Genomic DNA, 57,065 nt, shown 5'->3' with positions numbered 1-57,065 from the left:
ATCAGTTCGAGGCCGAACGCGTCCTTGCTGTCGAAGTAGTGATAGAAGGAGCCCTTCGGCACGCCGGCGCGCCCGAGGATCTCGTCGAGCCCGGTGGCGGAAAAGCCCTTTTCGGTGAGGATCTCGAGCCCGGTGCGCAACAGCATGTCACGCGTGGCGACGAGGTCGTCGTGCTGCTTGGGTGGCCTGCCGCGGCGGCGAGGCGGATCGATTCGAGCGTCCATGGCGGAATAATAGACCGTTCGTCTCGAAAATCAATGGGTCGTGTGCGGAGCCGGTCGGACGGGCCGTCGCGTCGGCGCTGCGCTGCGGGTGTCACGCCCCGGCCCGCGCGTGGCGTCGTGCGAACGTGTCCGCGGTCAGGCGACGAACGGTGCGTCGACCTGGATCCTGCCTGTGTCAAGGCGGCGATCAGCTGCCGTACATGTGCTCGCAGAGCGCGACACTCGCGCCCAGCTTCCGCGACAGATCGGCGGCCGCATCCAGCTGCGGTCGATCCAGCTCGCCCGACTCGTGCGCGACACTGAGGCGGGATGCCGGACCGGAAAGCGTCAGCGCCGCCATGAACTTGTCGCCGGCGCCGAAGACCGGCACCGCGAACGCTGCCGTGTGCACATCGCGCGCACCCGCGGTGAAGAGGGGGAGTGCCGGCGGTTTGTCATAGATCGGTTCGCCGAGCCCCCAGAAACGGATCACCTGGCTGATGGCCGTGTCGTCGAGCGGCAGCATCGTCCCCGCGAGCCGCGTTTCACGCAGGCCTTCGGACGGCTCGACCCGAAACAGGCAAAGCCGCTGCCCGTTGTCGTGCACGTAGTACGATGCGCTTTCTTTCGTGAGCGCGGCCAGCGCATGCAGCGCCGGTTCCACCACCGTGGATAGATGGAAAGACTGCTCGTACAGCTTGCCGAGGTACAGCACGCGGTGCCCCAGCGAATAGTTGCCGGACTGCGCGCGCACGACATAGCCCATTCGCTCAAGCGAGTTCATCAGCCGATAGACCGTCGTCTTGTGCATGCCGGATGCCTGCGACAGCGTCGCGAGCGATTGCGATTCGGCGCCGGGCTTGAAGCAGTCCAGCAGCGCAAGCGCCTTTTCCACGGCAACGACCCCGTCGTTTCCCATTTCTTCTCTCCCGTCGACATTCACTCGGAATTGTACAGAGTAAAACGCTGGTTTACCACGTAAAAGGGTAAACGCCAGTGCCCTGACGCATGCCCTCTGGTTATAGTGATTTCACCATGTACACCAGTGTTGTACAGAGTACAACGCACAACCCGAGGTCGAATCATGAGCAACCCATCCGCCAGCACTTCTCCGATCACTCGCGACATCGAACGCGTCTCGCCGGAACTCGTTCAGGCGGCCGCGCGCTACCAGGCCGCGATCCTGGCCGACGTCGCGGGCCGTCGCGGCACGGTGCATGGCCGTGTGCGGCCGTTGTCGCCGAAGATGAAGGTCGCCGGCCCCGCGGTCACGGTCGAAGTCCGCGCGGGCGACAACCTGGCGATCCATGCGGCGCTCGCCGTCGCGAAGCCGGGCGACGTCGTCGTGGTCGACGGCAAGGGCGACATCTCGTGCGCGCTGCTCGGCGAAATCATGGCGGCGCAGGCGAAGGCGAGCGGCATCGCCGGCATCGTCATCGACGGCGCGGTGCGCGACGCGCACGAACTGGCCAACGGCGACTATCCGATCTTCTCGGCCGGCCTCAATCCGTGCGGCCCGACCAAAAGCATCGCGGGGCGCGTGAATGCGCCGATCTCGCTGGGCGGCACGGCGGTGAATCCGGGCGACCTGGTGGTCGGCGACGCCGACGGCGTCGTCGTCATTGCGCGCGCCGACGTCGCGCGTATCGTCGATCTGGCGCAGAAGAAGCTCGACGTCGAAACCGCGCGCATCGCAGCGATCCACAAGGGCGACCTTCGTCCGGGCTGGGTCGAGAAGGAGTTGCGCGCAGCCGGCATGCTGGCCGAAGGCGAGGCACTGTGATGCAGGCCGCTTCGCACAAGCCCGTGGTCCTGGTGACCGCCGCCGACCTCGCGCCGCAAGCGCTCGAGATGCTTGCGCAGTTCGACGTCGTGTTCGCCGGCAAGCAACCGACCGAGGACGACATCGTGGCGCTCTGCGCCCAGCACAAGCCGGTCGCGATCGTCGTCCGGTACGGCAAGATCAACGCCCGCATCATGGACGCCGCCGAAAACCTGCGGGTGATTTCGAAGCACGGCAGCGGCATCGACGTGATCGATCAGGACGCCGCTGCCGTGCGCGGCATCGCGGTGCGCGCCGCGGTCGGCGCGAATGCGGCCGCCGTCGCCGAGCACGCCTGGGCGCTGCTGCTCGCGTGTGCGAAGTCGGTTCCGCAGCTCGATATCCGCATGCGCGAAGGCCATTGGGACAAGTCGACGCACAAGTCCGTCGAGCTCGACGGGCGCACGCTCGGCCTCGTCGGGCTCGGTGCGATCGGCCGGCGCGTGGCCGCGATCGGCGCGGCGTTCGGCATGAAGGTGCTCGCATTCGATCCGTTCGCGAAGGAAGCGCCCGCCGGCGTGAAGCTCGTGCCGCTCGACACGCTGTACGCGGACTCGGACGTCGTGTCGCTGCATTGTCCGTTGACGGCCGACAACCGCCGGATGCTCGACCGCGACACGCTCGCGCGTTTCAAGCGCGGGGCGATTCTCGTCAATACCGCGCGCGGCGGCCTGATCGACGAAGCCGCGCTTGCCGACGCGCTGGCGAGCGGCCACGTGCGTGCGGCCGGGCTCGACAGCTTCGACGTCGAGCCGATGACGGTGCCGCACCCGTTCCAGCAGATCCCCAACGTGATCCTGTCTCCGCACATCGGCGGCGTGAGCGATGCCGCGTACGTGAACATGGGCAAGGGCGCGGCCGCCAACATCCTCGCGGTGCTCGACGAACGCGCGCACAGCGCGGCTTGAACCCAGGACATCGAGGTACGCATGTTTTATCTGACGAACCCCGACGTGCGCGAAGCCGACGTGTTCACGCGCATGCCGGAAAAGTTTCGCAAGCCGGACGTCCGCACGGAATGGGCGCGCGCGAATCGCGGCGGCATGGTCACGGATTCCTTTCTCGAAGGGCCGGTCTGGGATCCGGACGGCTATCTGTTCGTGACCGACATTCCGCACGGGCGCATCTTCCGCATTTCGCCGTCGGGCGACTGGGAGCTCGTCGTCGAATACGACGGCGAGCCCAACGGGATGAAGCGCTTCGACGCAGCGCACCTGATCATCACCGACTACCGGAACGGCCTGATGCTGCTCGATATCGAGCGCGGTGAAATTCGCCCCTATCTCGAGCGCCGCAACACCGAGCGCTTCAAGGGCGTGAACGACCTGACGTTCGACTCGGCCGGCAACCTTTATTTCACCGACCAGGGGCAGACCGGGCTGCACGATCCGACGGGCCGCGTGTATCGGCTCTCGCCCGACGGCAAGCTCGACATGCTGGTCGGTACCTGCCCGAGCCCGAACGGGCTCGTCCTGTCACGCGACGAGAAGGTGCTGTTCGTCGCGATGACGCGCGGCAATGCGGTGTGGCGCATGCCGCTGCAGGCCGACGGATCGGTCACCAAGGTCAGCCCGTTCTTCACGTCCCACGGGCCGAGCGGCCCCGACGGTCTCACCGTCGATCTCGAAGGCCGCCTGTTCGTCGCGAATCCGGGGCTCGGCCGCGTGTGGGTGCTCAACCACTGCGCGGAGCCCGTCGAGATCCTGACCGGGCCGAAAGGGGCATCGCTCACGAGCGTGTGCTTTGGCGGCGCCGACATGAAGACGCTCTTCATCACCGAATCGACGTCCGGTTCGGTCCTGAAAGCGGACATGCGCATTGCCGGCCCGTTGCCGAAACAGGCCGCGAACAAGGACTGAAACCCGCGAACCGGGAAGCCGCTCACCGGTTTCCCGCCCGTATGCCGAAAGATCGCGCCGCCAGTCGCGCGACGAAGGAGACAAGCATGACCATTTCGCACGCGCTGCGTGCCGGCGATGACGCACCGCGTGCCGACGCATCGTCCGTGGAGCGCCTGGGCGGCGATGATTACGCGGCCAGCGAGCGCACGCTCGCGAAGGCGTTCCGGCGCATTCTGCCGTTCATCTTCGTCTGCTACGTGATCAGCTATCTCGACAGGACCAACGTCGGTTTTGCCGCGCTCACGATGAACAAGGACCTCGGTCTGACGGCCGAGCAGTTCGGTGTCGGTGCCGGCCTGTTCTTCATCGGCTACTTCCTGTTCGAGATTCCGAGCAACCTGATCATGCAGAAGGTCGGGGCGCGCGTGTGGATCGCGAGAATCATGATCACGTGGGGCCTGTTCTCGATGGCGACGGCGTTCGTCACCGGACCGAAAAGCTTTGCGGCGGCGCGCTTTCTGCTCGGGCTCGCCGAGGCGGGGTTCACGCCCGGCATCTACCTGTATTTCACGCACTGGTTTCCCGGCAAGTGGCGCGCGAAGGTGACGGCCGCGTTCCTCGTCGGCATCCCCGTCGCGAACATGATCGGCTCGCCGATTTCCGGTGCGCTGCTCGAACTCGGCGGCCTGCACGGGCTGCGCAGCTGGCAGTGGCTGCTGCTGATCGAAGGCGTACCGGCCGTGATGCTCGGCATCGCGTGCCTGTTCGTGCTGGCCGACCGTCCCGAGAAAGCCGCGTGGCTCAGTGACGAAGAGAAGGCGTCGCTCGCGAAGCGCCTCGCGTTCGAGCAGCGCGACATCGGCGCGAAGCACGGCAGCAAACTGCGCGACGCGATGACGAACTGGCGCGTGTTCGTGCTCGCGTTCATCAACTTCTGCGGGATCGTCGGCTCGCTCGGCGTCGGCTTGTGGATGCCGCAGATCATCAAGCAGTTCGGCGTCGAACACGCGGTGGTCGGCTGGCTGACGGCCATTCCGTATGCGATCGGTGCCGGTGTGATGCTCTGGTGGGCGCGTCTTGCCAATCGCGCGGCCAACCACATTCCGTATGTCGCCGGTGCGCTGGCGGTTGCCGCCGTGGCGTTGTGCGCGAGCGCCTTCATTCATGCGCCGGTTTTCAAGCTGATCGCACTGTGCGTCACGGTGAGCGGGATCCTCGCGTTCCAGGCGACGTACTGGGCCATCCCGTCGGGATTCCTCACCGGCCGTGCCGCCGCGGGCGGACTCGCGCTGATCGTGTCGGTCGGCAATCTCGGCGGCTTCGTCGGGCCGTCGCTGATCGGCGCGCTCAAGCAATTCTCCGGCGGCTTCACCGCGCCGCTCATCGCCGTGTCGGGTGTGCTGCTGCTCGGCGCGTTGACCATCGCGTGGCTCGGCGATCCGGGCTCGGGCGCCGGCGAAGCGCCTGTCGCCCGCGAACCGTGAATTTTCCTTCGTCAGCCGCACCCATAAAAAACAGTTTGGAGACTCCATGTTGTCGAATCAGGCCAGCCGCAATACCCGCCCCACATCCCGCTTCATGCTCGGCGTCATCACGGTCGCGAGCGCGACTTCGTGGTGCGGCGGCGCCCATGCAGAAAGCAGCGTCACGCTGTACGGCATTGCCGACGTCGGCATCGAGCACATCAACAACACGAGCACCGGCGGCGCGCAGACGCGCGAAGCGTCGGGCAATCTGTCCGGTTCGCGCTGGGGACTGAAGGGCGTCGAGGATCTCGGCGGCGGCATGAAGGCCATTTTCCAGCTGGAAGACGGCTTCAACATCAATGACGGCACGACCGCGCAGTCGACGAAAGGCCTCGGTTCGAATGCCGCCACGACGTCGCGGATTTTCGGCCGGCAGGCGTGGGTCGGGCTGGCGTACCGGGGCCAGCAACTGACGTTCGGCCGCCAGAATGCGCTCTTCTACGAACAGGCCGTGGCCTTCGACCCGATGGGCGCGTCGTCGCGGTATTCGTTGCTGTCGCTCGACTACGCGGCGGCCGCGCGTATCGACAATTCAGCGAAGTACACCGGCGTGTTCGGTCCGCTGACGGCGCAGGCCATGTACAGCACCCGCTACGACACCGGGTACGGCGCCGAGGTGCCGGGCGCGCAACTCACCGGCCGCTTCTTCAGCGGGGCGCTGACCTTCGCGCAAGGGCCGCTCGCCGCGAGCGTGTCGTACGAGCAGCGCAACAGCAACACCGTCGCGACGAACACGGGCACCGAGCGTCGCGCGACGGCCGCCGCGTCGTATGCGATCGGGCCGGTGAAGGGATTCGCCGGCTATCGCTACCTCCATGCGTCGAACGCGTTCCTGCCGGCGAACCCGATCCGTGTCGCGAACGGTTCCGAAGCCAGTGCGGCGAACCTGTACTGGGCCGGCGCGCAATACGCGGTGTCGCCGGCGTTCGTGGTCACGGCAACCGCCTATTACCAGGACGTGCATTCGACCAGCGCCGACCCGTGGCTCGCCGTGCTGTGTGCCGACTATCTGCTGTCGAAGCGCACCGATATCTATGCGACGGCCGGTTTCGCGCGCAACAAGGGCGGTTCCGCGCTCGGCGTGAACGGCTACGGCACGGTCGCACCCGATCACAACCAGACGGGCGTGGTGATCGGCATGCGCCAGAAGTTCTAAGGCGAGCGCGATGCAGACCGTTCACGCGCCCCATCTTCCCGTCAGGCCCGAGTGGCTCGCCTTGCGCGACGAGCCGGTGCTCGAACCCGAGCTGGCCATCGTCGACGCCCATCATCACCTGTGGGATCGACAGACCGGTCGCTATCTCGCGGACGAGTTCGGTGCGGACGTGCGCAGCGGACATCGGATCGTGTCGACGGTCTACGTGCAGTGCCGCTCGATGTTGCGTGCGAGCGGGCCGGAAGCGTTCAAGCCGGTGGGCGAAGTGCAATTCGCGAGCGGCGTCGCCGCGATGTTCGACAGCGGCGCGTACGGCCCCACGCGATGCTGCGAGGCCATCGTCGGCGGCGCCGATCTGTCGCTCGGCGCGGAACTCGACGCGGTGCTCGACACGATGCTGCAGGTGTCCGGCGGGCGACTGCGCGGGATTCGCAATCCGCTCGCGTGGCATGCGAGCCCCGACGTGCGGTCGAGCCCGGTGACGCCGCCGCGCGACCGGATGTCGGATCCGGCTTTCCGGCGGGGCGTGGCGACGCTCGGTCGCTACGGGCTGTCGCTCGACACGTGGGTCTATCACACGCAGCTCGACGACCTGCACGAACTCGCGCGCGCATGCGAGCACGTCACCGTCGTCATCGACCATTTCGGCGGCCCGCTCGGCGTGGGTCCCCATGCCGGCCAGCGCGCGGAAGTCCATGCGCAATGGAAGCGGCAACTCGCGCGTCTCGCCGCGTTGCCGAACACGCGCATGAAGCTCGGCGGCGCGGGCATGACCGTGTTCGGCTTCGACTTCGCCGCGCGCGACCTGCCGCCATCGTCGCAGGAACTGGCGGCGGCGTGGCAGCCGTATTTCGACACGTGTGTCGAACACTTCGGCGTCGAACGCTGCATGTTCGAAAGCAACTTCCCCGTCGACAAGGGGATGTTCGGCTATCGCGTGCTGTGGAACGCCTTCAAACGACTCGCGTCCGCGATGTCGGCCGATGAAAAGGCTGCGCTGTTCAGCCGGACGGCCGCATCGACGTATCGCATCACGCTTCCCGGAGACAACCCATGAAGACGAGTGCAACCGTGGCGACGCAGGACATGACGTCCGCAGCCGCGGAAAAAGGGCTCACGCGCGTGACCGGTATCGAGTGGCGTTCGCTGTCGCTCGCGGGGCTCGGCTGGACGTTCGAGAGCTACGATTCGTTCCTGTTGTCGCTGCTGCTGCCGACGCTCGCGCTGCAGTTCGGGCTGAGCAAGGCGCAGCTCGGCATGTTCACGAGCGTCACGGCGGCCGGACAGATCGTCGGCGGCATCCTGTTCGGCTTCGTGTCGGACCGGATCGGGCGCGTGCGCACCGCGCTGCTCTGCGTCGGCATCTACTCGCTGTTTTCCGGCCTGATCGCATTCGCGCCCGACGCGCACGCGTTCGCCACGTTGCGCTTTTTCGGCGCGCTCGGCATGGGCGGAACCTGGACCGCCGGCGCGGCGCTCATCGCGGAGACCTGGCACCCGAGCCGGCGCGGCAAGGGCGGCGCGCTGATGCAGATGGGCTTGCCGATCGGCGCGATTCTCGCGATCGCGATCTCGGGCATCGTCGGCGCCGCGCATGGCGGACTGGCCGGCGACAGCTGGCGTCTGCTGTTCCTGATCGGCGCGTCGCCGTTCTTCATTCTGTTCTGGGTTGCGCGCAAGACGCCGGAATCGCCGATCTGGCTCGAACGCCGGCACGCGAAGTCGCCGGCCCGCAAGCGCGACACGGCAAGTCGCGAGAAGCTGAACGTGCGCGGCCTGCTCACCGCTTTCTGCTTCATCTTCTTTCTGCAGTACCTCTACTGGGGCGTATTCACGTGGACGCCGACGTTCCTCATCACGGTAAAGCACCTCGACTTCGTGCATAGCCTGAAGTTCGTGCTGGCGCTTCAGTTCGGTGCGATCGCCGGGTTCCTGCTGTTCTCGGCATGGGTCGACCGGCTCGGCCGGCGGCCGATGTTCCTGGCCTACCTGCTGGTCGGTGCGCTGGCCGTCGGCGTGTACATCGTGTCGGCGAATCCGTTGCTGCTGATGGCCGCGATCTTTCTGACCGGCTTCAGCGTGAACGGCATCTTCGCGGGTGCCGGCCCGTTCCTCGCGGAAATCATCGGCAACACGGCATCGCGCGGGTTCTTCATGGGCCTCGCGTACAACGGCGGCCGGCTCGGCGGTTTCATCGCGCCGTTGGTCATCGGTGCGCTGGCGTCGACGTCGGGCGGCTTCGTGCTTGGACTCGCGACGACGATCGTCGCGTTCATCGCCGCGGCGGCGGTCGTGCTGTTCGCGCCCGAAACGCGCGGAAAGGCGCTGTCATGAACGTGGCAACGCAGGCGGGGTGGGTGAACAGGCTGTTTCCTGCGCTGTCGGAGGCGTCGCTGCGGCGCTACCTGAGCGGGCAGGTCGCGTCGGTGCTCGGCAGCTGGACGCAGAACGTCACGCTGAATCTGCTGATCTATCACCTGTCCGGCTCGGCGGCGATCCTCGCGCTGCTCAACTTCCTGCTGTACGGGCCGCAGCTGATCGTCGCGCCGGTGGCGGGCTCCCGCATCGGCTCGGCCAACGCGCGCCGCGTGACGTTATGCGTGTTGACGACGTCGCTGCTGCTGACGGGCAGCCTCTTCACGTTGTCGCTGCTCGGCCTGCTCGGCGTGAAGCTGATCCTCGCGCATGCGCTGGCGATCGGCGTGTCGAGCGCGGTGGAAACGCCGGCGCGGCAGGTGCTGCTGCTGACGAGCCTGCAGGATGCGACCCATACCTCCAACGCGGTCGCGATGAACACGATGGTCTACAACGTCGGGCGCATGGTCGGCCCGACCATCGCCGGCGTCGTCTATCCGACGCTGGGCCCCAGGACGTCGTTCGCGATCTATGCGCTCGCGCTGTGCTTCATGGCGGCGTGCGTGCGGTCGATCCGGGCGGCGACGGCGGACCGCCCGTCGCGCGCGGAGAGCGGCCTGCGCGACGCGGTCGGCTACGTGCTGTCCGATGCGTTCTCGGCCCGCTATCTGCCGATTCTCGCGTGCATCGGCCTGTTCGCCGGCAGCTACCAGACGCTCGTGCCGCTGCTCGCGGACCAGGGCTTTCACGACGCGGCGCGCTTTACCGGCGTGTTCTTCGCGTGCGCCGGCGCCGGGTCGTTGAGCGCGGCGGTGCTGCTGTCGTCGGCGCTCGGGCCGCGTGCGTCGCACCGGTTCATCGCGTATGCGCCGTGGACGGCCGTCGGCGCGCTGGCCGTGCTGGCCGCGACCACCGATGCGGCGGGATCGATCCCCGCGTTCTATGCACTCGGCTTCAGCCTCACGTTCGCGGCCACGTCGACGAACGCGACCATTCAGCGCCAGTGTCCGGATCACGTGCGCGGGGGGCTCGTCGGGATGTACGGCATGGCCTACAACGGCACGATGCCGTTCGGTTATCTGCTCGTCGGCAGCGCATCCGAGGCGCTCGGTGTGCGACACACCTTCGCCGCCATGGCCGCCGTGCTCGCGTGCGGCGTCATCGCGGTCATCGCGTGGCAACGGTTCACAGAAACGCGCTCAGGCGCACAATAAACGGAGACAACATGCACACCGGTTTCATGGAAGCGTCCGCGATCGAGCGCCGGACCATACGCAAGGTCGTCTGGCGACTCATTCCCTTTTTGATGATCTGCTACCTGCTTGCCTTCATCGACCGGGGCAACGTCGGGATGGCGTCGCTGCAGATGAACCATGACCTCGGGATGTCGGCGCAGGTCTTCGGTTTCGGCAGCAGCCTGTTCTTCATTTCATACTTCTTTTGCGAAGTGCCGAGCAATCTCGCGCTGCAGAAATACGGCGCGCGGATCTGGATCGCGCGGATCATGATCACGTGGGGCATCGTGTCGGCGGCGACCGCGCTCGTGCACAACGCGACGACGTTCTACGTGCTGCGTTTCCTGCTGGGTGCGGCCGAGGCCGGCTTTTTCCCTGGCGTGCTGCTTTATCTGTCCTACTGGATTCCCGCGCAGTATCGTGCGCGGATCGTCGCGACGTTCATGGTCGCGATTCCGGCCGCGAGCTTCATCGGCTCGCCGATCTCCGCGCTGCTGTTGCAGATGGACGGCGTCTGGGGCCTGCGCGGATGGCACTGGCTGTTCATCCTCGAAGGCGTTCCGACCGTGCTGCTCGGCGTCGCGTGCCTGTTCGTGCTGACGAACAAGCCGGACGACGCCAGGTGGCTCGACGACGACGAGCGCGCATGGCTCACGACCGCGCTGGCCGCCGGCCACAAGACACGCAAGAAAGTGCCGTCGCTGCCGCTCACGCAGCTGTTCCGCAACCGCTACGTGCTGTGCCTCGCGCTCGTCGACACGTGCGCTTCCGCGGCAGGCAGCACGCTGTCCGTGTGGCAGCCGCAGCTGCTGAAGTCATTCGGCTTGACCGTCATGGAGACCGGCCTGCTGAATTCGGTGCCTTACGCGGTGGCCTCCGTCCTGATGGTCTACTGGGGCCGTCGCTCGGACCGCGTCGGCGAACGGCGCTGGCACACGGTCGTGCCGATGCTGCTGATCGGCGTGGGCCTGTTCGCGACGTCGCTGAGCGGATCGCTGCTGCCGACGGTCTGCATGCTCTGCGCGGTGCTGGTCGGCGCGTATTCGTTCAAGGGTCCGTTCTGGGCGCTGGCGACCGACATGCTGTCCAACAGCACCGTGGCGGCCGGGCTCGCGACGGTCAATGCGATCGCGAACCTGCTTGGCGGCGGGCTGATGGTGAACGTGTACGGGTGGGTGAAGGCGGCGACCGGCAGCTACGCGCTCGCGTTGATGCCGCTCGCGATCCTCACGCTCGTGAGCGTCGCGACGCTGCTGCTGCTCACGCGCAATCATTCGGCGGGCAAGCTGGTCGGCAAGACGGAGACCATCTGATCATGGCGCGCATCGCGAGACGCGAATTTCTCCGGATCGCCGGCGCGACGCTGGCTTCGGCTGCATTGCCGAGGTTGGCCGCGGCCGACGAAACGTGGTCGAGCGGCATCGAGCGGCCGGCGTTTCGGCTGCCCGATGGGGCGATCGACTGCCACATGCACATCTACGACGACCGCTTCCCGGTCGCGCCGGGCACGACGCTGCGCCCGCCGAATGCGACCGTCGCGCAATACCGGCGCGTGCAGACGCGCGTCGGCGTGAAGCGCAACGTGGTCGTGACGCCGTCGACGTACGGGACGGACAACCGCTGCACGCTGGCGGCGCTCGCGCGGTTCGGCGGCGACGCCCGCGGCGTGGCCGTCGTCGACGGCACCGTGAGCGACGACGAACTTCTGGCATTCGATCGTGGCGGCATCCGTGCGATCCGGTTCAACCTGAGCTATCCGGGCGCGACGACGCTCGACATGCTGGCGCCGCTCGCCGCGCGCATCGCGAACCTCGGATGGCATATCGAGCTGGTCGTGCAGGGGGCGCGGCTGCCTGAGCTGGAGCGTCACCTTGCGGTGCTGCCTTGTCCGCTCGTGATCGACCATATCGCGCATGTGCCGCAGCCCGGCGGCCTGTCGTCGGACGCGTTTCGCACCGCGCAACGCCTCGTCGAAAAGGGCCATACGTGGATCACGTTGTCGGGGCCGTACGTCGACAGCAAGACGGGCGCGCCTGCCTACGACGACGTCGCGCCGGTCGCGAAGGCGCTGATCGACATGGCGCCGGAGCGCATGCTGTGGGGCTCCGACTGGCCGCACCCGACGCAGAAGTCGGACAAGCCGGACGATGCAGGCTTGCTGGACGTGATCGCGGGCTGGATCGGGCGTGCGGACTGGCAGCAGCGGATATTCGTCACGAACCCGGCGAAGCTGTACGGATTTGCCTAGATCGAAAGCCGCGTGTCCAAACCGGGGAATCAGCACTAACCCTGATTAAAAAACCTTATCGCGGTGAAAAATTCCGCATCTTATTGAACCGATATCGGCTCGCTATAGTGGCTCGCTTTCCCGCACGCACCCGTTGCGTGCGCAGACAAACAGCAGGAGCCCCTTGATGCCCACCGATACCCGATTCACCGAAGTCGAGGATCTGATGCCCGCCGCCGGCGGGTTGCGCGAGATCCGTCACCACATCCATCACCACCCCGAACTCGCGTACGAGGAGCACGACACGGCCGCGCTCGTCGCCGAGAAGCTCGAGCAGTGGGGCTGGCAGGTGACGCGCGGGGTCGGCAAGACGGGCGTGGTCGGCACGCTGCGCGTGGGCGACGGCACGCGCAGCATCGGCATTCGCGCCGACATGGACGCGCTGCCGATCATCGAGGCGACGGGGCTGCCCTACGCGAGCGGCACGCACGGCAAGATGCACGCATGCGGCCACGACGGCCACACGACGATGCTGCTCGGCGCCGCGCAGCACCTCGCGAAGACCCGCAACTTCTCCGGCACCGTGCACCTGTATTTCCAGCCGGCGGAAGAGCATGGCGTCGACAGCGGCGCGAAGAAGATGATCGACGATGGCCTGTTCGAGCGCTTCCCGTGCGACGCGGTGTTCGGCATGCACAACCATCCGGGCGCGGCGCCCGGCGTGTTCCTGACGCGGCGCGGCCCGTTCATGTCGGCCGGCGACAAGGCGATCATCACGATCGAAGGCGTCGGCGGCCACGCGGCACGGCCGCACCTGACGGTCGACCCGGTCGTCGTCGCGGCGAGCATCGTGATGGCGCTGCAGACGATCGTCGCGCGCAACGTCGATCCGTCGCAGCCGGCGGTCGTCACGGTCGGCTCGATGCACGCGGGCACCGCGAACAACGTGATCCCGAACGGCGCGCGTCTCGAACTCAGCGTGCGCTCGTTCAGCCCCGACGTGCGCGCGCTGCTCAAGCGCCGCATCACCGAGCTGGCCGAAACGCAGGCCGCGAGCTACGGCGCAACCGCGCACGTCGAATACATCGAAGGCTATCCGGTCGTCGTCAATACGGATGCCGAAACGGATTTCGCCACGCAGGTCGCGCGCGAACTCGTCGGCGACGCGCACGTGGTCGAGCAGACCGACCTGCTGATGGGCAGCGAGGATTTCGCGTTCATGCTGCAGCAGCGGCCGGGCTCGTTCGTGCGGCTCGGCAACGGCGAAGGCGAGGACGGCTGCATGGTGCACAACCCGAAATACGACTTCAACGATCGCAACCTGCCGATCGGCGCGGCGTACTGGACGCGTCTCGTGGAGCGTTACCTGGGGCAGTGATCGCGGCGACGGCGCGCGGCCGGCGCTTCCGGCGCATTGACAGGAGAGGATAGCGATGCAGAAAGACCATCTCGCGTTGCACCCCGCGTCGACGGGCGTGGCCGAAGCCGGCGCGCCCGGCGCACCGGCCGTCACGCGGCGCGGTGCGATTGCCGCGGCCGTGATCGGCAACTGGCTGGAGTTCTTCGATTTCACCGTGTACGGCTTCTTCGCGGTGCTGATCGGCAAGCTGTTCTTCCCGTCGAGCGACCCGACCACGTCGCTGCTGCTGTCGGTCGCGACGTTCGCGGCCGGCTTCTTCACGCGGCCGCTCGGCAGCGTCGTGCTCGGCGTCTATGCGGACCGCAAGGGGCGCAAGGCGGCGCTGAACCTGACGATCATGCTGATGGCGCTCGGCACGGGCCTGATCGCGATCGCGCCGACGTATGCGCAGGTCGGCGTGGCCGCGCCGCTGCTGGTCGTGTTCGCGCGGCTGATGCAGGGCTTCTCGCAGGGCGGCGAATTCGGTGCGGCGACGTCGACGCTGCTCGAACAGGGCGGCACGTCGCGCCGCGCGTTCCGCGCGAGCTGGCAGCTCGCGACGCAGGGTGGCGCCGCGCTGATGGGCTCGGGCTTCGCGGCGCTGCTGTCGAACACGATGACGAAGGATGCGCTGGAAGGCTGGGGCTGGCGCTTGCCGTTTCTCGTCGGCGTGCTGATCGCGCCGGTCGGGATGTTCTTGCGCCGCCGGCTCGCCGACGATGCGCCCGGCGACCGCCATCACGGCATCGAACGCGGCGTGCTGCACGAGCTGTTCTCGAAGCACACGCGCACGGTGCTGCTGCTGATGCTCACGGTGATGGGCGGCACGGTGTCGACCTACATCCTGACGTTCTACATGCCGACCTACGCGATCCACACGCTCGGCCTGCCGATGAAGCTGTCGATGTTCGTCGGCGTCGCATCGGGCTGCGTGATGCTGGTCACGTGCCCGCTGTTCGGCTGGCTGTCGGACAGGCTCGGCAGCCGGCGCCTGCCGATCTTCGTCGGCCGCGGCGTGCTGGTCGCCTTGCTGTTCCCGGCGTTCTGGCTGATGAACCATCACCCGACGCTGTCGGTGATCCTGCCGCTGACCGCGCTGATGCTGCTGTTCTATTCGCTCGGCTCGGCGTCGGAAATGGCGCTGATGTGCGAGTCGTTGCCGCGCCACGTGCGCGCGACCGGCATCTCGATCGCGTATGCGCTCGCGGTGACGATCTTCGGCGGCACCGCGCAGCTGATCGCGACCTGGCTCGTGAAGACGACCGGCAGCAAGCTCGCGCCGGCCGGTTACGTGGCCGCATGCGTGGTGCTGTCGTTGATCGCGGTGGCGATGCTGCGCGAGACGGCGCGGGATTCGATCGACTGACACGCGGCGCAGCGCGGCACGACGGGCGGCCGGCGGCAATACGCGCTTACCGCCCGCGCACCACCCTCAGGTACGACGCGAGCATCGTCGCGAGTTCCTGCGCGGCGGGCGTCAGCGGCACGGCCGCGCGTTGCAGCAGGCAGATGTCCTGCGATTCGGCCTGTTCGCGCACGGGCACTTTCGCGAGCGCACCGGCGAACGGCCCGTGCCGCGTCACGGCTTCGGTTTCGAGCGACAGGCAATCGGTCTGCGTGACGAGCTGCAGCGTCTCGAACATCCCTTCGACGGTGGCGAGGATCTTCGGCGGCGGCAGGCCGTGCACGTCGAAGTACGCGAGCAGCCGGTTGACGACGGGGTCCGCGCTCAGGTTCGGCGAGCGCGTCGACACCCATGCGTAGTCGGCCAGTTCGGCCAGCGATTGCGCATGCATCGCCGGATGCCCGTTGCGGCACACGACCACCGGCGCGGAAGCACGCAGCGGCGTGACCGCGAGATCGGTCGTGTCGGTCTGCTTCGCGACGAGCGCGATCGCGAAATCGACCGCGCTTTCCCGCAGCCAGCCGATCATCATTCGTGACGTGCCGGTACGCAGGTGCACGTCGACCTTGTCGAAGCGCGCACGGAACGCGCTCAGCACCGGCGCGAACGCATCGATCAGCGGTTCGGCCACGAGGCCGAGCGTGACGGTGCCTTCGTACGCGCCGCTCAGTTGCCGGATTTCCCGCTCGACCTGCTCGCATTCGCCGAGGATCGACCCGGAGCGTGCGAGCAGCCGCTGGCCGACGGCCGTCGGCACGATCCCGCGATTGGTGCGCGTGAACAGCGTCGCGCCGAGCGTCGCCTCGAGGCTCTGCAGCTGCTGCGTGACGCCGCTCTGCGCGAGATCGAGCGCGCGTGCGGCCGCGCGCAGGCTGCCGTGCTCGACGACGGCCTGGAAGATGCGGAGCTGGGAGAGCGTGAACGCCATAGGCAAGCGCGGGGCCGGTGATCGGGAAAAGTGATCATGATAAGGCAGTGGGCGATTCCGCCGGCGGCGCGTGCGCACTACGATCGCAGGCAGTCCGGCTCGCGCCGTTTGCCCATCGTCCCGCCTTCGTCGACCATGAAACGTCCCTTCCTGCCGCTCGTTTCCCTATGCCTTGCGCTCGCGGCTGGTTCCGCGCACGCACTCGATGCGCGCCCCGTGCGCCTCGGCATCGATCCGACCTATCCGCCGATGGATTCGAAGGCGCCCGACGGCAGCCTGAAGGGCTTCGACGTCGATCTCGGCAACGAGATCTGCCGCCGCGCGCAGTTGCGCTGCCAGTGGGTCGAGCTCGAATTCTCCGGGATGATTCCCGCGCTGCAGGCGCGCAAGATCGACGCGATCCTGTCGTCGATGGCGATCACCGAGAAGCGCGAGAAGCAGATCCTGTTCTCGTCGAAGCTGTTCCGCTTCAAGTCGCGGCTCGTCGCGCGGCCCGGCAGCGGCGTCGACAGCACGACCGCATCGCTTGCGGGCAAGCGCGTCGGCGTGCAGTCGGGCACGCAGTTCGAATCGTGGGCGCTCGCGCACTGGGCGCCGGCCGGTGTCAGCGTGATGCCGTACAAGAGCCAGGACGACGTGTTCGCCGATCTCGTCAACGGCCGCCTCGACGCGGCGTTGCTCGGCACCGTGGAAGCCGACTACGGCTTCCTGCGCACGCCGAAGGGCAAGGGCTTCGCGTTCGTCGGCGCACCGCTCGACCTGGGCGATCGCGGCGTCGGCATCGGCATGCGGCAGTCGGATACGGCGCTCAAGGCGTCGATCGACGGCGCGATCGCGTCGATGCTGAAGGACGGCACGTACGACCGGATCGCGAAGCAGTATTTCGACTTCAACCCGTACGGCGACTGAGCGCCGAGCCACCTCGACGTTTCACCGGCTTCTTCGTTTTCATTTCGTTCGAGACCATCGATGCAGATTCGTACCACGCCGCTCCTGTCGCCGTCGATCGGCACGCAGCGCACGCTGACGAGCTTTCATTTCGGGCCGGCCGACACCGGCCGCAAGATCTACCTGCAGGCCGCGCTGCACGCGGACGAGACGCCCGCGATGCTCGCGGCGTTCGTGCTGAAGCAGCGTCTCGCGCAGCTCGATGCCGAAGGCCGGCTCGCGGCCGAGATCGTGCTCGTGCCGGTGGCGAACCCGGTCGGCCTCAATCATCATCTGCTCGGGCAGTTCATCGGCCGTTTCGATCTCGCGAGCGGCCGCAACTTCAATCGCGGCTTCCTGCCGCTCGCGGAGATCGCGGCACATGCGCGCGACCGGCTCGGCGACGACGGCGAGCGCAATCGCGCGATCGTGCGCGAATGCGTCGGCGTGGCGCTCGACGAGATCGTGCCGCGCACGGAGTTCGATGCGCTGCAGCTCGCGCTGCTGAAGCTGTCGCTCGACGCCGATGTGGTGATCGACCTGCATTGTTCGCTCGAAGCGGTGATGCATGTGTACACGAGCGAGACCGCATGGCCGGAAGTCGAGCCGCTCGCGCGTTATCTCGGCTCGGAGGTGTCGCTGCTCGCCGAGGATTCGGGCGGGCACGCGTTCGACGATGCGCATCACCTGCTGTGGTCGCAATTGCGGCAGCACTTGCCGGCGGGCACGCCGATGGCGGCCGGCACCGTGGCCGTGACGGTCGAGTGCCGCGGCCAGCGCGACGTGACGTACGACTATGCGGAACGCGATGCCGATGCGCTCGTCGACTATCTCGTCTGGCGCGGCGCGGTGCAGGGCGAACGCAAGCCGCTACCGCCGCTCGCCGCGCCGGCCACGCCGCTGGCCGGCAGCGAGCAGTTCCATGCGCCGGTGAGCGGGATACTCGTGCACCGCGCGGCGATCGGCGCGACGATCCGCGCCGGCGATCCGCTGTTCGACATCGTCGATCCGCTGACGGACGCGATCACGACGATTTCGAGCGGGACCGATGGCGTGTTCTACATGCGCCGCGCGATTCGGTTCGTCACGGCGGGTGCGCCGCTCGGCCGTGTGACGGGCAGGGTGGCGGTGCGCAAGGGGATGTTGCTCGGCGCGTGAGCAGCGCGGTGTCCTGCCGGTTTGCGACGCAATTTCGTTCTTGTCAAATTGACCGCGTTTCCGTGCGTCACTAAATTGTGCGGCGCGGAGTTCGCTCCGTGTTCCGTGAGAAGAACGTTGTAACCAAGTGGAGTTGATACGGGCAGCCAAGGGGCTGCCCGTTTTTTTGCGGTGTGCGTCCACGGCAACGCACTGTGGCGAAGGTCGTGAAACAGGTTGAAGACGAGCGTGCATGCTGTTCGGCAGCGATGTCAATTAGCCAGACAGTGTCTGGCTAATCTTCCCCGGCACTGGTACGCCCGAGGTGACTCGACGAACTGGCGCAGTGCTTCACGCTGCCGTGGTCGGCCTATGTGCGGCTGCCGTCGGTCAAGGACGACCAGGCCTCACCCCCGCCGCGCCACCAGCTCCGACACCGTCTGCGCGGCCTGCTGCAGCGGCCCGAGAAACTCCTTCACCATCTGCTTCGCGGTATGCCGCTGCGCGTTGCCGCTGATATTCATCGCCGCGATGATCTGCCCACGCCGGTTGCGGATCGGCGCGGACAACGACATCAGGCCCACTTCGAGTTCCTGGTCGACCACCGCCCAGCCTTGCTGGCGCACCTGCGCGATCGCCGCCTTCAGTTCGCCGAGGTCGGTGATCGTGCGCGGCGTATGCGCGCGGATGCCGCTTTGCGCGAGCGTCTCGTCGAGCTCGGCATCGTCGAGCGCGGACAGCAGCACGCGGCCCATCGACGTGCAGTACGCGGGCAACCGGCTGCCGATCGACAGGTTGATCGTCATGATCTTGCGGGTCGGCACGCGCAGCACGTAGACGATCTCGGTGCGGTCGAGCACGGCCGCCGAGCAGCTTTCGTGGATCTGCGCGGACAGCTGTTCCATCACGGGATCGGCAAGATTCCAGAACGGCATCGACGTGAGGTACGCGAAGCCGAGCTCGAGGATCTTCGGCGTGAGCCGGAACAGCCGGCCGTCGGCCTCGACGTAGCCGAGCGTCTGCAGCGTGAGCAGGATCCGGCGCGCGCCCGCGCGCGTGAGCCCGGTGGCCGAGGCGACCTCGGTGAGCGTCTGCTCCGGACGGGCCGCGTCGAATGCGCGGATCACTGCGAGGCCGCGCGCGAACGACTGGACATAGGAGTCGCCGGGTTTCGTCTGAGTGTCTTCGGTTGTCATGAGCGCCTGGAATATCGTGCAGCCGAGAAGATAGCGCATGGGGCCTGACACGCCAACCGCGCGGCGGACCGCGCGCTTGACAGGTCGTCCCCGCACTCCCTATGATGCGTTGAGCGTTCGATACACGATCTTATGTTCGTATATAGAACATTTAAGCGCATCCCGACGGGCAATGCAAGGGGCGCGCCCTGTTCATTCCCCCAGCCTGTCCTGGGACCGGAGACACTGATGACCGAAGCTTTTCTGTGTGATGCGATCCGTACGCCGATCGGGCGTTACGGTGGTGCACTGTCCGGCGTGCGCGCCGACGATCTGGGCGCGGTGCCGCTCAAGGCGCTCGTCGAGCGCAACCGTGACGTCGACTGGACGGCGATCGACGACGTGATCTACGGCTGCGCGAACCAGGCCGGCGAGGACAACCGCAACGTCGCGCGCATGTCGGCGCTGCTCGCAGGGCTGCCGCAGGGCGTGCCCGGTTCGACGATCAACCGCCTGTGCGGTTCCGGGATGGATGCGGTCGGCGTGGCCGCGCGTGCGATCAAGTCCGGCGAGGCCGCGCTGATGGTCGCGGGCGGCGTCGAGAGCATGACGCGCGCGCCGTTCGTGATGGGCAAGGCCGCGAGCGCGTTCGCGCGCCAGGCCGACATCTACGATACGACGATCGGCTGGCGCTTCGTCAATCCGCTGATGAAACAGCTGCACGGCGTCGATTCGATGCCGGAGACGGCCGAGAACGTCGCGGTCGACTACAACATCAGCCGCGCCGACCAGGACCTGTTCGCGCTGCGCAGCCAGCAGAAGGCCGCGCGCGCGCAGCAGGACGGCACGCTGGCCGAGGAAATCGTCGCGGTCACGATTGCGCAGAAGAAGGGCGATCCGCTGGTCGTATCGCGCGACGAGCATCCGCGCGAGACGTCGCTCGAAACGCTGGCGAAGCTGAAGGGCGTCGTGCGCCCGGACGGCTCGGTGACGGCCGGCAATGCGTCGGGCGTCAATGACGGCGCCGCTGCACTGCTGCTCGCGAACGAGGAAACCGCGAAGCGCTTCGGCCTGACGCCGCGCGCACGCGTGCTGGGGATCGCGACGGCCGGCGTCGCGCCGCGCGTGATGGGCATCGGCCCCGCGCCGGCCACGCAGAAGCTGCTCGCCCGGCTCGGGATGACGATCGACCAGTTCGACGTGATCGAGCTGAACGAGGCGTTCGCGTCGCAAGGTCTCGCGGTGCTGCGCATGCTCGGCGTGGCCGACGACGATCCGCGCGTGAACCCGAACGGCGGCGCGATCGCACTGGGCCATCCGCTTGGCGCGTCGGGCGCGCGTCTCGTGACGACCGCGATGTATCAGCTGCATCGCACGAACGGCCGCTTTGCGCTGTGCACGATGTGCATCGGCGTCGGCCAGGGCATCGCGATCGCGATCGAGCGCGTCTGACCTGCGCCACACGGCGAAGCGGCAGCGCACGCGCCGCTTCGCGCTATCCGAATCGATGCGCGGCACGAGGATTCTCGTGCCGCGCATCGTCGTTAACCGGCCTGCGACAACTGCTTGAGGCGCGCATCGAGCGCGTCGATCTCGGTGTCCGCGAACACTTCGACGCCATGCTCGCGCAGCAACGCCGCCGTGACACCGGCGCCCGCGTGCCGCCGGTTCTCGAAACTCCCGTCATAAATGAACGTGCTGCCGCACGACGGACTGCCGTCCGCCAGGATCGCGAAGCGGCAATCGTGCGCGCGCGCGAGGGCCAGCGCGGTGTGCGCGCCGGACACGAACGGCGCCGTCACGTCGGTGCCGTTCACGTCGACGATGCGCGCGGCGCCCGACAGCACCCGCTGCCCCGATTCGCCGTGGGCGATTTCGGCGGGCGGGCGCGGCACGCTGAAGCCGCCGGCCAGTTCGGGGCAGACGGGCACGAGACGCCCTTCGCGCTGCCACCGTTCGAGCGCCTCGTGCGCGGCGGTCTTGGCCGAGCCGTTGTAGCGGACCGGATGACCGATCACGCACATGCTGACGAGGATCCTCGGCATGGCTTGCGGCTGCGCTTCGTTCTGCAATTTCGCTCTCCGTGATGCGGCGCTAGCCGATGGCGGCCGGGGCAAAGCGGGAAATTCCACGCTTCACCCGCGCGCCGGTGCGTCAGGCCGTCGGTCCTTCCAGGTGAATGTCTTCCGGCTCGAGCGCGTACAGCGCCGGGTCGGGCGATGTGCTGACCGTGAAGCCGAGCCGCAGGTAGAAGTCGATCGTGTTCTGCGACGGCGTCGCGGACACATACAGGCGCGCAGCGCCCATCGCGCGCGCCTGCTCGCGGGCCGCGCGGTAAAGCTGCTCGCCGAGCCCGCAGCCGCGCCAGTCGTGGCTCACGTGCAGGAACTTCAACTGCAGCATGTCGCCGTGCGGGCCGAGCGGCTGGCTGTCGACGATGACCGCCGCGACGAGCCGCGCGCCGTCGAACATGCCGACGCACCAGCCGCCGCGATCGTGGCAGTCGAGCAGGATCGGCGTGTAGTGGTCGGCTTCGCCGTCGGGCCAGCCCGCGACGTCATAAAAGTCGGGAACGAGATGCAGCGTGCCGTCGCGCAGCACGTACAGGTGCTCGATGATCTCGCGCCGGTCGATGGTCCACACGAGCGGCACGTCGTCGCGTGTGAGCAGGCGGATGGACAGTGCGTCGCGTTCGGCGGCGGTGCGGCGCGTCATGCGGCCTCCCGATGCGCGGCGATCGCATACATCAGCGGCAGGCGCGGCATGTGATCGGGCGGCACCATCCGGCGGCCGTCCAGCTCGCGCATGTCGTCGAAACCCTTCCAGCCGTTCGCGTACGGATATTCGGTCAGGCGGTCGATCGCGAGCCCGGCCGATACGAGCGCGTTCACGACATCGCCGATGCCCCACATGAACTCGTAGCTCGGATGCGGGTTCGCAAAATCGACGACGCCCGGATGGTCGTGCTGCGCGCCGAGCCCCGTGCCGGATGCGGCCACGTAATCGCCGACACCTGCCGGCTCCTCGGTCGCATCGCCTTTGAAATAGTCGTAGTGCGGCGTCCAGTGTTCGTCGAAATACAGCGCGAACGGATGGAACTCGACCATCGCGAAACGGCCGCCGGGCGCGAGCAGCGCGGCGATCCCGCGGGCCCACGCGTTCAGGTCGGACAGCCAGCAGATCGCGCCGTACGACGTGAACACGCGCTCGAAGCGCTCGCCGCGCGCGGCGGCCTCGGGCATCCAGTCGAGCACGTCGGCGCGCTCGAAGCGCGCGGGCAGGCCCGCGTCGGCCGACAGTTGCCGGGCGAAGGCGATCGCTTCGTCGGAGATGTCGACGCCCGTCGCGTCCGCGCCGTCGCGCACGAGGCTCAGCGTGTCCTGCCCCGCGTTGCACTGCAGATGCAGGAGCCGCACCCCGCTGACGTCGCCGAGCAGTTCGCGTTCTTCCGGGAAGAGCGTCGAGCCGCCCGCGCGGAAAAATGCGGCCTGATCGCCTTTATGACTGTTATGCGCGACTGTCGCCGTATTCCAGGACAGCCGATTCAGTTCGTGCAATGCCTTTTTCATCGAATTCGAATACCGATTGAATGGGACAGGATAGACGGAATCGTTTCGCCGCGTGCAACGGCCGACGGCGTTGGCATGCCGTGCGGCCTGGCTGGGCGGTGCGGCGTGACAGGCGGATGAACACGCGCAGCGAATATTGCCGGATTATTTGATCGAAATCATGGCGTCCGCCGAATTGAATATTTTATGCGATCAAAGGGTAAGGTTTTTCCCCAATATGCCGACAGTAAGATGAAGACCGTCGTAAAGCGATAAACCGTTTTTCGGCTACTGAGCGTGAAGTCAGCGCGACGCGGACGTCAGATCCGCTTTTCGGAGCCTTGCATGCGCAATAACCAGCCCGTTACCCAACAGGAATTCGATTTTCCCGACGACGTCACGCTGATGTCGACGACCGACGCAGACAGCATCATCACCTACGCCAACACGACGTTCGCGCAGGTGAGCGGCTTCACGAACGAGGAACTCGTCGGCCAGCCGCACAACGCGGTGCGCCACCCGGACATGCCGCGCGAAGCGTTTGCCGACATGTGGGCGACGCTCAGGCGCGGCGAGCCATGGACCGCGCTGGTGAAGAACCGCCGCAAGAACGGCGATCACTACTGGGTGCGTGCGAACGCGATTCCGGTGATGCGAAACGGCGAGCCGCAAGGCTACATGTCGGTGCGGACGAAGGCGCCGCACGACGAGTCCGAGGCCGCCGACGCGCTGTATCGCGCGTTCCGCGAAGGCAAGGCCGGCCAGCGCCGGTTCCACAAGGGGCTGGTGATCCGTACGGGGCTGCTGCGCATCGCGTCGCTGTCGCAGACGATGTCGGTGCGCGCGCGCGTGCACTCGGCGCTGTGCGTGCTCGCGCCGGCGGTCGTTGGCGCGGGCTGGGCATGCGGGCTGGCGGGCGGCGGGCTCGCGGCGTTTGCCGGCGTGACGGTCGGCGTGGCGGCGGCGGCCGGCCTGTGGCTCGATGCGCAGATCGTGCGTCCGCTGAAGCGGCTGCACGACCAGGCGCTGAACGTCGCGACCGGCGAAAGCCGGCGTGGCGTCCGGATGAACCGTGTCGACGAGATCGGCATGACGCTGCGCACGATCAACCAGCTCGGGCTGATGTTCCGCTGGCTCGTCGACGACGTCAGCGAGCAGGTGCACAACGTGCAGCGCGCGAGCAACGAGATCGCGCAGGGCAACAACGACCTGAGCGCGCGCACCGAGCAGGCGGCGTCGAGCGTGCAGGAGACGGCCGCGTCGATGGCCGAGATGACGGCGACCGTCGACAGCAACGCGGAGACCGCGCTGCAGGCGAACCGGCTCGCGATGTCGGCGAGCGAGGCGGCCGGGCGCGGCGGGCAGGCGGTGGGCGAGGTCGTCACGACGATGAGCGACATCACGGCCAGCTCGCGCAAGATTGCCGACATCATCGGCGTGATCGACGGCATCGCGTTCCAGACCAACATCCTTGCGCTGAACGCGGCCGTGGAAGCGGCACGCGCGGGCGAGCAGGGGCGCGGCTTCGCGGTGGTCGCCGGTGAGGTGCGGGCACTCGCGCAGCGCAGCGCGAATGCGGCGAAGGAGATCAAGACGCTGATCGGCGCGAGCGTCGAGCGCGTCGAGTCGGGCGCGCGGCGCGTGGACGAGGCCGGCAAGACGATGGAGGACATCGTCGCGCAGGTGAAGCGCGTGTCGGACCTGATCGCGGAGATCAGCTCGTCGACGGCCGAGCAGAGCACGGGCGTGTCGCAGGTGGACCAGGCGGTGGTGCACCTGGACAACATCACGCAGCAGAACGCGGCGCTGGTCGAGCAGAGCACGGCGGCGTCGGAGAGCCTGAAGCAGCAGGCGACGCGGCTGGTGGATGCGGTGAACGTGTTCCGGTGAGCGTGGGGGCGCGCACGTGATGTGCGCGCCCGATCAATGCAGCATGATTGGCGTGCGCAATGCGCGTCAGGGCTTTTTTTAGCCAATCAAAAATGCGCTGATCGACGAATATTCATATTCAAGATTTCACGTTGATACATTGAAGCGCGATCGAGTAAATGGCGTTGAATGATCAGACGAATACCCGTCTAACCGTTGCCTGGCGTGGTGTTTGGTTTTATCCATAAACAAATTGTTCGGTAAAAACAAGATCATGTATTTCTAATGCATATTTACCCGAATACACCATAATGTTTTCGTGGGATTTGCCGAAAGCGCAGGGGTAAGACCAACGTGCATGCGGACAGACCGCAATGCGCGGGTCTCGAATCAATCGACAAGCGGACGCAAGATCCGTTACCCGGAGCTCCACACCATGCGCAACAACCAGCCCGTCACGCAACGCGAATTCGATTTTCCCGATGACGCGACGCTGATGTCGACCACCGACGCGAACAGCTACATCACCTACGCGAACGCGGCCTTCATCCAGGTCAGCGGATTTTCCCCCGAAGAGATCGAAGGCCAGCCGCACAACGTCGTGCGGCATCCGGACATGCCGAAGGAGGCGTTCGCCGACATGTGGGCGACGCTCAAGGGCGGCGAGCCGTGGACCGCGCTCGTGAAGAACCGCCGCAAGAACGGCGATCACTACTGGGTGCGCGCGAATGCGATTCCGGTGATGCGCAACGGCGAGCCGAAGGGCTACATGTCGGTGCGCACGAAGGCGACGCGCGACGAGATCGCGGCCGCGGAGGCGCTCTACAAGGCATTCCGCGAAGGGCAAGCCGGCAACCGGCATTTTCACAAGGGGCTGATCGTCCGCAAGGGCGTGGCCGGCTTCACGTCGCTGTTCCAGACGATGTCGGTGCGCGCGCGGCTCCATGCGTCGCTGTGCGTGCTCGCGCCGGTCGTGGTGGCCGGCGGCTGGGCGTGCGGGCTGACCGGCGCCGGGCTCGCGGCTTTTGCCGGCGTGACGGTCGGCGCTGCGGCGGCCGCGGGGCTGTGGCTCGATGCGCAGATTGCGCGCCCGCTCATGCAGTTGCGCGACGAGGCGCTGCGCGTGGCGACCGGCGAGAGCCGCAGCGGCGTGCGGATGAACCGCGTCGACGAGATCGGCATGACGCTGCGCACGATCAACCAGCTCGGGCTGATGTTCCGCTGGCTCGTCGACGACGTCAGCGAGCAGGTGCTGAACGTGCAGCGTGCGAGCAACGAGATCGCGCAGGGCAACAACGACCTGAGCGCGCGCACCGAGCAGGCGTCGACGAGCGTGCAGCAGACGGCGGCGTCGATGGCCGAGATGACGGCGACCGTGTCGAGCAACGCGGAGACGGCGCTGCAGGCGAACCAGTTGTCGGTGTCCGCGAGCGAAGCGGCGGGGCGCGGCGGGCAGGCGGTGAGCGAGGTGGTCGCGACGATGAACGACATCACGGCCAGCTCGCGCAAGATCTCGGACATCATCGGCGTGATCGACGGCATCGCGTTCCAGACCAACATCCTTGCGCTGAACGCGGCGGTGGAGGCGGCGCGGGCCGGCGATCAGGGGCGTGGTTTCGCGGTGGTTGCGGGCGAGGTGCGGGCACTCGCGCAGCGCAGCGCGAACGCGGCGAAGGAGATCAAGACGTTGATCGGTGCAAGTGTCGAGCGGGTGGAATCGGGCGCACGGATCGTCGATGGCGCGGGCAAGACGATGGAGGACATCGTCGCGCAGGTGAAGCGCGTGTCGGACCTGATCGCGGAGATCAGCTCGTCGACGGCCGAGCAGAGCACGGGCGTGTCGCAGGTCGATCAGGCGGTGGTGCACCTGGACAACATCACGCAGCAGAACGCGGCGCTGGTCGAGCAGAGCACGGCGGCGTCGGAGAGCCTGAAGCAGCAGGCGTCGCGGCTGGTGGAGGCGGTGAACGTGTTCCGGTGAGCGTGGCGTGCCTCGTTGGCCTTCACGCATGTCGACCGGCCTCATGCGTGGATCGCGCCGTTCAGTGACGAACTGAACGGCGCGATCGGCCAGGCTGGAGATTTTCCAGCCTTTCGGATTAACCGATGCTCACCCCGTGAGCTTCTGCCAGAGGCTTCAGGCCACCCGTGAAACCTTGTCCGATCGCCTTGAACTTGAACTCGTCGTTGTGGCGATACAGCTCGCCGAAGATCATGGCGGTTTCGGTGGATGCGTCTTCGGACAGGTCGTAGCGGGCGATTTCCTTGCTGTCGGCCTTGTTGACGACGCGGATATAGGCGTTGCTGACTTGACCGAACGACTGCTTGCGGGCTTCTGCGTCGTGAATCGTGACGGCGAAGACCAGCTTCTTCACGTCGGCCGCCAGACCGGCCAGCTTCACGTTGACCTGCTCGTCGTCGCCATCGCCCTGGCCGGAACGGTTGTCGCCCAGGTGCTCGATGGAACCGTCGGCGGACTTCTTGTTGTTGTAGAAGATGAAGCCGGCGTCGCTCAGGACTTTGCCGTTTTCACCGGTGACGAAGATCGAGGCGTCGAGGTCGAACTCGGTGCCGTCGGTGACGCGCGGGTCCCAGCCCAGGCCGACGACGATTTCGCTCAGGCCCGGGGCCTCTTTCGACAGGGAGACGTTACCGCCTTTGGACAGACTGACAGCCATGGTGTGATTCCTTGTTCAGGTGAGGAGACCGTTCAGAAGTTCATGCCGTAGCCGTTGGCCAGGGCACGCAGGCCGCCGGCGTAGCCTTGGCCAACGGCGCGGAATTTCCACTCGCCGCTGCTGCGGTACAACTCCGCGAAGATCATCGCGGTTTCGGTGGAGGCGTCTTCCGCCAGGTCGTAGCGGACCACCTCGGCACCGGAGGTCTCGTTCACGACGCGGATGAACGAATTGCTGACCTGGCCGAAGTTCTGCTTGCGCGCTTCCGCGTCGTGGATGGTGACCGTGAAGGCGATCTTGTCGATGTCGGCCGGAACGCGGCTCAGGTCGACCTTGATGACTTCGTCGTCGCCGTCGCCCGCGCCGGTGCGGTTGTCGCCGGTATGCTCGACGGAGCCGTCCTGGCTGCGCAACTGGTTGTAGAAGATGAAGTCGGCTTCACCGCGGACTTTGCCGTTGGCCCCCAGCAGGAACGCGCTGGCGTCCAGATCGAACTCGGCGCCATCGGTCGCGCGCGGGTCCCAGCCCAGGCCAACCAGGATTCGGGTCAGGCTCGGGTCGGCTTTGGACAGGGAGAGGTTGCCGCCTTTTTGAAGAGTCAGTGCCATGAAAAACAGCTCCTTTGGGTTGTGACGGGTTACTGATTTTCGGCTTGCGCGTCTTCCTTGTTCGGGAAGATCACGCTGGCCAGGATTCCGATTGCCAGGACCGCCATGACGATGAGCAGGCTGGTGTTCGGGGAGATGCTGATACCGTGGTGGAACAGATGGTCGGTCGCGTTCAAGCCCAGCTTCGCCGCGATGAAGAACAGCAAGACGACCACGGCCTTTTCCAGATGCACCACGTAGCGCTTCAGCGCTTCCAGCACGAAATACAGCGTGCGAAGGCCAAGAATGGCGAACAGCATCGCCGAGTAGACGATCAGCGGTTCACGGCTGACTGCGATGACCGCGGGGACCGAGTCGAACGCGAACAGGACGTCGGACACTTCGATCACGACCAGGCAGAGGAACAGCGGCGTAGCGAACAGGCCGCCTTTGGCCGCCAGGCTCATGTCCCGCTCGGCCGTCCGTGCTTCCGCCTCGAGCTGCTTGCGGCTCACGAAAAATTTGTGGCCGTGCAGCCTGGGCCATACGGGGAAGAGCTTTTTCGCGAAGCGGCAAGCAAGATGCTGCGAGTAGTCCTTCGCCTCGTCATCGTCGTCACCGCCCTTGAGCATCATGACGGCGGTCCACGCCACGATCAGCGCGAAGGCGATCTCGACCCATGGGCCGAATGCCAGCAGGCCGGTACCGATGACGACAAAGACACCGCGGAACACGATGGCCCCGATGATGCCCCAGTGCAGGATGCGGTGACGCATGCCGTCCGGGACCTTGAACCACGCGAAGATCGCCATGAAGACGAACAGGTTGTCGACGGAGAGGACCTTCTCCAGCGCATAACCGGTCAGGAACAGGCTGGCCACTTCCGCGCCGTGCTGCACGTACAGGAAGCCGGCGAATGCAACGGAGATGGCCACCCAGAATACCGACCAGATGGACGCCCGGGCGAGGGTGATCGGTTTGTCGTCGCGGTGGGTCACCATGTCCAGCACCAGGGCGGCCAGCGCCAGGCCGATGAATACCGCCATGGTCAACGGCGGGAAGCCAATGTGTGTCGTTTCCACGTTTCGGTTTCCTACAGTTCGAAGTCAACCGGGTTCAAGCCGAGCTCGAGGCAAATCAGGCGGCAAGCTGCTTTTTCCTTGTCGTCGAAATGACCGTCGGATGCGCCAATGGCACAGGCCACACGCACCAGCAAGCGTGCTTCGCCGTCCTTGCCCTTGATCTTGCCGATGGCCTTCAGCGCCTCGGCCTGGCCGATCTGGAAATCGAATTCGAACTTGCCGCAGGCGTCGTTGAACACCGCGATCACGTCGCTCAGGTTGAAGACCTTCAATTCCGGGGAATTGTTGATGAAGCCGACCATCTTCAGCTTCTCTTCGGATTTGATCTCGCCATCCGCGGCGGAGATCAGCGCGCAAGCATTGGCGGTCGCCTCCATGAACGTCCGGTTCTTGAATTTGGCGACTTCGATGGTCAAGGTTTCGCGGGCTTTGGCCGCGTTGGTTTTCAGCCAGTCGAGCATGTGTTTCCCCTCAGTGAGCGGGGCCGGACGGCCCCACCGGTCAATGGTTACTTGGAGCCTGCTTTCCAGCGCATCCCCCAGCCGTAGGCACGATCCATTTCCTCGTGTCCGGGATGGAAGTCGACTCGACGAGAGACCTTGACGGCCCCGTTCACGTTTTCAAGCAGGGCAATCGCGCACATGCCGTGGCGGCCGCCTTCCTCGTTCATGCGAACTTCGATGTCGGACTGGCCGGGCACGAAAATGGTGACGACACCATCCGTTGCCTTCCAGTTCGGCGCGCCGTCGTAGATGAACGCGAAAATCAGGATGCGTTCGATCTTGTTCCACTGTTGCCCATTGATGCGAAGCCACTCGCCATCGGCAACCGAGCCGGTGCGGTCATCTCCCATCAGCTGGATGTAGGGTGCCTCCCGCAGATCGCCGAAACGCTTGCCGAGCGCCTGCACGGCCCCTTTGAATCCGTCCTGCATTTCAAACAGGCAACCCAGGTCCAGATCGATGGCGCCGCGTTTTCCCAGGAAGCCGCCGAGCAGGCCACTCGTACCCTGGTTCCAGTTGAGGTTCACCTTGATTTCACCGAAGCCGGCAGCGGTCTTCTCCAGGCTGATGCTGGGGCGTGATTTGTCGAGCGTGACTTTGCTGAGCCGGATCGTGGACGTCGGTGCGCCAGGCGGGGCCGGTGCGAGCGCGGGCGCTGGTACGGGCGCCGGAGCCGGCGCGGGAGGGCTCTGTGTCGGGCTACCGGAAGGCGCGGCAACGTCGACGCCGAAGTGCCTGGCCAGCGGCTCCAGGCCGCCGGCAAAGCCTTGTGCGACACAGCGGAACTTCCATGCGTCCTGACGGCGGTAAAACTCCCCGAGGATCAGTGCAGTCTCATTCATCCCGGCAGTCGGGATCTGCGCCTCGATCCCGCCCGTCACGGCCAGCGCCAGCATCGAAACGCGATCGAAGGTCGCCTTGTTCTCATGGATGGTCGCGGTGAGCGCGACTTTCTCGACGGCAGGGTCGATCCGGGCGAGATCCACGGTGAACGTTGCCCGGCCGGCCGTCGTGGCGGTCAACTGAACCGCGCCGCCCAGGACGCTGGTTTGGCCGTAGAAGCACATGTCGCCATCGCCCCGGACTTTCGCCGCAGCGGTGAGCGCGAATGCGGAGATATCGATCTCCGCGCCTGGAATCGGCGCGTAGTTGATGTCCACGCGCAATTGACCGGTGGCCACCGGTGCATTGCCGCCAGGTACCAGTGTCGTCATGCTCGCACCGCCTGAATCGCCAGATTGACGAGATCGTCCGCGGTGCGGCCGTGGGTGGACTGGCCGATCGCCTTGAATTCCCAGCCGCCGCCGCCACGGCTGAGGCTGGCCATGACAACACCAGTGTGGCGGCCCTTCTCCGCGAGGTTGAAGCGCGCCAGCTCCTTGTCTTGGGCGTCGTCGAGGATGCGGCAGTAGGCGTTTTCGACTTGGTCGAACGTCTGTCCGCGGAAGCTGTTCACGGTGAACACCAGGTGCTGGATGGTGCCCGGCAGGCGCTGCAGGTCGACGTGGATGGTTTCATCGTCGCCATCGCCTTCACCCGTCAGGTTGTCGCCGGAGTGCTCGATGGCGCCGTCCCTGGATGCCAGTTGTCGGAACCAGACCAGGTCGACGGATTTCATGTCGCCGTCCAGCAGGATGCAGGACGCATCGAGGTCGATGTCGTTGCTGCCGCCGCCCAGCATCTTGGAGAAGAAGCCGCTGGGCTTTACCGGGTCCCAACCCAGGCCCAGACTAATCGAGGTCAAGCCACGGCCCGCGGTTTTTTCCAGCGAGATGCTCTGATTCTTGCTCAGGGTGAGTGCCATCTTTACGCTCCTTGTTGATCTTCAATGTTCAGTGTTCGTGCGAGGGATCGGACGGAGTCACGTTGCCGAGTCCCGGCTTGGCCAAACCGCGAGCGGGATTGCCGCCACACGGGGAAAGCGTCGCCATGACTCGTCTTGTGCGGCAGCCGCTCACTCACGGTCCGGATGCAAGTCGCCGCTGCTGCTCGGCCGACATCGCGTCGGCGGACAGCAGGCCGTGCGCCTTTGGGGGCAGCCTCATGCATTTCCACGCGCATCAGCCGGCCTCCGCCAGTCGAACGCCATGCTCGCCATTGCTCGGGGCGGTGGGCTTCACGCCGTGCCACTTGGCGCGTTCGAGGATGTTGACCGCCCACTTGTAGTGGGTTGCCGGCTCGCACATCGCGTCGTTGTGCTTGAAAACGGCAGGGGCCGCATCGTTGACGATCAGCGTGGCGCAGTTGAAGTCCTCGAGGCTCACGCGCAGCGCCTCCTGGATGATGCGGATCTGGCTCGGATGAATGGCCGTCTTCCCGACCAGGCCATGAGCGATGTCCAGTTCCAGTTCCTCGTTCAGGAGATGGGGCGTGGCGAGTTGCTCGAAGACGGGCGCGGTCAGGGCAAATCCCTGCGCCCCCATGATTCCGGCAAGCATGGGAATCACGTAGCTGAGAGGCGTGCGGTAGAGCGTGGTGGCCGGATTGCGCCGCAGACCAAGACAACCCATCAGGTCGTTGCCGCCGATGCGCAGCGCGATGATGCGTCGGTTCAGGTTCGTCTTCAGGGCCGAGCCAAGCTCCACCATTGCGCCCGGGTCGTAAACGTCGGCCGTCTCCAGTGTCGGCATGAGGTACAGGTCAGGATGACTGACCGCGTTCTCCCACGACGAAAGGGACCGCAGGGTCAACTTGGGTACGACGAACCCGTCGACGTGCTTCATCAGCGGCCAGTCGTTCAGCACCGCCGCCATCGCGGCATCACGTGGCCGAACGAACAGCAAGGGACCGGATTCGACGCGCCCACCCCGGGCGTCGATATTCATGAGGAGGGCCCGCAGGTTCACCAGCGCGCTGTCGACGTCGATTGCCGCCACCGCGTCTTCCAGACAGACCACCAGCGAGCGCAGCTCAGGGAATCGGGTGCCGGAAACCACATCCAGAATGTCGCTGCGGGTGGCCGGCATGTACAGCGTCGCGCCGAGGGCGAACGGAGAGAGGGTTTTAATCAATTCGCGCTCCGAATGATGGTGACCGCGCAGTACGGCCCCAGATCGGCGCCAGCTTCCTCCACGGTCACGCCCGCGCGTTCGGTGAGATGCAGCAGCAACTGAACATCGCTGTCATCGCGGTCACGTACCAGCACGCGATCCGGCACACGGCGCAGGACCGCTCGGGTTGCCTCGGCGATACCCGGTTTCACGCGGTTCAGGTTGCCGATGTCGAAGCGGGTTGCCAGCGCGGACACCACGTCGTCCGCGGACGCCTGGAGCGTCCGTCGCTGATCGTTGGTCCATGGAGCGGCAGGCCGGGCGCCTGCCAGCGCCCGACGTTCGGCGTCGATCCTGTCGATGAACGCGCGCGTGACATCGTGTTCGCGCAGGTGTTCGTAGACCACGCAACCATGCAGGCCGCCTTGAGCCGGCCAGATGGAGCGGGACACCAGCCCCGAAACGGTTGCACCGAGAATGCCGGACGGAATGGTCCAGTCTTGCGCGGAGGCAGCCAGCCACGCGCGGCCGCAAGGATCCGCCAGAACCACGAGGCGCGGACCTTCAGGGAAGCGCGTGTCGTCCGCGAGGGTCCGTGCGAGCTCGCCGGAAATGGCACCTTTGCCGGTCCAGCCGTCGACGAAGACGATGTTTTCGGCGCCATGCAGCCGGATGATGGCTTCCAGCGCAACCGTGTCGACCCCGCGATCGCGAATGATGCTGATCCCGTAGTGGCGGGCGTCGCGCCCCATCTCCACGAGTGCCCGGCGCAGCAGCACGCCAAGCGGCAGGCCCGCGCGCACAAACGAGACCAGCGCGATGCCCGGCCCGGTGCAAGCGGCATTCAGCGCCAGCGCCAGGGACTGCACCTCCGAAGCCATGCGGGCGCCGTTCTGCACCAGCGCGCGGGCGTAAAGGCGCTGGTGCACGTCGCTGGGCGCCTGCTCGAGGCCGATCATTTCCGAGTAGTGTTTTTGATTCGTCTGGATCAGACGTTCCTTCTCCTCGACGTCGGTCACGCTCATCCGCACGTGTTGCAGCAGGACGTGCACATCGTCGGGGGCATAGCTGCCGCTGCCGACGGTGTTCAGGCTCGCGAGGCGATTACCCATGGATCGTCCCCGTCACCCAATTCGCAAGTTGGCTGCGCGCCGGTGTCGCCCACATGTGGCAGAGGTCCATGTACCCGAGATCGGTGATGCTGTCGCCGAAGCCCAGGACCGGTCGCTCGCCGTGGATCTCACGGTCGCGGCGCAACCACTCCTGAACGGCCGCACGCTTGGCCAGCCCCGTTGGCAGGAAGGCGAGGTTGTTGCCGTTGGCGTGAACGTGCATGCCGTCCACCATGCGCCGGGACCGCACTCCGGCCAGCACCTCGGCGAGCACCGCGTCGTCGGACGCGTTGTGCTTGATCACCACGTAGTGGCGCAAGCCTTCTTCTTCCACGACCCAGCCGCGGAGTGAGTAGCCGAGTTCCTCGCCGATCGCCAGCGTGGCCTCGCACAGTGCCGGCAGTCGCTCCTGAACGCCCTGGAGAACCTCGACCATTCGCCCGTGCCAGCTTCGATCGCGTAACCCGTCGGGGCGGAGCATGACGCCGCCGTGCGAGCAGATTGCGCCTTCGGTGAAGGGAAGCATGACGCGGCCGTATGCCACCACGCTGCGCGCGGTGACCGGAACGACGTCGGCGGTGGCGAGCAGCCACGTGATGAACGCGTGCTGGACCGGGTCCATGAAGCCGTTTGGCTGACCGTGCACGTCCAGCGTGGCCGCCGTGCGCGGGACGCCTTCCGCCATCTTGCGGGCGGTCTGGAACAGGGTGTCGTCGAGGTCGACGAATGCCAGGGGGCGGTTACCGCTCATCGACAATCACCTCTGCGTTCAGTGCATCGACGAGTTCCACGGGGAGTGCCTGAGCGGGCGTTTCCGTGCAGATCAGGACCCGGTCGAACTGGCCGGGCTTCACGTTGTAGAGGAAGTTCGGCATACCGAGGCCGTAGTTGTCGGGGAACGACAGCGCGTGCTCGATCGCGTGGCCCAGGGCGATGGGGGACCGCGTGGTCGAGCTGAAGTGGACATCCGCGCCAGATCGCTCCAGGCGTTCCGCCAGCAGAAAAGGACGCCAGACGAACTCGCCGGTACCGACGACAATGACTTTCTCGCCGGGCTGGACCTGAACGTCCGGCGCAAGCGTGTCGTCCACCTCCCGGACGCCCAGACGTCCCCAGTCGTTGCGGGGCGAGAGCGGCCATTCGCCCATGGAAACGGTGCCGACGTTCGGCATGTCCGGGAGGGGCGCGGACTGATCCTCGTGGAACTGGTAGGAGCCGGTCAGCAGCGATACCGCGGTGACCGGTTCCCCGATCGCGTGACGCGCGGCACCGGCAGTCCAGTCCGTCAGGACGCAGGTGACCACTCGCTCGACGTTGCTCAGGCCTGCTGCGACCAGTGCGCGGTGCAGGTTCAGGAAGGTCTTGCCGGTGGAGGCTTCGTCGTCCACCAGGATCAGCGATCGAGCCTTCAGCATCAGGTCACGAATCTCCGGATCGACCGGCCAGTGGATCAGATGGGCGCTCGCATGGCTGTGTTCTTCCTCGAATCGAGCAAAGACGCGAGTACCCAGCGGATGCCGGGTACTGGTGAGGTACGCGCTGTCAGCGCGGCCCGCACGATAGGCGCGGTGCACGCCGGCACCGAGGCCCACCGCGGTTTCGGCCATGCCGATCACCAGTACCGGCCCGGGCAGGTCCGCCGGAATGCCGGCCGCCAGGCGCTCGAAGCTGGCCGCCATGATCGACGGGCGTACCGGGATGTGACGGCCCAGGACCTTGGATACGAAGAGGAAGGCTCGCTTGGGATTCCGGCGCTCCGCGAAACCGAACAGGTTCGCGGGAGGCAGCGCGGCGGTGTCGACTCTGATCTCGAGCAGCCCCCGCTTGAGTTGGGCGCGCAGGCACGTTGGTCCTACGTGGCTTTCCATGAACAGCATCCTCGTTGAGCGTGGCTCGAAGGCCCACGACGACCGCTTGCGCCTGGTGCGCAGTCGGTCGAACCGCGTTCGCGCCGGGCGCCAGCACCGTCGGTCCGGCATCCCGAAACCTTTCAAAATGAAATTGAATCGTATCAAATTTGAAAGATTGGTGGGTGGAGGCGTGTGCCGATGTCGCGAGGGCTTTTGTTTTTCGGTTTTGTTCGAGAAGACGGGCGTTGCGGGCGTGGCGTGGCCTGATGACGACGGTCAGCCGTTCGACCAACGCCGATGCTGTGATCGCAGTCCGGTGAAAGCGGTGAGGAGGGGGAAGGGGAGAGGAGGGGAAGAGATGACGCGGGCACGACGGAGAGAGAGGGACGCCGGCCCGCGTCGGACCGCCCGGTTCTGGCCGGGCGGTCAGGGCCTGTCGCCGAAGCGGCAGGCCCTGAACCGTCAGACGGCGAGGCAGAGGTACTTGATCACGACGTAGTCGTCGATGCCGTAGTGCGAGCCTTCGCGGCCGAGGCCCGACTGCTTCACGCCACCGAACGGCGCGACTTCGTTCGAGATCAGGCCCGTGTTCACGCCGACCATTCCGTATTCGAGCGCTTCCGCCACCTTCCACACGCGGCCGATGTCGCGGCTGTAGAAGTACGCGGCCAGGCCGAACTCGGTGTCGTTCGCGAGGCGGATCACTTCGTCGTCGCTGCCGAACTTGAACAGCGGCGCGAGCGGCCCGAACGTCTCTTCCTTCGCGACCTTCATCGCCGGCGTGACACCCGTCAGCACGGTCGGCTCGAAGAAGCCGTGGCCGAGCGCGTGGCGCTTGCCGCCCGTCACGACGGTCGCACCCTTCGCGAGCGCGTCCTCGATGTGCGCCTCGACCTTCAGCACGGCGGCTTCGTTGATCAGCGGACCTTGCGTGACGCCCGGCTCCGTGCCGCGGCCCACCTTCAGCTGGCCGACGGCTGCCGCGAGCTTCTGCGCGAACTGGTCGTACACGGCTTCATGCACGTAGAAACGGTTCGTGCACACGCAGGTCTGGCCGCTGTTGCGGTACTTCGATGCAATCGCGCCCTGCACGGCCGCATCGAGATCGGCGTCGTCGAACACGATGAACGGCGCGTTGCCGCCGAGCTCCAGCGACACCTTCTTGACCGTCGCTGCGCACTGCGACATCAGCAGGCGGCCGACCGGCGTCGAGCCGGTGAACGACAGCTTGCGCACGATCGGGTTCGACGTCAGCTCGCCGCCGATCGCCTTCGGGTCGCCCGTGACGACGCTGAACACGCCCGCCGGCACGCCCGCGCGTTCGGCCAGCACGGCCATCGCGAGCGCGGAGAACGGCGTCGCTTCGGCCGGCTTCACGACGATCGGGCAGCCTGCGGCAAGCGCCGGGCCGACCTTGCGCGTGATCATCGCCGCCGGGAAGTTCCACGGCGTGATCGCCGCGCACACGCCGATCGCTTCCTTCGTCACGACGATGCGCTTGTCGCTCGCCGGCGTCGGGATCGTGTCGCCGTACACGCGCTTGCCTTCTTCCGCGAACCACTCGAGGAACGACGCGGCATAGCCGATCTCGCCCTTCGCTTCCGCCAGCGACTTGCCCTGCTCGGTCGTCAGGATCAGCGCGAGATCGTCGGCGTTCTCCATCATCAGGTCGTGCCACTTGCGCAGGACGACCGCGCGTTCCTTCGCGGTCTTCTTGCGCCACGCCGGCCAGGCGGCGTTCGCGGCTTCGATCGCGTGACGCGTTTCGGCCGTGCCCATCGCCGGCACCGTGCCGAGCAGGCCGCCCGTCGCCGGGTTGCGGACTTCGAACGTCTCGCCGTTCGTCGCGCCTTGCCATTCGCCGTTGACGTACGCCTGCTGGCGGAACAGCGACGGGTCTTTCAGTGCCAGGGTTTCCTGAACCGTGCTCATATGAATCACCTGCTTCGAAAAGGACGGATGAAACGGCCGCCGCCGTCATGAAGACGGCGGCGGCGCATTCAGTTGATGAAGTCGACGGACACTCAGGCCGGCACGCCGACCGTTTCCTTCAGCACTTCCTCGAGGATCACGAGCGCTTCGTCGAACACGGCTTGCGGGATCGTCAGCGGGAACAGGAAGCGCACGACGTTCGAGTACACGCCGCACACGAGCAGCAGCAGGCCGCGCTCGAGCGCACGCGCCTGCACGCGCTTCGTGAATTCCGCATCGGGCTCGCCCGAGCCCGGCTTCAGGAACTCGACCGCGATCATCGCGCCCGGGCCGCGCACGTCGGCGATCTGCGGCACGTCGGCCTGCAGGGCGTTCAGCTTCGCCTTCAGCACGTCGCCGAGTTGCGTCGCGCGCTCGCACAGCTTCTCTTCGTCGATGATCTCGAGCACCGCGTGCGCCGACGCGACGGCCAGCGGGTTGCCCGCGTACGTGCCGCCCAGGCCGCCGGGCGCTGCCGCGTCCATCACGTCCGCACGGCCGACGACGCCCGACAGCGGCATGCCGCCCGCGAGGCTCTTCGCCATCGTGATCAGGTCGGCCAGTACGTCGTAGTGCTGCATCGCGAACAGCTTGCCGGTACGCGCGAAGCCCGTCTGCACTTCGTCGGCGATCAGCAGGATGCCGTGCTCGTTACAGATCTTGCGCAGTGCGCGCACGAATTCGGCCGGCGCCGGGTTGAAGCCGCCTTCGCCCTGGACCGGTTCGAAGATGATCGCGGCGACGCGCTTCGGATCGATGTCGGCCTTGAACAGCATCTCGATCGCCTTGATCGAGTCGGCGGTCGTCACGCCGTGCACGGCGTTCGGGTACGGGGCGTGGAACACGTCGCCCGGGAACGGGCCGAAGTTCAGCTTGTACGGGGCGACCTTGCCGGTCAGCGCCATGCCCATCATCGTGCGGCCGTGGAAGCCGCCCGAGAACGCGATGACGCCCGGACGGCCGGTCGCTGCACGCGCGATCTTGATCGCGTTCTCGACGGCTTCCGCGCCGGTCGTGAAGAACGCGGTCTTCTTCGGGAAATCGCCCGGCGCGCGGTCGTTGATCTTTTCAGCCAGCTCGACGTACGACGCGTACGGGACGATCTGGTACGCGGTGTGCGTGAAGTTGTTCAGCTGATCCGCGATCGCCTTGACGATCTTCGGGTGGCGGTGGCCGGTGTTCAGCACCGCGATGCCGGCGGCGAAATCGATGAAGCGGCGGCCTTCGACATCCCACAGTTCCGCGTTCTCGGCGCGGGCTGCGTAGAAATCGCACATCACGCCAACGCCGCGCGGGGTGGCGGCGTTCTTGCGGGCCTGCAGGTCGGCATTCTTCACGGTCATCTCCTTGATGTTCTGTCCGGTGAGTAGAAATCGGGCGCTTCGACCGCCCATGGAGGCGACTATAATCACATTTGGCTCTGGCAATCAGAGCCATTTCAATAAATATTCAGGAGCCAATCATGCGCGCGAGCGTGTTGTCGGACTGGCTGGCGCAGCGCCTCGTGCGCGGCGGCGAACAGCCGATCTACCGGCAGCTTCACCGGCTGCTGCAACAGGCGATCCTGTCGCGCGAACTGCCGGCCGGCACGCGTGTGCCGTCGTCGCGGCTCCTGGCTGCCGAGCTCGGGATCGCGCGCAACACGGTCACGCAGGTTTACGAGCAGCTTGCGCTCGAAGGCTACGTGAACTCGGCGACCGGCCGCGGCACGTTCGTCGCCGACAGCGCGCCGGACGAGATCGTCGGTGCGCCGACCGACGCGGCTACCACCCACGCGGCGCTCGTGCAGCCGTCCGCGCGGCGGCTGTCCGCGCGCGGCACGCGGCTCGTGGAAGGCGCCGGCGTGTCGAAACGGCAGGGCGGCGCGTTCATGCCGGGCGTGCCCGATGTGTCGCGATTTCCGGCGCGGGTGTGGACGCGGCTGCACAACAAGTACTGGCGGCGCCTGCGCCCCGACCTGCTGACCTACGCGCCGGGCGGCGGGCTCGCGCTGCTGCGCGAGGCGCTGGCCGACTACCTGCGCACGTCGCGCTCGGTGCGCTGCACGCCGGAGCAGATCGTGATCACGACCGGCATCCACCAGTCGATCGACCTCGCGGTGCGGCTGCTGACCGACCCGGGCGATGCAATCTGGACCGAGGATCCGTGCTACTGGGGCGTGCGCAGCGTGCTGAACGTGTCGGGGCTGACGACGCGGCCGATCCCGGTCGACGACGAAGGGATCGCGCCATCGCCCGCCGATCTCGCCGAACCGCCGAAGCTGATGCTGGTCACCCCGTCGCACCAGTATCCGCTCGGGATGGTGATGAGCCTCGCGCGGCGGCGGATGCTGCTCGAATACGCGCGCCAGCACGGCTGCTGGATCATCGAGGACGACTACGACAGCGAATTCCGCTACGGCAGCCGGCCGCTCGCGTCGCTGCAGGGTCTCGATACGGCCGGGCAGGTGATCTATGTCGGCAGCTTCGGCAAGACGCTGTTCCCGGGGCTGCGGGTCGGTTATCTGGTTGCGCCGGAGCCGCTCGCGGAAAGTTTCGCGACCGCCAGCGCCGAGCTGTATCGCGAAGGGCAGTTGCTGCAGCAGGCGGTGCTGGCCGAGTTCATCGCGGAAGGGCACTTCGTGTCGCACATCCGCAAGATGCGCACGTTATATGGGCAGCGCCGTGAGGTGCTGCTCGACGCGGTCGCGCAGCGCTATGGCGACACGCTGCACGCGCTCGGCAGCGATGCGGGGCTGCATCTGGTCACGCAGTTGCCGGAAGGCGTCGACGATCGCGCGGTCGCGCAGGCCGCGCTCGAACGCAATATCGTCGTGCGGCCGTTGTCGGGGTATTACGCGGATCGCGACCGTGCGGCGTCGGGGTTGCTGCTCGGTTATGCGTGCGTGCCGGAGGACGAGATCGCGACCGCGTTCGCGACGCTTGCCGAGGCGATCGACGAGCGGGCGTTTGGTCGGGTGGTCGAGGTGGCTTGAGCGGCGTATTCGGTGGCGGCATCGCGTTGCGATGCCCGCTGCGGCCATCGATACCGGACGGCGGCGTGCGCTGCGCACCGCGAAGCGCACGCGCGTTCTGCCGACCCTGCGGTGAAGCTCAATATCCGATCCACACCGCGAACGTCAGCACGACGCACGATAGCGCGAGCAGCGTGAGGAACAGCGGCAGCACGAAGCGGATCCACGCGCCGAAATCGACGCGTGCGGTGGCCAGATACGCGAGCAGCATCCCGGACGTCGGCGTGACGAGGTTCGTCAGCCCGCCGCCGAGCACGAACGCGAGCACCGACGTCTGGCCGCTCACGCCCGACAGCTGAGCGATCGGCCCGATGATCGGCATGCTGACCGCGGCCTTGCCCGACACCGACGGAATGAACACGTCGAGCACCATCTGCACGCCCATCAGCCCGTTCGCGACCCACACCGGCGACTGCCCGTCCGCGAGCCGCGTGAAGAAGTGGATCAGCGTGTCGAGCACGAGGCTGTTCTGCAGCAGCAGTTCGACGGACGCGGCGAGCCCCATCAACAGCGCCGCGAGGATCATGTTCTTCATCCCGTCGACGAACGCGTCCGCCGCGCTGCGCGAATCGAGCCCGCCGATCACGGCCGTCACGATGCTCACGAACGTATAGAACGCCGCCAGCTCGACGTTGCCCCACTTCAGTTCGCGCGTGCCGTAGATCAGCATCGCGACCGCCGCGGCGAACACGGCCAGCGTCGCCTTGTGGCGCAGCGACAGCTTCGCGGCCGCGTGCGCGGCGTGGCCGGCGGCGGTCTGCCCGGCGCGATAGCCGGTGCTGCGCACGTAGCGCAGCAGGTACAGGATGCCGATCGTCAGGAAGACGACGAACACGGCCGCGCGCAGCGCGACGCCGCTGAACAGCGGCACGCCGACGAGCGGCTGCGCGACGGCCAGCGCGAGCGGGTTCGTCACCGACGCGATATAGCCGATCTTCGCGGCGAGCGCGACCAGAGCGACCGCGAACAGGTCGGAGAGCCCCAGGCGCCGCGCGATCACGACCACCATCGGAATGATCACGAGGTACTCGGAGATGAAGCCGAGCAGCGTGCTGCCGAGCCCGATCAGGATCATCAGCATCGGTGTCAGCAGGTACGCATTGTTGCCGGTGAGCTGCAGCAGCCGGTCGATGCCCGCGTCGACCACGCCGGTGCGGCGCATCACGCCGAACATCCCGCCGACGAACATCACCATCACGATCAGCGGCGCGTTCTTCAGCAATCCTTCCGGTATCGCGACGAATGCCGAGACGACGCTCGCGGGCATCGCATGCGTGGGCGTACTGTGGCTGACTGCCGGTGCAACGAGCGTCGTGAGCGCGGTGGTCTTCGGCACCACGTGATAGGTGCCCGGCACGACGAGCCGGCCGTTGCGCTCGAAGCGGCCGGAATCGACGATCCACGTGAGTGCGATCGCGACCGCCAGCACCCACAGCATCATCACGACCGGATGCAGCATCTTGCCGTGCGGATGCGGCGCGCGGCCGGCATGGGCCGATGCGTCGCCGGTCGATGCATCGGCCGGAGCGGCGAGCGTGGTGGCGTCGGCGGCGCGTGCGCCGGCAGGGTTCGGGGAAGAGGCGGACATCGGATCCTCGTCGGAGAAGGAAGCGGGCCGTCAGGCCGGTTGTAGCGCGGCACGCGCCGGGACGTAGCCGAGTTCGGCGGAAATCGCGAGGCTGCACGCCTGCAGTCGTTCGAGATAGTCGGGAATGTCGGCGTGGCTCACGCGCACCTCGGGCCCAGTCACGCTGACCGACGCGACTGTCGCCCCCGTCAGGTCGCGCACCGGCACCGCGATCCCGACCGCGCCGGGCGTCACCTCGCCGCTGCTCACCGCGTAGCCCTTGCGCGCGACCGCGTCGAGTTCGCCGGCGAGCTTCACCGGATCGTCGGCGTGCCCGTTTCGGCGCAATTGCGCGAGAAAGTCGTCGCGCACCGGGTCGGGCGCGAATGCGAGCAGCACCTTGCCCGATGCGCCGAAATTGATCGGCCGGCGGTTGCCGACCGCGCCGACGGTGCGTACCGCGTGCGTCGTTTCGCAGCGCGCGACGCACACCGATTCGAGCCCTTCGCGCACGCGCAGCACGATGGTCTCGTTGATCGCCTGGTTGAGCGCGAGCATGTGACGGTGCGCGGCGCGCACGAGCGCGTTCTGCTGCGACGCCGCTACGCCGATCACGAACGCCTGCGGGCCGAGCGCATAGGTGGACGTGCGCGGGTCCTGCACGACGAAGCGGTGCAGTTCCAGCGTGCACAGCATCCGGTACGTGCGGGACTTGTTGATGCCGAGCTGCGATGCGAGCTCGGTCACGCCGAGGTTCGGATGCTCGGCCACGTAGGTCAGCAGCTTCAGCGCGCTGTCGACGGCGTCGACGATATAGGTCGTCATGCGGGGTCTCCCTGCGGCGCGATGCGCACGCGGACGTAATCGGCGAGTGCATCGAGATACGCATCGACCGAGCGCTTCAGCGTGGCGAAGCCCACGTGTTTCGCGAACGCGGCCTCGTCCATGTACAGCGCACGATTGAACTCGATCTGGATGCTGTGGCGCTGCCGCGCGGGATCGGCGAGCGCGGTCAGCAGGTCGCCGCCCTGGTACGGGTCGTTGATCTGCACGCGATAGCCGGCGTCGGCGAACCACTGCGCGGTCCACGCGGTGAAGGCCGGGTCCGCGGTCGTGCCGCGCCGGTCGCTGACGACGACGTCCGGCCGCCATGCGCCCGCGTCGACGTTCATCGCGTTGCCGCGCGACTTCATCGAATGGCAGTCGATATGCCACAGCGCGCCGTGCGCGGCGTGCAGCGGCTCGGCGATGCCGGCGAGCGCGCGGCGGTACGGCAGGTAGTACGCGTCGATCCGGTTGCGTACTGCTTCGAGCGACAGCTTGCGGTCGTATAGCGGCACGCCGGGCAGCGCGTCGCGACGGATCAGCCCCATCCCGCGCTGCGTGTACGGCTGCGGCGCAAGCGGCTCGGGCCACGGCTCGGCGAGCAGCGTTGCGTCGATGTCCGTTTCCGCGCGGTTCGGATCGATGTATGCGCGCGGAAACGTCGCGCCGAGCAGCGTGCCGCCGCGCGCGGGCGTGCCGGCCCACAGTTCGTCGACGTACGCGTCCCACGTCGTGCGGATCGCGTCATCGGGCGCGACGGTGGCGAAGTCCGGCGGATACGCGATGCCGCTGTGCGGCGAGTCGACGACGATCGGCAGGGCCGGCACCGTCGGCGTCGCGACGAAATACGCAGGCGATGCGCCGGCGGTCGCGTTGTTGCAATTAAACGTCAGCATGGGGATCAGGTTCTTTGCCTAGTTTCTCGAAGCGTCTCGTGCGTTTGTTTTAATCATTAAAACAGCGTATCAATATTTCACAACGACTGAAAATCGCGGTCAAGGGCTTTTTGCGATATCGGGATTGCGTGTCGAGATCGGGCTGTAATGACCGTGGTTATTGGGTGTGTTTCATTCATTGAAACGCCTGGAGATTCAGGGGTATTCCACTCCCATGTACGATTTTTGGCATCGCTTGACGCTTCAAATCGCCGAATTCGACAATGAATAAGACGATGTTTTATTAAATAAAACACGTATCGAGCGAAATAAATCGCTCCCCATATTCAATCGATAAAAGGGGTCGGAGATGAAGCGGAAAGGAATGGCGGTCGCGCTGGCGGGACTCGCAACGGCGGCGGGTGCGATGCACGCGCATGCGCAGTCGAGCGTGACGTTGTACGGCGTGGTCGATTCGGGGATCACGTACACGAACAACCAGAACGGGCATGCCGCGTGGCAGGCGACCGGCGGCAACGAGCAGGGCACGCGCTTCGGGCTGCTCGGCAAGGAGGATCTCGGCGGCGGCACGCGCGCGGTGTTCCGGCTCGAGAACGGCTTCAACATCGAGAGCGGCGCCGCGAGCCAGGGCGGCCGGCTGTTCGGGCGCCGCGCGTACGTCGGGCTGGAAAACGACCGCTGGGGCACGCTGACGATGGGTCGCCAGTACAACGCGGCGCAGGAAGTGCTGGAGCCGCTGCAGATCGGCGCGACCACCGCGCTCACGCAGTACGCGCTGCACCCGTTCGACACCGACGACCTGAACAACACGTTCCGCACCAACAATTCGGTGCAGTACCAGACGCCCACCTGGTACGGCTTGCGCGCGGTCGGCCTGTACGGCTTCTCGAATTCGACGTCGTTCGCGCAAAACCGCGTGTGGAGCATCGGCACGAGCTACGAGAACGGGCCGCTGCAACTCGGTGCGGCCTACGTGCGCGTCGATCATCCGGCGCTCGACACCACCGGCGCGGCGGCATCCGACAACTACTACACGTTCATCAAGGGCGTGACGCGCCAGCAGATCTGGGGCGCGGGCGGCGCGTATGCGTGAGGCGCCGCGACGTTCGGGCTGCTGTACACGAGTTCGCTGTTCAACCTGCAGACGGGCGGCGCGATGCGCTTCAACAACTACGAGGGCAGCGTGCGCTACCTGATGACGCCCGCGCTGCAGTTCGCGCTCGGCGAAACCTATACGCAGGTGTTCGCGTCGCAAGGGCCGAAGCCGAGTTCGCACTACCTGCAGACGAGCGTCGGTGCGCAGTATTTCCTGTCGAAGCGCACCGATATCTACGTGAACGCGTTCTACCAGCGTGCGTCGTCGAACACGGTGGCCGCGATCGAAGGCATCTCGAATCCGTCGAGCACGCGCACGCAGATCGTCGCGGTGACGGGCATCCGCCACAAGTTCTGACGCGGCGGCAGGCGCGCGGGCGCGCGCTCGTTCTGCTTACAGCCGGATCAGCGCCGCGCCCGCCACCACCAGCGCACACGCGGCGAGCCGCTGCGCGCCGGGCCGCTCGCGCATCACGAGCCAGCCGATCGCGACCGCGAAGATCGAGCTCGTTTCGCGCAGCGCCGACACCGTGCCGACCGGCAAGTACCGGTACGCGAGGATCACGATCCCGTACGCGGCGAGCGAGATCGTGCCGGCGATCGCGCCCTGCGTGAGCGCGGTGCGCGAGCCGAGCACCGCGCGCGGGCCGCCACGCACCGCGCACACCAGCACGAATTGCGGCACGCTCCACAGCACGTACACCCACGCGATGTAGCCGAGCGCGCTGCCGGATACGCGCGAGCCGATGCCGTCGCAGATCGAATAGGCGGCGATGAACACGCCCGTGAGCAGCGCGAACGGCACGCCTTCGCCGGAGAACCGGAAGCCGCGCCGCAGTGCGAGCGACATGATGCCGAACGACACGAGCGCGATGCCCGCGAAGCCGAGCGGCGTCGGCCGCTCATGCAGGATCGCGAGCGCGAGTACCGACACGAGCAGCGGAGAAATCCCGCGTGCGATCGGGTAGATCTGCCCGAATTCGCCGCTGCGATACGCGCGCGCCAGCGTGAAGCAGTACGCGACCTCGAGCACGGCCGACCCGGCGATATACGGCCACGCGGCGGGCGCCGGCGCGGGCAGCAGCGCGGCGCCGGCCGCGCCGAACACGAAATACGGCAGCGACATCGTGCCGAGCTGGACGAGCCGGTCTTCACTGACGTGGAGGAAGGCATTCCAGATCGCGTGCAGCAACGCGGAGCACAGCACGAGGCCGATGAAGAGGTGGTCCATGGACGAAGGGGCGGACAGGGGCGGGAGCGGAGGCGGCGCGATCATTATGTGGGTATCGGGCGCACTCGCAAGGAATTGTCGATAATGGCGTGTTGTTATTCACCGGATGCCGACCATGACCGAAGCCACCCAAGCCCAGCCTGCCGTTCCGCGCCTCACGAGCCTGTCACATGGCGGCGGCTGCGGCTGCAAGATCGCGCCGGGCGTGCTGTCCGAGCTGCTGAAGCGCGCGACGCCGCCCGCGCTGTTCCCGGATCTGCTGGTCGGCACCGAGACCTCCGACGACGCAGCCGTCTACCGCCTCAACGACGAGCAGGCGATCGTCGCGACCACCGACTTCTTCATGCCGATCGTCGACGATCCGTTCGACTTCGGCCGCATCGCCGCGACCAACGCGCTGTCCGACGTCTATGCGATGGGCGGCAAGCCGATCCTCGCGCTCGCGCTGGTCGGCATGCCGATCAACGTGCTGCCGCACGAAACGATCGCGGCCGTGCTGCGCGGCGGCGAATCGGTGTGCGCGGACGCCGGCATCCCGGTCGCGGGCGGCCATTCGATCGATTCGGTCGAGCCGATCTACGGGCTTGCGGCAATCGGCGTCGTGCATCCGTCGCGCGTGAAGCGCAATGCGGCCGCGCGCGCGGGCGACGTGCTCGTGCTCGGCAAGCCGCTCGGCGTCGGTGTGCTGTCCGCCGCGCTGAAGAAGAACCAGCTCGATGCCGATGGCTATGCGCAGATGGTCGCGACGACCACCAAGCTGAACCGGCCGGGCGCCGAGCTCGCCGCGCTGCCGGGCGTGCATGCGCTGACCGACGTGACGGGCTTCGGGCTGCTCGGCCATACGCTCGAGCTGGCGCGCGGCGCGCACCTCATCGCGCGCGTGCACTATGCGTCGCTGCCGTGGCTCGCGGGCGTCGAGGCGTTCGTCGCCGACGGCGTGTTCACCGGCGCGTCGGGCCGCAACTGGGCCGCATACGGCACGGACGTGCGGCTGGCCGCCACGCTGCCGCCCGTCGCGCAGGCGCTGCTGACCGATCCGCAGACGTCGGGCGGCTTGCTGGTCGCGTGCGCACCGGAGGCCGTCGACGACGTGCTCGCGTGCTTCCGTGCCGACGGCTTCGACCGCGCGGGCGTGATCGGCGAGATGGTGGACGGGCCCGCACGCGTCGACGTCGCGTGACGCTCACGCGCCACACAGGATTTTTTTTGCGGTCGCTAGAATCGATGCCTTCCATCGAAGGCATCGACGACCGATGAACGACTTCCTGTTCGGGCTGATGATCGCGCTGTCGGTCGGGCCCGTTGCGCTGATGATCGCGAACTACGGGATGCGCGCCGGCACCGCAAGCGGCGTGCGCGCGGCGGTGGGTGTCGCGATGGCCGACGGCTGCTATGCGGTCGTCGCATTCACGCTCGGTGCGATGCTCGCGAGCACGCTCGCCGCCCATCTGTCGCTGTTTCGCCTGGTCGGCGCGCTCGTGCTGCTCGCGATGGGCGCGCGGATGCTGTGGCAGGCGCTGCGGGATCGCCGCCGCACGCTCGACGGTGATGCACGGCCGCCGGGCAGCCGCCCGTTTTCATCGATGTTCTTCGTCACGCTGGCGAACCCGCTCACGATCCTGTTGTTCTACGGTTATGCAACGGCTGCCGCCGGTGCGCATCGGCACTGGCTGCTGGGTGCCGCGTGCGTGTTTGCCGGCAGCCTCGCGGGGCAGCTCGTGTTCGCATTCGGCGGCAGCGTGATCGGGCGGATCGTGAAGTCGCCGGCGTTGCTCGCGGCGAGCCATGTGGTCGCCGCGCTTGTCGTGCTGGGTTACGGGGTGGCGGGGCTGGCGCGGCTGTAGCGGTGCCGGGTGACACGCGTGCACGTGCGATTGACGTGCCGGTGTCGAGCAACCGGATAGTAATCCTGATGGTGTGTCGACGCGCGGAGACCATTTCCTTCGTCATTCCCGCGCGTACCCGACCCGCACCGACGCACCGTCGCCGTTTCGTAGTCGGGTTCCGCATCGGGCATGCGCGTTCTATACTCCGACGCGCAGTCTACGAGAGCCGTTCTCACCCAACATCATCGAAACAAGGAACGCCGATGCTGACTCGCTCCATTCTTTCCGCCGCTGCATTCTCGCTCGCAGCCTGTGCGACCGCGCCGTCGATCGCGCAGGACAACCAGGGCAACAACGCGGGCAACAATGCATTCGCCGAGACCGGTGCGCAGGGCCGCCCGGTCAAGGTCATGATCATCACGATGTTCGGTCCTGAGGGCCAGGCCTGGCTCGACCGGATCGGCCCGTGGCGCGACATCGCCGTGCCCGGCCTGTCGCCCGACTATCCGAACGTGCATTGCAACAAGCAGGACGTATGCGTGGTCACGACCGGCATGGGCTATGCGAACGCGTCGGCGACGATCATGGCGCTCACGTTCTCGCAGCGCTTCGACCTGCGTCGCACGTACTTCCTGATTTCCGGCATCGCGGGCGTCGACCCCGCGCAAGGCACGGTCGGTTCGGCCGCGTGGTCGAAATACCTGGTCGATTTCAGCCTGCAGTGGGAGCTCGATGCACGCGAGATTCCGGCCGGCTGGAATACGGGCTTCCTCGGCATCAACACGAAGAGCCCGAACGACAAGCCGCCGCTCGACTATCGCACCGAGGTGTTCCAGCTCAACCCGCAGCTGACCGACGCCGCGGTCGCGCTGTCGCGCAACGTCGTGCTCGCCGACAGCGCGCAGGCGCAGGCCGCACGCGCGAAGTTCAACTACGCGCCGGCGAACCGGCCGCCGACGGTGATCCAGTGCGACACGTCATCGGGCAACACGTGGTTCTCGGGCACGCTGATCGGCGAGCGCGCGCGCCAGTGGACGAAGATCCTGACCGACGGCAAGGGCACGTACTGCATGACCGCGCAGGAAGACAACGCGACGTATGAAGCGCTCAAGCGTGCGGCGAGCGTGAAGCGGGTCGACCTGTCGCGCGTCGCGGTGCTGCGCACCGGGTCCGATTTCGATCGGCCGTATGCGGGGCAGACGAGTGCCGACAACCTGCTGAACTACGCGGACCAGGGCGGCTTCGCCCCGGCGACCGAAAACCTGTACCGCGCGGGCAATCCGCTCGTGCAGGACATCGTGACGCACTGGGGCGAATGGCGTGACGGGGTGCCGCGCCGGTAAGTGCCGGACGACGACTCAGCCGCGATCAGTGCGCGTGCGGGGCCGAACGGAACGGCGTCCATACCGGCGTGGTGTCGTCCCAGTGATCGAGCGGCGAAGGGAGTTGATCGTTCATCATGTTCTCCTGCAACTAACTATCTAGCTGACTGACTCGGCGAGTCGTCGATGGCGGGTTCGAAACGCCGCGCGCGGGGCAACCCGTTGCGCGGCGTTGCGCGTTTACCGGCCCCCGCCGGCGAGCTGGTTGCTTTCCGGCATCGAGCGATACGGGCCTTGCGCCAGTTCGAGCCCTTGCGGATACGAGTTGGCCTTGCGCAGGTACGCGAGCGTGCCGTCCTTGCGTGCCTGCTCGACTTCCGCGTTCACTTCGGCGCGGGTACGCGGGCCGTTGTGTTGCGAGTACCACGACGTGTTGCCGTAGTCGCCGGCATGCGGGGTGCCGGAATCGGCGAAGGCCGGGGCGGACACGGCGAGCGTGAGGGCGAGGGCGGAGAGAAGATGGCGGCGGTTCATGGCGAGACTCCTGGAATGTCGGAGCTGGCGCTGAGCGCTTACTCCGGTCCCATCAAGCGGGATCTGTTCGATGCGCAACGAGGTGCGCGACAGGGTTTACTCTAGGTATCTGTTCCGTCGCGATAAATGCGGCAGATGCGAATTGAATTGTCGTGTCAGTGGAACAATCGCCATCCGTACACCCGGCAGGGTTATGCGGAAATCGCTCGAACCCGCTTGCAGCGGGCCTCGCACGGGCGCGACGACGGCGCGCGGCGACGCAGGCGGACGATTGCGTCGCCTGGCACAAAGGTTTGCTGCGGATTCGGGAAGGATCGGCTGCGCCGGGCGGGAAATGGGGCGCGGAGGCGGGGCGACACGCGGGCCTGGCAGCCCGCGTGTGCGGTTCAGTTGCTCAGTTCAGGCGCTTACGCAACCCACTCGTTGATGACCGGCGTGTCGAGCGCCGGAGCGCGTTCGGCTTCCTCGAACGTGCGCTTGCTGCACGTCGCGTCGAGGCTGCCCTTGCCGCTCAGCAGCGGGCAGCGGTCGAACACCTCGGCGATCCAGTCGACGAACACGCGCACCTTCGGCGACAGATGGCGGCTGTGCGGATACACGACCGAGATCGGCATCGGCAGCGGCTTGACGCCCGGCAGCACTTCCTTGAGCCGGCCTTCGCGCAGATGCGGCAGCACCATGAAGAGCGGCGGCTGGATCAGCCCGAAGCCTTCGATCCCGCAGGTCACGTACGCATCCGCGTCGTTGACCGACACGATGCCTTCCATCTTCATCTCGACTTCCTTGCCGTCGGTCAGGAACGTCCAGTCGATCGTGCGGCCGGTGCGGCTCGAGAAGTAGTTGACGGCCTTGTGCTGGTTCAGGTCGTCGATCGTCTGCGGCTCGCCGTGGCGCTCGAGATAGTCGGGCGACGCGACCGTCACGCATTCGAACAGGCCGACCCGGCGTGCGACGAGCGACGAGTCCTGCAGCGCACCGACGCGGATCACGCAATCGACCCCTTCCTGCAGCAGGTCGACCGGCCGGTCGGACAGGCCGAGCTGCAGGTCGATGTCCGGATAGCGCGTATGGAATTCGCACAGCGACGGAATCACGAGCAGCCGCCCGATCGAACCCGGCATGTCGATACGCAACTTTCCGTGCGGCTTCCGATTGTTCGCCTGGAAGCTCGCCTCGGTTTCCTCGACGTCCGCGAGGATCCGCACGCATCGTTCGTAGTACGCGGCGCCGTCCGGCGTGAGCGACAGCCGGCGCGTGGTCCGGTGCATCAGCCGCACACCGAGGAATGCTTCGAGATTCTGGATGATCGTCGTGACGGACGCTCGCGGCAAGCTGAGCGTTTCTGCTGCCTTGGTGAAGCTGCTTGTATCGACGACGCGAGTAAACACCTGCATGGCCTGAAGCCGGTCCATCACAACCTCCGCAATCTAATGAGCCTCCGGAACAAGAAGGCTGCGCTACCTCGTGGGTAAACGCAGCCTCGGATTGTTCGGGGGCGTTGAATTGTGTTGCCGGATTATAGGCATTTATCCCAATGTCTGCCGGACCCAGAATTCGTTCCATCTCGAAATGGATGCTGCATCGTCATGGACGCTTCTGAATTCAGCAAATTCCTGAAGGCCGCGTTGCCCGTGCAAGCCACGGCAGGCGCGGCGCTGACGGTCGCCGAAGTCGAAATTCCCGGCTACGCGCAGGACATCGTGCTGCGCCTCTACCGCCGCCCGGACAAGACCGGGTTGCCAGTAGTGCTTTATTTCCACGGCGGCGGCTTCGTGCGCGGTTCGCTCGAAGACGCCGATTTCGCCGCGCGTTTTTTAGCAGAACGCTTACCAGCGCTCGTAGTGTCGGTCGATTATTCGCTCGCGCCGGCCTTTCCTTTTCCGGCCGCGCCGGAGGATGCGTATCGCGCCGCCGTGTGGGCCGCGACGCGCGCCCGCGCGTTCGGCGGCAACCCGAAGAAGATCGGTGTCGCGGGCCACGACGCGGGCGGCCAGCTCGCGAACTGCCTCGCGTTCATCGCGCGCGATCGCGGCGAGGTGCAGATCGTCGCGCAGGCGCTGTTCGGGCCGATGCTCGACCCCAGCATGACGCGCATCGGCGACGCCGATCGTCTTTCCTCCGACATCACCCCGCGCGAATGCGCGGCCTGTTATCGCGCGTATCTGCCGCAGGCCGCCCAACGCATGCACCCGTACGCGGCGCCGCTCGAATCGGTGCGCCTCGCGGGGCTGCCGCCGACGCTCGTCGTCACCGCGCAGAACGATGTGCTGCACGTCGAGGCGGAGAAATATGCGGGCTGCCTGATCTCGTCGGGCGTGCTCACGCAGGTGATCCGCTATCCGGACATCACGCACGCCGCGCTCGCGACGCACGAAGCCGCCTTCGAGGAAGCCGTGCGCTTCTTCCAGTGCCGCTTCCAGGCGCGCCAGCCGAACCGTTCCGAATAACCAAAACCAATCCACGTTTACTGGAGATCCACATGGCCATCCTACGCACCTCCCGTTCCCGAATCGCGACAGCGGCGATCGTGACGCTCGCCGTCGTCGGCCTCGGAACGTTCGGCGCGATGCGCGTGAACGCAAACGCACCGGAGAAAGCGGCAGCACCGCTGCCCGAAGTCGACGTCGCGACCGTCGTGCCGCAGACCGTGACCGACTGGCAGAGTTATTCGGGCCGCCTCGAAGCGGTCGAGAAAGTCGACGTGCGCCCGCAGGTGTCGGGCACGATCGTCGCGGTGAACTTCAAGGACGGCGCGCTCGTGAAGAAAGGCGACGTGCTGTTCGTGATCGACCCGCGCCCGTACCAGGCCGAAACCGATCGCGCAGCCGCGCAGCTCGCGGCCGCGCAGGCGCGCAACGGCTACGCGCAGACCGACTGGCAGCGCGCGCAGCGGCTGATCGGCGACAACGCGATCGCGAAGCGCGACTACGACGAGAAGCAGAATGCGGCCCGCGAGGCGACGGCGAACCTGAAGGCCGCCGAAGCCGCGCTGGAAACGGCGCGCATCAACCTCGGCTATACGCGGATCACGGCGCCCGTGTCGGGCCGCGTGTCGCGTGCGGAAATCACGCTCGGCAACGTCGTGTCGGCCGGCGCAGCGGCCGCGCCGCTGACGACGCTGGTGTCGGTGTCGCCGATCTACGCGTCGTTCGACGCGGACGAGCAGACCTACCTGCAATACATCAACGGCGCGCGCAGCGGCCGCAAGGTGCCGGTCGAACTCGGCCTCGCGAACGAAACCGGCTACTCGCGCAGCGGCGAGATCGACTCGGTCGACAACCGGCTCGACACGTCGTCCGGCACGATCCGCGTGCGCGCGCGCTTCGACAACGCCGACGGCGCGCTCGTCCCGGGCCTGTATGCACGCGTGAAGGTGGGCGGCAGCGCGCCGCACGAGGCACTGCTCGTCGACGACGCGGCGATCAACACCGACCAGGACAAGAAGTTCGTGTTCGTCGTCGACCAGCAAGGCCGCGTGTCGTACCGCGAAGTGCAGCAGGGGATGCAGCACGGCAACCGGCGCGTGATCGTGAGCGGGCTCTCCGCCGGCGATCGCGTGGTCGTGAACGGCACGCAGCGCGTGCGCCCCGGCGAGCAGGTGAAGCCGCACATGGTCCCGATGACGGGCGGTGACGCGCCGTCCGCGCCTTTGGCGGGCAACGCGAAGCCGGCCGCCCCGGCGAAGGCGGATTCGTAAGCGGCCCGCCGCTTCGTATCCGCGTTCAACCAGACAGAGCCACACATGAACATTTCCAAATTCTTTATCGACCGGCCGATCTTCGCAGGAGTCCTATCGGTGATCATCCTGCTCGGCGGGGTGATCGCGATGTTCCTGCTGCCGATCTCCGAGTATCCGGAAGTCGTGCCGCCTTCCGTGATCGTCAAGGCGCAGTACCCGGGCGCGAACCCGAAAGTGATCGCCGAGACGGTCGCGTCGCCGCTCGAAGAGCAGATCAACGGCGTCGAGGACATGCTCTACATGCAGTCGCAGGCGAACAGCGACGGCAACATGACGATCACCGTCACGTTCAAGCTCGGCACCGATCCGGACAAGGCCACGCAGCTCGTGCAGAACCGCGTGAACCAGGCGCTGCCGCGCCTGCCGGAAGACGTGCAGCGGCTCGGCATCACGACGGTGAAGAGCTCGCCGACGCTGACGATGGTGGTCCACCTGATCTCGCCGGACAACCGTTACGACATGACCTACCTGCGCAACTACGCGCTGATCAACGTGAAGGATCGCCTGTCGCGGATCCAGGGCGTCGGCCAGGTGCAGCTGTGGGGTTCGGGCGACTACGCGATGCGCGTATGGCTCGATCCGCAGAAGGTCGCGCAGCGCGGGCTGTCGGCTGAGGACGTCGTGCAGGCGATCCGCGAGCAGAACGTGCAGGTCGCGGCCGGCGTGATCGGCGCGTCGCCGTCGCTGCCGGGCACGCCGCTGCAGTTGTCGGTGAACGCGCGCGGCCGCTTGCAGACGGAAGACGAGTTCGGCGACATCGTCGTGAAGACGACGCCGGACGGCGGCGTCACGCACCTGCGCGACATCGCGCGGATCCAGCTCGACGCGTCCGAATACGGGCTGCGCTCGCTGCTCGACAACAAGCCGGCCGTCGCGATGGCGATCAACCAGTCGCCGGGCGCGAACTCGCTGCAGATCTCGGACGAAGTGCGCAAGACGATGGCCGAGCTGAAGCAGGACATGCCGGCGGGCGTCGACTACAAGATCGTCTATGACCCGACGCAGTTCGTGCGTTCGTCGATCAAGGCCGTCGTGCACACGCTGCTCGAAGCGATCGCGCTGGTCGTGATCGTCGTGATCGTGTTCCTGCAGACCTGGCGCGCGTCGCTGATTCCGCTGATCGCGGTGCCGGTGTCGATCATCGGCACGTTCTCGCTGCTGCTCGCGTTCGGGTATTCGATCAACGCGTTGTCACTGTTCGGGATGGTGCTCGCGATCGGGATCGTGGTCGACGATGCGATCGTGGTGGTCGAGAACGTCGAGCGGAACATCGAGAGCGGGATGAACGCACGGGCGGCGACCTACAAGGCGATGCAGGAAGTGAGCGGGCCGATCATCGCGATCGCGCTGACGCTCGTCGCCGTGTTCGTGCCGCTCGCGTTCATGTCGGGCCTGACCGGCCAGTTCTACAAGCAGTTCGCGATGACCATCGCGATCTCGACGGTGATCTCGGCGTTCAACTCGCTGACGTTGTCGCCGGCGCTGTCCGCGATCCTGCTGAAGGGTCACGGCGACAAGGAAGACTGGCTCACGCGCGTGATGAACCGCGTGCTCGGCGGCTTCTTCCGCGGCTTCAACAAGGTGTTCCATCGCGGCGCGGAGAACTACGGCCGCGGCGTGCGCGGCGTGCTGTCGCGCAAGACGCTGATGCTCGGCGTGTACCTCGTGCTGGTGGGCGCGACCGTGCTCGTGTCGAAGGTCGTGCCGGGCGGCTTCGTGCCCGCGCAGGACAAGGAATACCTGATCGCGTTCGCGCAGCTGCCGAACGGCGCGTCGCTCGACCGCACCGAGAAGGTGATCCGCGACATGGGCTCGATCGCGCTGAAGCAGCCGGGCGTCGAGAGCGCCGTCGCGTTCCCGGGGCTGTCGGTGAACGGCTTCACGAACAGCTCGAGCGCGGGCATCGTGTTCGTCACACTGAAGCCGTTCTCGGAACGGCACGGCAAGGCGCTGTCGGCCGGCGCGATCGCGGGGGCGCTGAACCAGAAGTACGGCGCGATGAAGGACTCGTTCGTCGCGGTGTTCCCGCCGCCGCCGGTGCTCGGCCTCGGTACGCTGGGCGGGTTCAAGATGCAGGTGGAGGATCGCGGCGCGGTCGGCTATGCGCGGCTCGCGGATGCGACCAACGACTTCATCAAGCGCGCTCAGCAGGCGCCTGAGCTTGGCCCGTTGTTCACGAGCTACCAGATCAACGTGCCGCAGCTCAACGTCGATCTCGATCGCGTGAAGGCGAAGCAGTTGGGCGTGCCGGTGACCGACGTGTTCAACACGATGCAGGTGTATCTCGGCTCGCTGTACGTCAACGACTTCAACCGCTTCGGGCGCGTGTACCAGGTGCGTGTGCAGGCCGATGCACCGTTCCGCCAGCGTGCGGACGACATCCTGCAGTTGAAGACACGCAACGACCGTGGCGAGATGGTGCCGCTGTCGTCGCTCGTCACGGTGACGCCGACGTTCGGCCCGGAAATGGTCGTGCGCTACAACGGCTACACGGCGGCCGACATCAACGGCGGCCCGGCACCGGGCTTCTCGTCGGGCCAGGCGCAGGCCGCAATCGAGCGCATCGCGCATGAAACGCTGCCGCGCGGCGTGCGGTTCGAATGGACCGACCTCACGTACCAGCAGATTCTTGCCGGCGATTCGGCGATGTACGTGTTCCCGATCAGCGTGCTGCTCGTGTTCCTCGTGCTCGCGGCGTTGTATGAAAGCCTGACGCTGCCGCTCGCGGTGATCCTGATCGTGCCGATGAGCATTCTGTCGGCGCTGACGGGCGTGTGGCTCACGCAGGGCGACAACAACATCTTCACGCAGATCGGCTTGATGGTGCTGGTGGGGCTGTCGGCGAAGAACGCGATCCTGATCGTCGAATTCGCGCGTGAACTCGAACACGACGGCAGGACGCCGCTCGAGGCCGCGATCGAGGCGAGCCGGCTGCGGCTGCGCCCGATCCTGATGACGTCGATCGCCTTCATCATGGGTGTGGTGCCGCTCGTCACGTCGACGGGCGCCGGTTCGGAAATGCGCCATGCGATGGGGGTCGCGGTGTTCTTCGGGATGCTCGGCGTGACGCTGTTCGGGCTGATGCTGACGCCGGTGTTCTACGTCGTGCTGCGCACGCTCGCGGGCGGCAAGATCCACGTCGCCGGGAAGGACTCGGCGGGTTACGGTGTGCCGTCCCAGCACGTGCCGGCTTCGGATGCTTGAGGACAGGAAGATGAATAACTTGCACAACACGAATGGCCTGATGCGCTTCGCGAAGGTGGCGGCCGCGAGCACCCTGCTCGCGACGCTGCTCGCCGCGTGCGCGGTGGGGCCCGACTACAAGCGCCCGGATGCGCCGACGCCTGCCGCATTCAAGGAAGCGCCGACGCTTGCCGCCGGCGAGCAGGCCGGCACGTGGAAGACGGCCGAGCCGGCGGACGGCGCGCATCGCGGCGAATGGTGGAAGGTGTTCGGCGACCCGGTGCTCGATTCGCTCGAGACGCAGGCGC

At 66.6% G+C, this 57,065-nt stretch carries 50 protein-coding genes and 1 pseudogene (2 of these 51 only partly in view); 26 read left to right on the top strand and 25 right to left on the bottom strand.

All coding sequences use genetic code 11. The annotated features are described in order from the left end of the window. Both QZM35_RS24505 and QZM35_RS24500 read right to left on the bottom strand, forming a co-directional pair. On the bottom strand, positions 1-224 hold the 5' end (the start) of the coding sequence (locus tag QZM35_RS24505) for a TetR/AcrR family transcriptional regulator (RefSeq protein WP_301776979.1). It extends 415 nt beyond the left edge of the window; the window shows 224 of its 639 coding nt (coding positions 1-224); its start codon is at positions 222-224; its stop codon lies beyond the left edge, outside the window. Between the two features lie 187 nt (positions 225-411). Then, entirely contained in the window at positions 412-1,122 is a 711-nt protein-coding gene (locus QZM35_RS24500) for an IclR family transcriptional regulator (RefSeq protein ID WP_301777064.1), read from the bottom strand. A gap of 165 nt (positions 1,123-1,287) precedes the next feature. Between QZM35_RS24500 and QZM35_RS24495 the strand changes: the two genes are divergently transcribed. From QZM35_RS24495 to QZM35_RS24440, 12 genes are all read left to right on the top strand, one after another. Continuing rightward, positions 1,288-1,986, top strand: coding sequence for a methyltransferase (locus QZM35_RS24495; RefSeq protein ID WP_089428950.1), 699 nt, complete (start codon positions 1,288-1,290; stop codon positions 1,984-1,986). Then, positions 1,986-2,933 carry an NAD(P)-dependent oxidoreductase gene (locus QZM35_RS24490; RefSeq protein ID WP_089428951.1) on the top strand — a complete coding sequence of 316 codons (948 nt, stop codon included), beginning with the start codon at positions 1,986-1,988 and terminating at the stop codon, positions 2,931-2,933. The genes QZM35_RS24495 and QZM35_RS24490 overlap by 1 nt, the downstream gene beginning before the upstream one ends. A 21-nt stretch (positions 2,934-2,954) precedes the next feature. Beyond that, complete coding sequence (locus QZM35_RS24485) at positions 2,955-3,884, top strand: SMP-30/gluconolactonase/LRE family protein (RefSeq protein ID WP_089428952.1); 930 nt, start codon at positions 2,955-2,957, stop codon at positions 3,882-3,884. Positions 3,885-3,970: 86 nt separating this feature from the next. After that, positions 3,971-5,350 carry an MFS transporter gene (locus QZM35_RS24480; protein WP_301776978.1) on the top strand — a complete coding sequence of 460 codons (1,380 nt, stop codon included), beginning with the start codon at positions 3,971-3,973 and terminating at the stop codon, positions 5,348-5,350. 46 nt (positions 5,351-5,396) lie between these two features. Further along, the gene (locus QZM35_RS24475) at positions 5,397-6,548 is read left to right on the top strand and encodes a porin (RefSeq protein WP_089428954.1); all 1,152 of its coding nucleotides are present in this window, start codon (positions 5,397-5,399) and stop codon (positions 6,546-6,548) included. A gap of 10 nt (positions 6,549-6,558) precedes the next feature. Continuing rightward, the gene (locus tag QZM35_RS24470) at positions 6,559-7,605 is read left to right on the top strand and encodes an amidohydrolase (protein ID WP_301776977.1); all 1,047 of its coding nucleotides are present in this window, start codon (positions 6,559-6,561) and stop codon (positions 7,603-7,605) included. Continuing rightward, the gene (locus tag QZM35_RS24465) at positions 7,602-8,882 is read left to right on the top strand and encodes an MFS transporter (protein ID WP_301776976.1); all 1,281 of its coding nucleotides are present in this window, start codon (positions 7,602-7,604) and stop codon (positions 8,880-8,882) included. The genes QZM35_RS24470 and QZM35_RS24465 overlap by 4 nt, the downstream gene beginning before the upstream one ends. Beyond that, positions 8,879-10,117: an MFS transporter gene (locus tag QZM35_RS24460; RefSeq protein ID WP_089433404.1), complete on the top strand. Its 1,239-nt coding sequence runs from the start codon at positions 8,879-8,881 to the stop codon at positions 10,115-10,117. The genes QZM35_RS24465 and QZM35_RS24460 overlap by 4 nt, the downstream gene beginning before the upstream one ends. Before the next feature lie 11 nt (positions 10,118-10,128). Continuing rightward, positions 10,129-11,451, top strand: coding sequence for an MFS transporter (locus QZM35_RS24455; RefSeq protein WP_206147092.1), 1,323 nt, complete (start codon positions 10,129-10,131; stop codon positions 11,449-11,451). Positions 11,452-11,453: 2 nt separating this feature from the next. Then, on the top strand, positions 11,454-12,386 hold the full coding sequence (locus QZM35_RS24450; RefSeq protein WP_301776975.1) for an amidohydrolase: 933 nt from the start codon (positions 11,454-11,456) through the stop codon (positions 12,384-12,386). Between the two features lie 166 nt (positions 12,387-12,552). Further along, positions 12,553-13,743 carry a M20 aminoacylase family protein gene (locus QZM35_RS24445; protein ID WP_089433401.1) on the top strand — a complete coding sequence of 397 codons (1,191 nt, stop codon included), beginning with the start codon at positions 12,553-12,555 and terminating at the stop codon, positions 13,741-13,743. A gap of 55 nt (positions 13,744-13,798) precedes the next feature. Continuing rightward, positions 13,799-15,130, top strand: a complete 1,332-nt coding sequence (locus QZM35_RS24440) for an MFS transporter (RefSeq protein ID WP_089433400.1) — start codon at positions 13,799-13,801, stop codon at positions 15,128-15,130. A 46-nt stretch (positions 15,131-15,176) separates the two neighbouring features. Here QZM35_RS24440 and QZM35_RS24435 read toward each other — a convergent pair whose 3' ends face one another. Continuing rightward, positions 15,177-16,097 (bottom strand): LysR family transcriptional regulator, encoded by a 921-nt coding sequence (locus QZM35_RS24435; RefSeq protein WP_089428962.1) that lies wholly within the window; start codon positions 16,095-16,097, stop codon positions 15,177-15,179. A 135-nt stretch (positions 16,098-16,232) separates the two neighbouring features. Between QZM35_RS24435 and QZM35_RS24430 the strand changes: the two genes are divergently transcribed. Beyond that, positions 16,233-17,006, top strand: a complete 774-nt coding sequence (locus QZM35_RS24430) for a transporter substrate-binding domain-containing protein (RefSeq protein ID WP_089433399.1) — start codon at positions 16,233-16,235, stop codon at positions 17,004-17,006. Positions 17,007-17,066: 60 nt separating this feature from the next. Next, positions 17,067-18,182: a succinylglutamate desuccinylase/aspartoacylase family protein gene (locus tag QZM35_RS24425; protein WP_301776974.1), complete on the top strand. Its 1,116-nt coding sequence runs from the start codon at positions 17,067-17,069 to the stop codon at positions 18,180-18,182. A gap of 386 nt (positions 18,183-18,568) precedes the next feature. Here QZM35_RS24425 and QZM35_RS24420 read toward each other — a convergent pair whose 3' ends face one another. Then, on the bottom strand, positions 18,569-19,357 hold the full coding sequence (locus QZM35_RS24420; protein ID WP_039367952.1) for an IclR family transcriptional regulator: 789 nt from the start codon (positions 19,355-19,357) through the stop codon (positions 18,569-18,571). A gap of 228 nt (positions 19,358-19,585) precedes the next feature. Here QZM35_RS24420 and pcaF point away from each other — a divergent pair, with 228 nt between their 5' ends. Next, a complete protein-coding gene (pcaF, locus tag QZM35_RS24415; protein ID WP_071331902.1) occupies positions 19,586-20,788 on the top strand; it encodes a 3-oxoadipyl-CoA thiolase in 1,203 nt (400 codons plus the stop codon). A 92-nt stretch (positions 20,789-20,880) separates the two neighbouring features. Here the strand turns inward: pcaF and QZM35_RS24410 are convergent, their stop codons facing one another. The 3 genes from QZM35_RS24410 to QZM35_RS24400 all read right to left on the bottom strand — a co-directional run bounded on the left by QZM35_RS24410 (position 20,881) and on the right by QZM35_RS24400 (position 22,905). Beyond that, positions 20,881-21,408 (bottom strand): DUF523 domain-containing protein, encoded by a 528-nt coding sequence (locus QZM35_RS24410; RefSeq protein ID WP_301776973.1) that lies wholly within the window; start codon positions 21,406-21,408, stop codon positions 20,881-20,883. 82 nt (positions 21,409-21,490) lie between these two features. Beyond that, positions 21,491-22,051 carry a GNAT family N-acetyltransferase gene (locus QZM35_RS24405; protein ID WP_301776972.1) on the bottom strand — a complete coding sequence of 187 codons (561 nt, stop codon included), beginning with the start codon at positions 22,049-22,051 and terminating at the stop codon, positions 21,491-21,493. Next, positions 22,048-22,905: a class I SAM-dependent methyltransferase gene (locus tag QZM35_RS24400; protein ID WP_089428967.1), complete on the bottom strand. Its 858-nt coding sequence runs from the start codon at positions 22,903-22,905 to the stop codon at positions 22,048-22,050. The genes QZM35_RS24405 and QZM35_RS24400 overlap by 4 nt, the downstream gene beginning before the upstream one ends. 324 nt (positions 22,906-23,229) lie before the next feature. Here QZM35_RS24400 and QZM35_RS24395 point away from each other — a divergent pair, with 324 nt between their 5' ends. Both QZM35_RS24395 and QZM35_RS24390 read left to right on the top strand, forming a co-directional pair. Beyond that, positions 23,230-24,774, top strand: coding sequence for a PAS domain-containing methyl-accepting chemotaxis protein (locus QZM35_RS24395; RefSeq protein ID WP_089475763.1), 1,545 nt, complete (start codon positions 23,230-23,232; stop codon positions 24,772-24,774). A gap of 415 nt (positions 24,775-25,189) precedes the next feature. Further along, positions 25,190-26,734: a PAS domain-containing methyl-accepting chemotaxis protein gene (locus tag QZM35_RS24390; RefSeq protein WP_301776971.1), complete on the top strand. Its 1,545-nt coding sequence runs from the start codon at positions 25,190-25,192 to the stop codon at positions 26,732-26,734. A 118-nt stretch (positions 26,735-26,852) separates the two neighbouring features. Here the strand turns inward: QZM35_RS24390 and QZM35_RS24385 are convergent, their stop codons facing one another. The 12 genes from QZM35_RS24385 to QZM35_RS24330 all read right to left on the bottom strand — a co-directional run bounded on the left by QZM35_RS24385 (position 26,853) and on the right by QZM35_RS24330 (position 38,863). Beyond that, positions 26,853-27,431, bottom strand: a complete 579-nt coding sequence (locus tag QZM35_RS24385) for a TerD family protein (RefSeq protein ID WP_301776970.1) — start codon at positions 27,429-27,431, stop codon at positions 26,853-26,855. A gap of 32 nt (positions 27,432-27,463) precedes the next feature. Continuing rightward, the gene (locus QZM35_RS24380; RefSeq protein WP_089428971.1) at positions 27,464-28,039 is read right to left on the bottom strand and encodes a TerD family protein; all 576 of its coding nucleotides are present in this window, start codon (positions 28,037-28,039) and stop codon (positions 27,464-27,466) included. A gap of 29 nt (positions 28,040-28,068) precedes the next feature. After that, positions 28,069-29,100: a TerC/Alx family metal homeostasis membrane protein gene (locus QZM35_RS24375; protein ID WP_089428972.1), complete on the bottom strand. Its 1,032-nt coding sequence runs from the start codon at positions 29,098-29,100 to the stop codon at positions 28,069-28,071. Between the two features lie 11 nt (positions 29,101-29,111). After that, positions 29,112-29,561: a tellurite resistance TerB family protein gene (locus QZM35_RS24370; RefSeq protein WP_089428973.1), complete on the bottom strand. Its 450-nt coding sequence runs from the start codon at positions 29,559-29,561 to the stop codon at positions 29,112-29,114. 47 nt (positions 29,562-29,608) lie between these two features. Further along, complete coding sequence (locus QZM35_RS24365) at positions 29,609-30,817, bottom strand: TerD family protein (protein ID WP_089433391.1); 1,209 nt, start codon at positions 30,815-30,817, stop codon at positions 29,609-29,611. Beyond that, a complete protein-coding gene (locus QZM35_RS24360) occupies positions 30,814-31,407 on the bottom strand; it encodes a TerD family protein (protein WP_089433390.1) in 594 nt (197 codons plus the stop codon). The genes QZM35_RS24365 and QZM35_RS24360 overlap by 4 nt, the downstream gene beginning before the upstream one ends. Before the next feature lie 256 nt (positions 31,408-31,663). Next, a complete protein-coding gene (locus tag QZM35_RS24355; RefSeq protein WP_301776969.1) occupies positions 31,664-32,614 on the bottom strand; it encodes an HpcH/HpaI aldolase/citrate lyase family protein in 951 nt (316 codons plus the stop codon). Then, entirely contained in the window at positions 32,611-33,705 is a 1,095-nt protein-coding gene (locus tag QZM35_RS24350; protein WP_301776968.1) for a cysteine protease StiP domain-containing protein, read from the bottom strand. Before QZM35_RS24350 ends, QZM35_RS24355 begins: the two co-directional genes overlap by 4 nt. Then, on the bottom strand, positions 33,698-34,456 hold the full coding sequence (locus QZM35_RS24345; protein ID WP_301776967.1) for a trehalose phosphatase: 759 nt from the start codon (positions 34,454-34,456) through the stop codon (positions 33,698-33,700). The genes QZM35_RS24350 and QZM35_RS24345 overlap by 8 nt, the downstream gene beginning before the upstream one ends. Beyond that, the gene (locus tag QZM35_RS24340) at positions 34,446-35,573 is read right to left on the bottom strand and encodes a phosphoribosyltransferase domain-containing protein (RefSeq protein ID WP_301776966.1); all 1,128 of its coding nucleotides are present in this window, start codon (positions 35,571-35,573) and stop codon (positions 34,446-34,448) included. Before QZM35_RS24340 ends, QZM35_RS24345 begins: the two co-directional genes overlap by 11 nt. A gap of 444 nt (positions 35,574-36,017) precedes the next feature. Continuing rightward, on the bottom strand, positions 36,018-37,487 hold the full coding sequence (gene gabD / locus QZM35_RS24335) for an NADP-dependent succinate-semialdehyde dehydrogenase (protein ID WP_021156413.1): 1,470 nt from the start codon (positions 37,485-37,487) through the stop codon (positions 36,018-36,020). A 92-nt stretch (positions 37,488-37,579) separates the two neighbouring features. Beyond that, the gene (locus QZM35_RS24330) at positions 37,580-38,863 is read right to left on the bottom strand and encodes a 4-aminobutyrate--2-oxoglutarate transaminase (protein WP_089429225.1); all 1,284 of its coding nucleotides are present in this window, start codon (positions 38,861-38,863) and stop codon (positions 37,580-37,582) included. A 125-nt stretch (positions 38,864-38,988) separates the two neighbouring features. Between QZM35_RS24330 and QZM35_RS24325 the strand changes: the two genes are divergently transcribed. Beyond that, entirely contained in the window at positions 38,989-40,500 is a 1,512-nt protein-coding gene (locus tag QZM35_RS24325; protein ID WP_301776965.1) for a PLP-dependent aminotransferase family protein, read from the top strand. 118 nt (positions 40,501-40,618) lie between these two features. On the opposite strand, the gene QZM35_RS24320 is transcribed toward QZM35_RS24325, so the two are convergent. The 3 genes from QZM35_RS24320 to QZM35_RS24310 are packed head-to-tail and all read right to left on the bottom strand — an operon-like array spanning position 40,619 to position 43,827. Next, positions 40,619-42,127 (bottom strand): YfcC family protein, encoded by a 1,509-nt coding sequence (locus QZM35_RS24320; RefSeq protein WP_301776964.1) that lies wholly within the window; start codon positions 42,125-42,127, stop codon positions 40,619-40,621. A gap of 30 nt (positions 42,128-42,157) precedes the next feature. Beyond that, positions 42,158-42,931, bottom strand: coding sequence for an IclR family transcriptional regulator (locus QZM35_RS24315; RefSeq protein ID WP_301776963.1), 774 nt, complete (start codon positions 42,929-42,931; stop codon positions 42,158-42,160). Then, positions 42,928-43,827, bottom strand: a complete 900-nt coding sequence (locus tag QZM35_RS24310) for an N-formylglutamate amidohydrolase (protein ID WP_301776962.1) — start codon at positions 43,825-43,827, stop codon at positions 42,928-42,930. The genes QZM35_RS24315 and QZM35_RS24310 overlap by 4 nt, the downstream gene beginning before the upstream one ends. 349 nt (positions 43,828-44,176) lie before the next feature. Here QZM35_RS24310 and QZM35_RS24305 point away from each other — a divergent pair. Beyond that, a pseudogene (locus QZM35_RS24305) lies at positions 44,177-45,280 on the top strand (porin). A gap of 36 nt (positions 45,281-45,316) precedes the next feature. Here QZM35_RS24305 and QZM35_RS24300 read toward each other — a convergent pair. Continuing rightward, positions 45,317-46,153 carry a DMT family transporter gene (locus QZM35_RS24300; protein ID WP_089428982.1) on the bottom strand — a complete coding sequence of 279 codons (837 nt, stop codon included), beginning with the start codon at positions 46,151-46,153 and terminating at the stop codon, positions 45,317-45,319. A gap of 115 nt (positions 46,154-46,268) precedes the next feature. Here QZM35_RS24300 and selD point away from each other — a divergent pair, with 115 nt between their 5' ends. The 3 genes from selD (at position 46,269) to QZM35_RS24285 (ending at position 49,322) form a co-directional block, all read left to right on the top strand. Then, positions 46,269-47,333, top strand: a complete 1,065-nt coding sequence (selD, locus tag QZM35_RS24295; protein WP_301776961.1) for a selenide, water dikinase SelD — start codon at positions 46,269-46,271, stop codon at positions 47,331-47,333. Positions 47,334-47,406: 73 nt separating this feature from the next. Then, entirely contained in the window at positions 47,407-47,997 is a 591-nt protein-coding gene (locus tag QZM35_RS24290) for a LysE family translocator (RefSeq protein WP_089428983.1), read from the top strand. A gap of 245 nt (positions 47,998-48,242) precedes the next feature. Beyond that, positions 48,243-49,322: a purine nucleoside permease gene (locus QZM35_RS24285; RefSeq protein WP_011353903.1), complete on the top strand. Its 1,080-nt coding sequence runs from the start codon at positions 48,243-48,245 to the stop codon at positions 49,320-49,322. Between the two features lie 219 nt (positions 49,323-49,541). Here QZM35_RS24285 and QZM35_RS24280 read toward each other — a convergent pair whose 3' ends face one another. Both QZM35_RS24280 and ceoR read right to left on the bottom strand, forming a co-directional pair. After that, positions 49,542-49,835: a DUF4148 domain-containing protein gene (locus QZM35_RS24280; protein WP_077021359.1), complete on the bottom strand. Its 294-nt coding sequence runs from the start codon at positions 49,833-49,835 to the stop codon at positions 49,542-49,544. Positions 49,836-50,242: 407 nt separating this feature from the next. Continuing rightward, on the bottom strand, positions 50,243-51,247 hold the full coding sequence (ceoR, locus tag QZM35_RS24275) for a putative multidrug efflux transcriptional regulator CeoR (RefSeq protein WP_039367883.1): 1,005 nt from the start codon (positions 51,245-51,247) through the stop codon (positions 50,243-50,245). 174 nt (positions 51,248-51,421) lie between these two features. On the opposite strand from ceoR, the gene QZM35_RS24270 reads away from it, so the two are divergent. The 4 genes in view from QZM35_RS24270 to opcM are tightly spaced (at most 45 nt apart) and all read left to right on the top strand, a layout consistent with a single transcriptional unit that may run on beyond the window. Then, positions 51,422-52,282, top strand: a complete 861-nt coding sequence (locus QZM35_RS24270) for an alpha/beta hydrolase (protein ID WP_089428984.1) — start codon at positions 51,422-51,424, stop codon at positions 52,280-52,282. Between the two features lie 32 nt (positions 52,283-52,314). Next, positions 52,315-53,532, top strand: coding sequence for a multidrug efflux RND transporter periplasmic adaptor subunit CeoA (gene ceoA / locus QZM35_RS24265; RefSeq protein WP_089433383.1), 1,218 nt, complete (start codon positions 52,315-52,317; stop codon positions 53,530-53,532). Positions 53,533-53,577: 45 nt separating this feature from the next. Further along, complete coding sequence (gene ceoB / locus QZM35_RS24260) at positions 53,578-56,778, top strand: multidrug efflux RND transporter permease subunit CeoB (protein WP_089433382.1); 3,201 nt, start codon at positions 53,578-53,580, stop codon at positions 56,776-56,778. A 10-nt stretch (positions 56,779-56,788) separates the two neighbouring features. Then, on the top strand, positions 56,789-57,065 hold the start of the coding sequence (gene opcM, locus QZM35_RS24255) for a multidrug efflux transporter outer membrane subunit OpcM (protein ID WP_089428987.1). 1,259 nt of this gene lie beyond the right edge of the window; only the first 277 of its 1,536 coding nucleotides appear in the window; its start codon is at positions 56,789-56,791; the stop codon falls past the right edge of the window.

It is taken from the genome of Burkholderia sp. AU45274 (assembly GCF_030482505.1).
Lineage (GTDB): Bacteria > Pseudomonadota > Gammaproteobacteria > Burkholderiales > Burkholderiaceae > Burkholderia.
Note: the sequence above shows the minus strand (reverse complement) of the source record. Positions and strands in the feature narration are given on the sequence as shown.

Bases quoted from the DNA above. Each gene is read 5' to 3' on its own strand.
- QZM35_RS24310 (WP_301776962.1), bottom strand. From the start codon at position 43,827: ATGCTGACGTTTAATTGCAACAACGCGACCGCCGGCGCATCGCCTGCG.
- QZM35_RS24390 (WP_301776971.1), top strand. From the start codon at position 25,190: ATGCGCAACAACCAGCCCGTCACGCAACGCGAATTCGATTTTCCCGAT.
- QZM35_RS24470 (WP_301776977.1), top strand. From the start codon at position 6,559: ATGCAGACCGTTCACGCGCCCCATCTTCCCGTCAGGCCCGAGTGGCTC.
- QZM35_RS24385 (WP_301776970.1), bottom strand. From the start codon at position 27,431: ATGGCTGTCAGTCTGTCCAAAGGCGGTAACGTCTCCCTGTCGAAAGAG.
- QZM35_RS24465 (WP_301776976.1), top strand. From the start codon at position 7,602: ATGAAGACGAGTGCAACCGTGGCGACGCAGGACATGACGTCCGCAGCC.
- ceoA (WP_089433383.1), top strand. From the start codon at position 52,315: ATGGCCATCCTACGCACCTCCCGTTCCCGAATCGCGACAGCGGCGATC.
- QZM35_RS24300 (WP_089428982.1), bottom strand. From the start codon at position 46,153: ATGGACCACCTCTTCATCGGCCTCGTGCTGTGCTCCGCGTTGCTGCAC.
- QZM35_RS24325 (WP_301776965.1), top strand. From the start codon at position 38,989: ATGCGCGCGAGCGTGTTGTCGGACTGGCTGGCGCAGCGCCTCGTGCGC.
- QZM35_RS24480 (WP_301776978.1), top strand. From the start codon at position 3,971: ATGACCATTTCGCACGCGCTGCGTGCCGGCGATGACGCACCGCGTGCC.
- QZM35_RS24370 (WP_089428973.1), bottom strand. From the start codon at position 29,561: ATGCTCGACTGGCTGAAAACCAACGCGGCCAAAGCCCGCGAAACCTTG.
- QZM35_RS24395 (WP_089475763.1), top strand. From the start codon at position 23,230: ATGCGCAATAACCAGCCCGTTACCCAACAGGAATTCGATTTTCCCGAC.
- QZM35_RS24400 (WP_089428967.1), bottom strand. From the start codon at position 22,905: ATGAAAAAGGCATTGCACGAACTGAATCGGCTGTCCTGGAATACGGCG.
- QZM35_RS24455 (WP_206147092.1), top strand. From the start codon at position 10,129: ATGCACACCGGTTTCATGGAAGCGTCCGCGATCGAGCGCCGGACCATA.
- ceoR (WP_039367883.1), bottom strand. From the start codon at position 51,247: ATGGACCGGCTTCAGGCCATGCAGGTGTTTACTCGCGTCGTCGATACA.
- QZM35_RS24315 (WP_301776963.1), bottom strand. From the start codon at position 42,931: ATGACGACCTATATCGTCGACGCCGTCGACAGCGCGCTGAAGCTGCTG.
- QZM35_RS24475 (WP_089428954.1), top strand. From the start codon at position 5,397: ATGTTGTCGAATCAGGCCAGCCGCAATACCCGCCCCACATCCCGCTTC.
- QZM35_RS24285 (WP_011353903.1), top strand. From the start codon at position 48,243: ATGCTGACTCGCTCCATTCTTTCCGCCGCTGCATTCTCGCTCGCAGCC.
- QZM35_RS24350 (WP_301776968.1), bottom strand. From the start codon at position 33,705: ATGGGTAATCGCCTCGCGAGCCTGAACACCGTCGGCAGCGGCAGCTAT.
- QZM35_RS24365 (WP_089433391.1), bottom strand. From the start codon at position 30,817: ATGACGACACTGGTACCTGGCGGCAATGCACCGGTGGCCACCGGTCAA.
- QZM35_RS24435 (WP_089428962.1), bottom strand. From the start codon at position 16,097: ATGGCGTTCACGCTCTCCCAGCTCCGCATCTTCCAGGCCGTCGTCGAG.
- QZM35_RS24460 (WP_089433404.1), top strand. From the start codon at position 8,879: ATGAACGTGGCAACGCAGGCGGGGTGGGTGAACAGGCTGTTTCCTGCG.
- gabD (WP_021156413.1), bottom strand. From the start codon at position 37,487: ATGAGCACGGTTCAGGAAACCCTGGCACTGAAAGACCCGTCGCTGTTC.
- QZM35_RS24340 (WP_301776966.1), bottom strand. From the start codon at position 35,573: ATGGAAAGCCACGTAGGACCAACGTGCCTGCGCGCCCAACTCAAGCGG.
- QZM35_RS24405 (WP_301776972.1), bottom strand. From the start codon at position 22,051: ATGACGCGCCGCACCGCCGCCGAACGCGACGCACTGTCCATCCGCCTG.
- QZM35_RS24380 (WP_089428971.1), bottom strand. From the start codon at position 28,039: ATGGCACTGACTCTTCAAAAAGGCGGCAACCTCTCCCTGTCCAAAGCC.
- QZM35_RS24450 (WP_301776975.1), top strand. From the start codon at position 11,454: ATGGCGCGCATCGCGAGACGCGAATTTCTCCGGATCGCCGGCGCGACG.
- QZM35_RS24490 (WP_089428951.1), top strand. From the start codon at position 1,986: ATGCAGGCCGCTTCGCACAAGCCCGTGGTCCTGGTGACCGCCGCCGAC.
- QZM35_RS24495 (WP_089428950.1), top strand. From the start codon at position 1,288: ATGAGCAACCCATCCGCCAGCACTTCTCCGATCACTCGCGACATCGAA.
- QZM35_RS24425 (WP_301776974.1), top strand. From the start codon at position 17,067: ATGCAGATTCGTACCACGCCGCTCCTGTCGCCGTCGATCGGCACGCAG.
- QZM35_RS24360 (WP_089433390.1), bottom strand. From the start codon at position 31,407: ATGGCACTCACCCTGAGCAAGAATCAGAGCATCTCGCTGGAAAAAACC.
- pcaF (WP_071331902.1), top strand. From the start codon at position 19,586: ATGACCGAAGCTTTTCTGTGTGATGCGATCCGTACGCCGATCGGGCGT.
- QZM35_RS24280 (WP_077021359.1), bottom strand. From the start codon at position 49,835: ATGAACCGCCGCCATCTTCTCTCCGCCCTCGCCCTCACGCTCGCCGTG.
- selD (WP_301776961.1), top strand. From the start codon at position 46,269: ATGACCGAAGCCACCCAAGCCCAGCCTGCCGTTCCGCGCCTCACGAGC.
- QZM35_RS24420 (WP_039367952.1), bottom strand. From the start codon at position 19,357: ATGACAACCGAAGACACTCAGACGAAACCCGGCGACTCCTATGTCCAG.
- ceoB (WP_089433382.1), top strand. From the start codon at position 53,578: ATGAACATTTCCAAATTCTTTATCGACCGGCCGATCTTCGCAGGAGTC.
- QZM35_RS24320 (WP_301776964.1), bottom strand. From the start codon at position 42,127: ATGTCCGCCTCTTCCCCGAACCCTGCCGGCGCACGCGCCGCCGACGCC.
- QZM35_RS24445 (WP_089433401.1), top strand. From the start codon at position 12,553: ATGCCCACCGATACCCGATTCACCGAAGTCGAGGATCTGATGCCCGCC.
- QZM35_RS24500 (WP_301777064.1), bottom strand. From the start codon at position 1,122: ATGGGAAACGACGGGGTCGTTGCCGTGGAAAAGGCGCTTGCGCTGCTG.
- QZM35_RS24485 (WP_089428952.1), top strand. From the start codon at position 2,955: ATGTTTTATCTGACGAACCCCGACGTGCGCGAAGCCGACGTGTTCACG.
- QZM35_RS24440 (WP_089433400.1), top strand. From the start codon at position 13,799: ATGCAGAAAGACCATCTCGCGTTGCACCCCGCGTCGACGGGCGTGGCC.
- QZM35_RS24345 (WP_301776967.1), bottom strand. From the start codon at position 34,456: ATGAGCGGTAACCGCCCCCTGGCATTCGTCGACCTCGACGACACCCTG.
- QZM35_RS24270 (WP_089428984.1), top strand. From the start codon at position 51,422: ATGGACGCTTCTGAATTCAGCAAATTCCTGAAGGCCGCGTTGCCCGTG.
- QZM35_RS24430 (WP_089433399.1), top strand. From the start codon at position 16,233: ATGAAACGTCCCTTCCTGCCGCTCGTTTCCCTATGCCTTGCGCTCGCG.
- QZM35_RS24290 (WP_089428983.1), top strand. From the start codon at position 47,407: ATGAACGACTTCCTGTTCGGGCTGATGATCGCGCTGTCGGTCGGGCCC.